Raw genomic sequence first — 56,865 nt, 5'->3', positions numbered from 1 at the left:
CGCGCGGCTTTCTCATCGGCGCGACGGCGGGGCGCACGACGCTCGGCGGCGAAGGCCTGCAGCATCAGGACGGCACGAGCCACCTGACGGCATCGACCATTCCGAATTGCCGCGCGTACGACCCCGCGTTCGCGTACGAAGTGGCGGCGATCGTCGATGAAGGCATGCAGGCGATGATGCAGCGCCAGGAAGACGTGTTCTATTACCTCACCGTCGGCAACGAGAATTACGCGCAGCCGTCCGCGCCCGGCAAGACGCTCGACGCGGCCACGCGCGAGGGCATTCTGCGCGGCATCTATCGCATTCAGGACGATGCCGCCGCGCCCGCAGCGCAAGTGCAATTGCTCGGCTCCGGCGCGATCCTGAACGAAGCGATCGCCGCGCGCGCGATGCTGAAAGCCGACTGGAACATCGAAGCCGCCGTGTGGAGCGTGACGAGCTACACGGAGCTGCATCGCGATGGCGCGGCGTGCGAGCGGCTCTCGCGCTTAGCCGACGAAGCCCGCACGCCTTATGTGACGCACGCGCTGGAAGGATCGCGCGGACCGGTGATCGCCGCGACCGACTACGTGCGCGGCGTGCCCGAGCTGATCCGCGCGTACGTGCCGCGCCGCTACGTGACGCTCGGCACCGACGGTTTCGGCCGCAGCGACACGCGGCAGTCGTTGCGCGCGTTCTTCGAAGTGGATCGCGTGGCGATCGTGCTGGCGGCGCTGAAGGCGCTCGCGGACGAAGGCGCGATCCCGCGCGCGTTGCTCGCCGATGCGCGCACCAAGTACGCTCGCGATCACGCGGAACGCGACGCGCCCTGGACGCGCTAATGCCGTTGAGCGAGCAGGGCGCGCACTTCGTCGTCGCTCGTCTGGTCGAAATCGAGATAGAACTGGCCGACGCCGAAGTACCGATACGGCCGCAGCACGCAGACGAATTCGTCGACGACGCCCGCCACGCGCGCTTCCGAATCCAGCGGCGCGACCGGCACGGCCGCCACGATCGACGCGGGCGGCGCGTGGGCATTGCGCAGCGAGATGGCGGCGGCTTTCATGGTGGCGCCGGTCGCCATGCCGTCATCGACGATGATCGCGACTTTGCGGGCCACGTCGAGCGGCGGACGTGATCCGCGAAAGAGCGTCTCGCGCCGTTGCAGTTCGGCGCGCTCGTTCGCGATGACTTCATCGAGCGCGATTTTCGACACGCCCGCATAGTCGACGATGCGCTCGTCGAGATAGAACGCGTTGCCGGACGCGATGGCGCCCATCGCCAGTTCCGGCTGCCACGGGACGCCCAACTTGCGGACGACGAGGACATCGAGTTCGGCATCGAGCGCGCTCGCGACTTCGAACGCGACCGGCACGCCGCCGCGCGGCAGGCCGAGCACGATGACATCGTCGCGGTTCGCGTAAGCGGAAAGCAGCGCGGCGAGTTCGCGGCCCGCCTCGCGCCGGTCGATGAAGGTCGAGGTCATGGTTGTCCTCGGTATGAGCGATGCCCGCGCGGGCATCGCGCAATCCACGCCGATCAAATCGCCCGTCGCGTTGCCGACTAATTCGACAACGAAAGATACGGCGAGCTGAACGCTTGCGGCGGGAACAGCGGCTGCACGTTGTCCTGCCGGTTGAAGCTGTATCGCACGTACACCGCCGCCAGCCACTCGCGATACTGATACGCGTTTCCGAACGACGCCGTCGCGCCGAACGTCAACTGCGGCGCAAGCTGATATTCGCCGGTCGCGCTGAGCGAATACGACACGCCGGTCTTGCTCTGGCCCGGATAAGCCAGCGCGCTCGCGTCCGGCACGGCGATGGAGTCGGGCACGCCGGCCGGGAACAACGCCGACGCGTCCTCTCGATAATGCTGCACGCCCACCGATCCCTTTACATCGTAGGTGAAAAGCCCGGCACGTCCCATGTATTCGACCGGGAAATTGAGGATCACGTACTGCCGCGGGCTGAAGTAGCCGCCTTGCCCGTACGTGAAGTACGACAGGTTCTTGCTGTAATGCATGAGCGTCGTGTTCGCGCCGACCGTCAGCGTCTGGTCCGCGTCTTTCAGGATGCGCGTGTAGACGCCGCCGCCGCCTTTCTCGGCGGTGTTCGACGCGACATGCCGGCCGTCGAGATACTGGAACGCCGCGTTGACGTAGACGCCGCTCGTGCCGTCGTCCCAGCCGAGGTCCGCGCGGCCGCCGCTCGATGTCACGCCGCCCCATTCGAGGCCCGCGCCGGCATCGCGTGCGCCGGCGTAGGAGAGCAGGCTGTCGGTGACGGCGCGGCGCGCGACGGCGATCGAATACGACACCTTGTCGCTGATCGCGTTCTGATACTGCACGCCGCCGACGATGTTGGTTTCGCGAAAGCCGAGCGGCGTCGTGCCGATATCGCCCTTGAAGTGGCGATTCTCATAGCCGACCGAAAGGCCGACGCCCGTCGCCGTTTGCGAGCCGTAGTTGTTGGCGGGCGGCGTCGAGAGCGCGCCGTTGCCCGATCCGAAGCGCAACAAGGTTTGCGGCGTGCTGCTCGCGGTGCCGGCGTCGAGCGTGACGGGCGTCGCGCGCACGATCACGTGTCCGTTGCCCGCCTTGATGCGGCCTTCGATGGGCGCTTCGATATCGGTCAGATTCGAGAGGCCGTCTTCGCCATCGCGATTGCGGAATGTGACGCCGCCCGAGATCGTGCTGGCCTGCTCGCGGTTGATCGCCGCGAGTTCTTCGGCGACGCCCGCGGTCTGCGAATTCGCGATTCCGCCGACGGGCGCGGCGGGCGCGGGCATGCCGCCGGCGGTCATCGTGGCGGCGGACGCGGCGCGTTGGGCTTGCGCGGGGTAGTACGGCTGCGCGTATCCGGCGGGCGGCTGCGGGATGTAGGGCTGCGGCGCGTAGGGCTGCTGGGCGTACGGCTGCTGGGCGTACTGCTGCGGATACGGCTGATACGGTTGTTGATACGCCGGCTGCTGCCCGCCGTATGCCTGCGCCGCGCCCGCCTTGCGCGAGGCCGACCGCTTCGCAGCCGAAGGCGCCGCATTGCCGCCGGATTGCGCATCGCGCGCGGCGGGGGACATCGGCCACGGCGAAGTGGCGTAGGCGTCGGGATTGCCGTAGGGCGCGGGCTGCTGCGCATCGGGCTGATAACCGTTCGCCGGATAAGCGCCCGGTTCCTGCCCCGGATACGGCTGCAGCGGCGCGCCCGATTGCGCGGAGCCGTACGGGTCCGGTCCATAACCGCCGCCTGTCGTTGCCGGCGTCGCGCCTGATTGCACGGGGCCGTAAGCCTGCGTCGCCATCGCACGCGGCGCGCCGGATTGCGCCGACCCATACGAATCCGGTCCATACCCGCCACTGGCGCCCGCCCGAGGCGAAACAGCGGGCACGGAATAGGGCACGGAAGGCGCAGGCTGCGCGGGCGGCAGATAAGTCGGCACGGGAGTCGAGTAAGACGAATTGAAATTGGCTTGCGAATTCCCCGACGCCGCCGTCCCGACCGCCGTCTTGCCTTCGAACGGATTGGTTCCGGGAAGCGGCGTCGAGCCGATGCGATTCATTGCCGCCTGCCAGTCGCGCGGAACATTGCCGTTCCGTCCCGCGCCCGCGGCCACAGGCGCATTCGCCGCGACGAGCGACCGCTGCAGGAACTGCGCGGCGAGATCGAGCTTGCCTTCTGCGCGATACATCCGCCCGATCGCGGCGAGCAGGCCGGGATCGTTCGGCGATGCGGCCATCGCCTGCTGCGCGAGCGATTCCGCGAGCCGGAAGTCGCGCACGCCCGTCGCCGCCGATATCGCCGCGCTCTGCAACGCGGCATCGTCCGGACGACGCGCAAGCGCCGCGCGATAGCATGCGAGCGCGTTGCGGTCATCGCCCGCCGACGTGTACATGCGCCCCAGCGCCGCCTGAAGGTCCGCGTTGTCGGGCATCGCGGCGAGCCACGGCGCGATCACGTCGTAAGCGCCTGCGAGATCGCCGCGCGTGCGCACCGCATCCGCCTGCGCGATCACGATGCCCACGTTGAGATCGTTGAAGTCGGCGCGCTGCTGCGTGGCGAGCGGCATCGACTGAAGGCGGCGCATGACCGCGCCGAGTTCGGCGGTTTGCTGCGTCGACGAGAGAATGCCCGCGTATTGCAGCAGCAAGCCCGCGTCGTTCGGCGCACGGGCGATCGCGCCGCGCACCAGCGCGAGTCCACGCGATGCATCGCCCGCTTTCACATACGCCGACGCCACCGCGCCCGTCAGTTCCGCGTCGCCCGCCGCGACCGGCTCCGCGCGCTGAAGAATCGCGATTGCTTGCGCGCGCTGGCCCGCGTTGGCCGCGCGCGTCGCGAGTTCGGCCTGCTGCTGCACCCACAGGCGATGCTGCAACGCCGTCATCGCGGGCGTGCGCTGCGCCGCCGGCACGCGCTCCAGTTGCGCGAGCCCCGCCGACCAGTCCTGCGTTTCGGCGGCGAGCAGCGCGCTCGCGTAGAGCGCATCGGTCATGTCGGGATGCGTCGCGACGAGGCCGTCCATCATGCTGCGCGCATTGCCGACCGCGCCCTGCCGAACGTAAATGCGCGCGAGATCGAGACGCAGCCACGGATCGTCGGGAACGTTGAGCAGCGCGTCCTCGAAGAGACTGCGCGCCGCGCCGAGATCGCCGCGCGCTTCGGCCGCGCGCGCCTGAGCGGCCTGCGCCTCGCCGCGCAATTTGTCGATGCCGCCGGCTTTCGCCTGCTGCTCCGCGTTCAGTCTGTTCGCGAAGGCGAGCGCCTCGTCGCCGCGTCCTTGCGCGGCCAGCGCGCCGACGAGCCCGCGAATCGCGTCGGGATTGTCGGCCTGACGGCGCAGCGCCATGCGAAACGCCGCTTCCCCGCCGCGCGCATCGCCACTGCCGAGCAGCATGTCGCCGAGTTGCGTCTGCGCGGTGACATCCGCCGGATTCACGGCGATCGCGCGTTCGAACAGCGCCTTCGCCTTCGCGATCTCGCCGTTGCTGCGCGCGCCGATGGCATCGCTCGTATAAGTCCAGTACGTCGCGCTCGTGAGCGCGTCCTTCCAGCGCGCGGCGTTGCCCGCACGCGATGCGCGTTCGAGATACGTGCGCGCCTCAGCGAACCGTTCCTGCTTCAGCGCGACGACGCCCAGGCCGCCGAGCGCGTCCCCATCGTTCGGATTCGCCGCGAGCACCGCCGAAAAGCGCGCCTGCGCCGCGACGAGATCGCCGCGATCCAGCGCCGCGAAGCCATCGGCGACGGCGCGGCCGCGCGCATCGACGGTTGCGTCCGCTTGCGCGCGCTCGCGAGCGGTCTTGTCCTGCTGGACCATCGCGTCGAAGCGGGCCTTGACGGCGGCGTCGTCGGGCGCGGTCTGCAAGTACGCCTGAAAAAGCGGCGCATCCGATGCCCGCGCGCCCAGCCACAACAGCGCCTGCCGCCAGCTTTTCTTCGCCTGCGCGCCGACGCCGCTGTCGCCCGCGAGCTTCGCGAGACGCGCGATGCCGTCGCGCCGCGTCGTGTCGCGATACGTCAGATGCTGCGCGTAGGCGAGCGCGTAGCGCGGATCGTCGGCGTTCTGGCGCGCGAGCTGGTCGAGGCCGCGGCGCGCTTCGTCCCAGCCCTGCGGCGTCGCGGCGAGCGCCTGGTAATACTCGAGCTGCAATTCGGGCGTCGCGGGCTTGCCGTCGATCGCGCGCTTATATTCCTGCACCGCCGACGCGCTTTGTCCGCTTTGCGCGAGACGGCGCGCGTCGTTGACGGTCTGATCGCGCGGACTCGCTTCGCCGAGCCGCCGCCCGAGTTCGTCGATATTCGGATAGTTCGGCGCGACCTGCCGCAACTGCGCGAGGTATTGCTGCGCGCCGCTGCCGTCCTTGCGATCCGCGAGCACCATGCCCATGCCGAAGAGCGCGTCGGGCTGCTTCGGGTCGATGCGCAGCACTTTCTGCCACGCCTGCTCCGCGAGATCGCCGCGCTTGTGCGCCTGCCAGTACTTGCCCTGGTCGATGAGCACGTTGAGCGGATCGGCGGCCGTCTGCGCGAGGACGAGCGCGGGCGCGGCACAGAGCATCGCCGCGATGATGCGTTGTCGCGTGCGCATCAGCATGCGCTTCTCCAGTTCGGCACGAGGCGGCCGGTTTCGTCGAAGCGGTATCGCCCGTCGATGAAGCCGCCGCCGAACAGTCCGAGCACGCGGTCGTAGTAGACCGGCTCGCGGCCCGCGCCGGGCGGCGCGCCGAGCGCGTCGAGATGCGCGCGGGCGAGGCCGAGCGCGCGCTCGTCGTTCAGCGCCTTGAAGTACGGCGCCAGCGCGCCCCAGTACGACAGCGGGCCTTCGCCGCTTGCCGCGCCGGTCGTCGCGCCGGTCGTCGCGGCGACTTTCTCCGGCGCGAAGCCCGTCTGCGCGACGCTCTTCTGCATGCCGGAAAGCGTGTCGAGCCATGGGCGCGCGAGCGGATCGGCGCTCGATGCCATGCCGGCCCACAAATAGACGCGGATCGCGTCGTAGCTGCCGGTGTCGCCGGATTTCGGATCGACGACGAACTGGCCGTCGCGGTAAGCGGCCCAGTCGGGCGCATAGCCGCGCGGGGACGTGACCTTGACGAGCCGCGCGGCGTTCTGCGCGAGCTTCGTCCACGGGCCGTCGGGCATCTCGTGCGCGAGCGCGCGCAGCAGCGGCAACGGCAGATAGCTCGGATTCAGCCGCGTGACGCCGTTCGCGCGAAATCCTTGCGGACCGGGCAGCAGCATCGGCCCCAAGCCCGGCAGATCGACGATTTCCTGCTTCGCGATCTGCGCCGCCAGCGCGCGCCCGAGCCGCGCGTAGGCCGCGTCGTTCCAGAGCCGCCCGGCTTGCAGCAGGTCGTAGGCGATCCACAAATCGGCGTCGGATGCCGGGTTCGCGTCCATCACGCCGAACGAGCCGTCCGGCTTGCGGCCCCATTGCCACGCGGGCAGCCGCGCGTCGGTCGCATCGAACTGATTGGCGGCGAGGTTCGCGCGCGTCCAGCCGAGCATGCGATCGAAACTCGCGCGGTCGTTCGCGACGAGCGCGAAGAACATGCCGTAGGACTGGCCTTCGGACGTGGTCTGCTGCGCGTCGGTGGAACGGTCGATGACGCGGCCATCGGCCTGAACCGCGCGCTCGATGAACTGGCGATACGCCGGCCAGTCGCACGACGGCGCGGCGTGTGCCGCGAGCGCGGGAAGCCCGAGGACCGCGACGGCCACGAGTCTGTCGATAAGCTCACGCATGTCAATCCTTCAGACGCCGCGCCGCGAGCGAGCGCAGCGCACGGTAGAACAGGGCGGCGATGATCAGCGCGGCGATCACCGCGGAAAACACGAGCAACAGCGGATGCGCGGAGAGCGCCCAGCGCATGTAATGCATCGGCGAAAGATGGCCGACGTAGTACGCCTCGCCGTTCGACGTCACCGTGACCGTGCGGCCATGGATCACGGCCATCGCGCCCTGGATGGACGGCAGCAGGTCGTTGTCGAGCAGCGCGGCGGACAAGTCCGCGTCCGATTGCCCCGCCGCGCTGATGAGCGCCACCGCGCTGCGCCCGCTCTTGAGCGGCGATTCGAAGCCGGTCAGGAGCGCATCGCCGTTCGCGCTCACGAGCGACAAATCCGCGCGCGCGGGCGAGCGCTCAGGCCCCTGCTCGCCGTGCCACCAGTCGACGACCTTGAACGCGACGTCGCTCAACTGGAAGGTGCGCGCGTCGCCGTCGCCGGAAAACGGCATGTGTTTGGCGAAGCGCTGCAAAAGCGGCTGGCGGCCCGGCGCGCCGAGAATCAAGAGATCCTTGTCGGCGAAGCGGTCGACATCGTTCGCGCTCGTCACCGTCACGCCCGTCACCGGATATCCCGTCGACGCGCCCATGCGGCCCATCTCCAGCAGATACAGGCTGTAGTCGGCGGAATTCGGATCGTTCGGCAGCACGACCGCCGTCTGCGACAAGTCCGCCATCCGCGTGAACGGAAAGCCGCCGTTGGCGAACGCGGCCAGATCGGGCAGCGCCATGTAATGCGGGAAACCGGAGAGGTCGATGGTCGAATTCGGATCGATCGCGCCGACGACGTTATCGAGCACGCGGCCCTGACATTCGCCGGTCTTCGGGATGTCGTAATAAAAGTGCAGGCGCAACTGCGCGCGCGGCGTGATCAGAAGCGGCGGCAGATAGATTTCGTGGCGCGCGGCGGCGGTGCCGTCCGGCAGCACGCGGCTGAAGTAATGCGCGAGATCGAACGTGGACGCGGACGCCGCCGGAATGCGCAGCGATTGCACGAAGCCGCTGTTCACGCTGATGTTGAGCGACGAGCGATCCGGCGCGGGCCGCACCGTGTAGCGATACGCGAGGTCGATCGGCACGCCTTTCGTCTGCCACATGAAGAGATCGGGCGGCACGCGCAGGTTCACGCGCACCGCGTCGGCGTCGTAGCCGTTCGCGGTCAGATCGCGCGCCTCGGCCAGTTCGCCGAAGCGCACGGGGCGGTCGGTGCGCAGCCAGTTCGGGGCGTCGTAGGGGCGGCGCGGCTGAAGTTCGCTGAACTGCGTGATGGTCGCGCTCGCGCCCGACAGCGTGTTCTGCCCGACGCCGAGCGCCTTCGCGGCGATCTTCAGCTCGTTGTCGTCGCGGCCCAGCACGAGGAGCAGGCGGCCGCGCGCGGCGGCATCGCGTTCGACGACCGCGATGGTCGGTCCGGACACCGGCGGAATATCGACGCCCGCGAGCTTCGCATCGGAAAGCGCGAACACGACCGCGTTGCCCGCGAGCGGCACGGCGTCCGTCTGCGCCGGAAAGAGCGCGCCGCGATAGCCCGCGAGCGAGCCGAAATACGACGCCACCATGCCCGCCGCCTCCAGTTCGCCCGGACTCGGCTTGCCCGCGAACACGAACGGCAGTTCGAGGCGGCGCACGTCGCGGCGATCGAAAAACGGCTGCGGCAGCGCGGCGAGATCCGGCTTGCTCGCAATCGACGCATACGTGAGATCGAGCGAGCTTGCGTTGCTGACCGTTGCCCAGAGCGTCGAGTTCGACGGGTCTTCGCACTGCTGCGTGTAATGGCCGATCAACTGCACGTTCAGGTGATTGAACTCGGTGATGAAGCGCGGATCGATGGCCACGTCGCGCGCGACGAGCGTGCCCGCCTGCTCGCGCGGCACCGGCAGCGTCGCGGCGACTTCGCCGTTGACGAGCACCTTCAGTTGCGAAATGGACGGCAAGAGCGACGGTGAATAGCTGTAGATCAGATGCAGCACCGCGCCGGTCACGACTTCGTCGCCGCGCACCGAAAACGCGATGCCGTTCTGGCCGTCCGTGCCGCGCAGTTGCAGCGGATCGAGCGCGCCGTAGTCGGCGAACGTCAGCGTCTGGCGGCGTCCGCCGGGCACGAGCGTGCCGGGATCGGCGGTGGTCGGCACGCGCGAGGTGAGCGGCGTCGCGGGCTTGCCGGAGAACGCGGGAACCGGCACGGCGAGCGCGGGCTGCGTGATCGCGTTCGGGTTATAGACGACGGCGGGGCTCGCGGGCGCATCGGCCTGTGAGACGAGCGGCGCGGCCAGCGCCATCGACAACATCAACGCGCCGAAATGCCGCGCGCGCTTTCCCTCGCCGCCAGAACGCGGCTTCGATGATCCTTTGCCCATCATTGATCTTTGGTTGTCAGCTTCTTCGCATCGACGGGGCTTTTGCTCATCCCGCTCCGAAGGTCGCTGTACAGATGCTCGAAAAGCCCGGCGATGCCGCGCGTGCCGACCAGCAGCACATGCGACAGGCCGCGCAGCGGCGTATCCGCGAGACGGCCTTCGGACCAGCCGGTCCAGGCATCCGCGCGCGCGAACGTCGTCTTGACGAAGTCGTATTCCTGATCGCGCGTGAGTTGCAGAAAGCGCAAGCCGACGCGCCCCGGCTCGCTGAAACCGACAGTCGCGGGAAACGCGTATTCCTCGTCGCCGCGAAACAGCGACACGGTGACGCGCTCGTGCATCGGCACCTGAATGCCGTTCGGCAGCTTCACGCCGACGCCGCCTTCCGAATAGTCGATGGTCTCGCACGCGAGCGTGCGCCCCGTCGGGAACTTGAGCATGACGGGCATCGTCATGCTCACGCGATGCGTCGTGCGGACCTGCCGCCGCTCGCTCGCCGCCGCCACCGACGCGCCCAGGATCAGCATGTTGTAGACGGTCCAGCACAGGTTGAGCGCGGTCGTCTGCACTTCGCTGCGCACGTGCCAGTTCATGCCGATATGCACCACGCCCGCGATGAACCCGAGCAGATTCAGCAGCAGCAGGAAGAGATACGGCCGCGAAATCGACCAGTCGAAGTAGTCCTTCGCAATCTGTCCGCCCTTGGCCGTCACGTTGAACTTGCCGAGCTTCGGGTTGATGACGGCGAGCAGCGTCGGCGCGGTGATGTACGACGCCAGCACCGACTCATACACTTCGGCCCAGAACGAGTGGCGGAACGACCGCTGCATCCGCGAATTGGTGATGCTCGCGTGCATCATGTGCGGCAGCGCGAAAATGGCGATGGTGCTCGCCGCCGCTTCGATCACGTGCGCGCCGAAGAACAGATACGAGAGCGGCGCGGTGAGAAACACGAGGCGCGGCACGCCATAGAAGAAGTGCAGCATGCCGTTCAGGTAACACAGCCTTTGCCCGAGCTTCAGCCCCTTGCCCGTCAGCGGATTGTCGATGCGAAAGATCTGCGTCATGCCGCGCGCCCATCGAATGCGCTGTCCGATGTGACCGGAGAGGCTTTCCGTCGCGAGACCTGCGGCTTGCGGGATCGCGAGATACGCGGTCGTATAGCCGAGCCGATGCAGCTTGAGCGCCGTATGCGCGTCCTCCGTGACGGTTTCCACCGCGATGCCGCCGATCTCTTCGACCATCGAACGCCGCAGCACCGCGCACGAGCCGCAGAAGAAGGTCGCGTTCCAGAGATCGTTGCCGTCCTGCACGAGGCCGTAGAACAGCTCGCCTTCGTTCGGCACCTTGCGGAACGTGCCGAGATTGCGTTCGAACGGATCGGGCGAAAAGAAATGATGCGGCGTTTGCAGCATCGAAAGCAGCTTGTCGCGCAGAAACCAGCCGAGGCAGATTTGCAGGAAGGAGCGCGTCGGGATGTGATCGCAATCGAAAATGGCGAGGTATTCGCCCTTCGTGATCTTCAGCGCCTCGTTGATGTTGCCCGCCTTCGCGTGACGATTGTGCGTGCGGATCGTCCAGTTGACGCCGACTTCCTCGCAGAACGCCTTGAAATCGGGACGACGGCCGTCGTCGAGCACGTGGATGGCGAGCTTGTCCTTCGGATAATCGAGCGCGAGCGCCGCGTAGATCGTCGGCTTCACGACGGAAAGCGGCTCGTTGTACGTCGGAATGAAGACATCGACCGTCGGCCACTCGCTGCGGTCGGCGGGCAAGGGCAGCGGCTTGCGCTTGAGCGGCCACGCGGTCTGGAAGTAGCCGAGCATCAGCACGAGCGTCGCATAGACTTCGGCGGCAACGAGCAGCAGGCCCCACGCGGCGTCGAGCGGACGCTCCCAGTAAGTCGTTTCCGTGAGCCGCCAGTACATGTATCGGCCCGACGCCGTCACCGAGAGCATGATCATCACGAGCGTCGCGTACTGGCCTTGCAGCCGGCGAAAGCCGAGCGCGCAGACGAAGCAGATGCTCGCGAACGCGAGCTGCTGGCCGAACGCGAGCGGCACGGTAACGACGAAGTACAGCGCGAACGCGGCGAACAGCGTCATGAGCGCCACGACGAAACGGCTGCTCCAGATACGCGCATCGACGATGCGTTCCAGCCGCGACGTCGCGACGCTCACCTCCGTTTCCTGCGATGGAATCTTCGCCGAACTCATGCGACGTTCCTCGAAGCGGCGATCGAATCGATGGCGGCGAGCAGCCAGTCGCCGCACGCGCGCAGATCGGCGGCGGCTTGCGAGAGCGGATCGTAGTGAATGAGCGTCGTGTCGCACGCGAGCGCTTCCGCGATGCCTTCGTCCTGATGGATCACGCCCGGAAAGAGCTTCGCGCCGAGCATGTCGCGCAGCACTTTCAGCACGTCCTTGCTTAACTGCCGCGACTGATCGACCTGATTCACGACATAGCCCTGACCGGCGAAGTCCTTGCGCGGCGCGGCGTAGGCATCGACCATGCGCTCCATGCCGGGAATCGCGGCGTAGGACGCGGCGTCCGCGAGCACGACGTTGAGCGCGAAGTTCGCCGCCGTCAGCGCCGTGCGCGTGTAGACGGAGGAGCCGGGCGGCGTATCGACGATGACGATGTCGTTCGCGTCGAGCGCGAGCGAATGCAGCGATTGCGCGAGCCACGCGGGATCGCGATCCACGAGCGTCTCGAAGCGCCGCCGGTCGTCCTCGACGAGCGCGCCGTAGGGCAGCACGGTGACGCCATCGACGCCGTCGAACATCACGGTTTGCCACGGATCGTGGCTCAACGTGGCGCGCGAAATGCCGTCGATGCTGTCGAGTGGAATGCCGAAGTGCAGGCGCAGCGCGTTCTGCGGATCGAGATCGAGCACGATCACGCGACGATTGCGCGCGGCGAGCACCGAGGCGAGATTGGCGGCGAGCGTCGTCTTCCCGACGCCGCCTTTCGCGGAAACGACCGTGATGACTTTCATGAGCGTGGGCCGCCGTTGCGCAGGCGGTGAAAGAGCGCGGGAAGGGAATCGTCCGATGCGCGCGGCGCGGCGGGCGCCGGCTGGAAGAGCTTGCCGAGGATCGACGGCGGCGCCGGATCGACGCGCGGCGCTTCGGCTTTCGCTTCGGCTTTCGCTTGCTGCGGCTCGGGCACCGGCGCGCGCGGCGCGGCATCCGCCGGCGACGAGAATCGCGCGGCGCTCAGCGAATCGAGCGCGGCGGACGCATTCGCGGGCGCATTGACCGGCGGAATCGTCCGGCGATGCGACCGCGCAAAGAGCGGCGGCTTGCCGCGATGAATCGGCGTGGGCGTCGTTTGTTGCGTGGCGTGCGGCGCGGGCGCGGGCGCATCGGCGCGCGCATCGCGGCGCTTCGCGATTTCCGGAATGGCCGGCTGCGCGAAGTCGAGCGTCGCGAGCAGCGGCCAGCGCGTGCGGGCGCTCCGGGCCTCGTTCTCCCGGCCGATTTCCTGATATTCCCCTGCATTGCCGCCGAAATGATCGAACAGCTTTTCAATGTCGCGCGAAGTATTCATGAATGCCGCATCCTCGTGATGCCCTGCTTGAACCGTGGCCGGTGTTGCGTGCTTTTTTCGCCGTCCGATCCTGAACGGTCGATGCCGCTTCTTTCGATGCGGCCCATACCCAGAAAAACGATGTTCAGGCCGCGCCGCGCGCGAGCCGGAATTCGATGGCGGCGTCATCGTCGAATTCGCCGTTCATTTGCCCGTGTTGCCGCACGGCGAGTCCGTTCGCGCCCAGCGCGGCGAGCCAATGCTGATAGGCGCCTTCGAGAAACGCGGGCGTCCACGCGAGCGCGCTTTCGCCGAACGCCCGAAGCGGCGCGCAGTAGTGAACGATGCTCAGGTGGTCGCGCTCGTCGGACAGTTCGACGAAGCCCCAGTCGGCTTCCTGCCAGCGCGCGTTGAGCGCGTCGGCGAGTTCGGCCGTCGATGCGCACGGCGGCAACGGCGACGCATCGGCGAAACGGCTGCCGACGCGGTGCATCAGTTGCCGCAGTTCCGCGCCGCCGATCTGCGCCTCGAACTCATCCGCGAGCGCGGACAGCAGGCCGCGCCATTGCCTGGAGATGTGCCGGTCGAGCAGGTAATCGAAAGGTGCAGCCATTATTGTTGTTTCGGAAGCACGCGCCGTAGCGCGCGAGTTAATCGGTTATTTTTACCTTTATTTGCTGTTCCACAGCGCCAATGCGAACGCCCGTTTCACATTCATTCAGACGCCACGATTCGTTTGAAGGCAGTTCGGCCGATTTGTTTCGCCAGAAGAAATCATCTAAAGGAGAATCGATCGCAAATACTGGGAAAACTATTGCCTGGCGGCGGTCATTCGGAATTTCGGGCGTCGTTAGGCTGGACGAACGGTGGACAACGGGCGCGCCATATGCGGCGTGGGTCCGCGCTAGCGGACGGCGAAGTGTACCATCGCGTTAATTCAGTGCGGCGAGCAATATTGCGGGTTTTATACCGCTTGACTTGCACGCTTCACAACGAGTAGGCGCGATTATTCATCAGTCAATTAAAACGTTTATTGATTGGATAATTAGCTGCCGCGGGCCATCTTGAAGGCGGTATGAATTGCCGACCGGACGCTGAATTGAATATCGGCCGGATGACATGTGGCGAGATATCGCGGCGTTCGCCGCGCGAAAAAAAAGCGCCCCGAGTGGGGCGCTGCATATGTACGGGGATTCGAACGCTCAGGGATTCGCGCGTACCGCGTCCCTGACGGCGTCCATGACGATGCCGTAATTGAGCGGGATGTCCAGCGAATCGACATGGTCGGCTTCATCGGCCGATTCAGCCGGCGCGGCGCCGACCGGAATCGGCTCGTAGGCGGTTTCGCCTGCCGGATTGTCGCGTCCTTCGATGGCACCCTGCAATTGCGGATTCTTCACGATTAACTCCTTCCGGTAATGGAGCGGCGAGGACCTGCAAGATAAACCAGTGTCATGACAAATTGACGACTTTCATTGGAACCCTTTGCGAAACGAGTTGCGTCCGGCGCGCCGGGAATCGCCGTTATGACGCGTTTCGAAAGAGCGCGGGGCCTCTAGTTTAATGTGGTCGCGCTCGCATCATGGTGTGGTTTGGATTATGGCCCCCCGCACTCGCTATTGGCGGACGCGCTTAAAACCGGCTCGGAAATTGCAATAGTGCGGATCGGCCGTCGATATTCGACGTTGAAGGCAACGCCGAAATGTTTCTCATCGCCGGCGCCGGATGAAAATGGAATCGGTTTGATCGACGCGGCACGGCTGCATTTTTTCTTCGATCGCGTATGAATGACCGACGCGACGAACGCCGCGCTTCACGCCGCGAACGAAAGGAGAACGAGCATGAGCAAGATCGCGATCGTCGGCGCGACCGGCAATGTGGGCAGCCGATTGGCGGAAGAAGCGTTGCGCCGTCGACACACCGTGACGGCGCTCGCCCGCGACACATCCGCGCTCGCCCCGCGCGACGGCATGACCGCGCGCAACGTCGATGCGCTCGACACCGCCGCGCTCGCCGACGCGATCGCCGGCCACGACGCCCTGTTCAGCGCGACGCGCTTTCAATCGGTGCCGGCCGGCGCGATCGTCGGCGCGGTGAAGCGGGCGGGCGTGCCGCGCCTCATGGTCGTCGGCGGCGCGGGGAGTTTGTATGCCGCGCCGGGGCAGCGCGTGCTCGATTCGCCCGATTTTCCGGAGGTGTATCGCGCGGAAGCGACGGCGGGCGCGGCCTTTCTCGATGCGTTGCGGCGCGAATGGGACGTGAGCTGGACCTACGTGTCGCCGTCGGCGGAATTCGTGAGCGGCCCGCGCACTCGCAGATTCCGGCTCGGCGTGGACGAACTGCTCGTCGACGGCAGCGGCCGAAGCTGGATTTCCTTCGACGACTTCGCCATCGCCTTTCTCGACGCGTTCGAGCGCGGCGAGCCGGTCCGTCAGCGCTTCACGGTCGGCTACTGACCGCGAAGCGAAGGCGGCGGGTTAGCCGTGGACGTCGGCTTCGACTTCCTCGTTCTTCGGCATGGCGGCGGCGAGAATCATCGCCGCTGCGTTTTGCGGCTTCGGATCGCGCTGCGACGGGCGATACACCTGATCGCCGCGATGGATCGGCATCCCCGACAACGAACAGACGCCCTCGGCGTGCGCCGTGGTCGCGCGCCAGCCCTGATAGCCGTAATGGCAGTTGCCGGGATCGGACCAGTAGACGAGCGCGGTGGCGCTGCTCGGCCGCTCGATCACGCGCACGATGGCTTGCGGAAACGGCAGTCGGTCATTGGACGGCTGCGGGTGCGCGCGATGCCAGTCGCGCGTCAGGCGTTCGACGAATGCGCTTTCGGCGCGTGCGGTTTTCTGCGATGGGGCGATGCGGCCGGTGTCGGCGGGAATCGTTTCGAGCTGGTGAACCGTTTGTGACCACGGGTCGGCTCGTTTCGAAAGTGCTGTCATGGCATGGTTCCAGGCTTTGACTCGACCTAGACCGTACGCCATTAAGCATATTCCGATAAATACGACATCGGTGAAAACACTGTCCCGTTGGCACGAATAATCGCGGCAATCAGGCAGCGATTAGCGCGGAGCCTTGATGGACAAGGGTTTGCGGCCTGTCGGATGCAATGTCGATCAAGCCGCGCCGGACCGTTTTTTTGTCCGAGTAAGCGATGTGAAAAGTAACCGAAGGCATGCCGAATGAAAATGACATGCATTTAGGTCGCTCCAAAACTCGCTTACGCCACCGCCCGCGCCGCCGCGCGCCCGCGCAACCACTCCAGCGCGAGCAGCAGGCTCGTCGAAAACACGATCAGGATGGTCGCCAGCGCGGCGATCGTCGGACTGATGTTTTCGCGAATGCCGGTGAACATTTGCCGGGGCAGCGTCGTTTGATCCGCGCCCGCAAGAAACAGCGTGACGACCACTTCGTCGAACGATGTCGCGAACGCGAAGAGCGCGCCCGAAATCACGCCCGGCGCGATCACCGGAAGCGTCACGCGGAAGAACGTCGTGAGCGGATTCGCGCCCAGCGACTGGCTCGCGCGCACGAGGTTCGTGTTGAAGTTCTGCAGCGTCGCGCCGACGGTCGTCACCACGAACGGCACGCCGAGCGCCGCGTGCGCGAGAATCAGCCCGAAATACGTGTTCGCGATGCCGAGCGGCGCGAAAAACAGATACATGCCGACGCCGACGACGATCACCGGCACGATCATCGGCGAGATGAGCACGGCCATCAGCAGGCTTTTGCCCGCGAAGTTGGCCTTCGTCAGGCCGACGGCCGCGAGCGTGCCCAAGATCGTCGCGACGATGGTGGCCGAGGGCGCCACGATGAAATTGTTCTTCGCCGCCATGCGCCACTCGTCGGACATGACGAGGTTGTGATACCAGCGCATGGAGAAGCCGGGAATCGGATAGACGAGGAACGTGCTCGACGAAAACGACAGCGGCACGATGGCCAGCACCGGGAGAATCAGATAGAGCAGCGTCAGCACGCAGATGATGCGCAGCGCGAAGTACCAGATGCGCTCGACGACGGACGTATGCGGCGCGAACAGCGGCTTGGCGAGTTTCATCGTGCTTACCCCAGACTCACGTTCGAGCGCGTGAAGCGCCCATAGACCACATACAGCACGAGCGTCGCGGCGAGCAGCAGCGCGCCGAGCGCGCACGCCATGCCCCAGTTGATCGTCACGTTCGTGAAATAGGCGATGTAGTAGCTCACCATCTGATCGTTCGGCCCGCCGAGCAGCGCGGGCGTGATGTAGTAGCCGATTGCCAGAATGAACACGAGCAGCACGCCCGCGCCGATGCCCGGATACGTCTGCGGCACATACACGCGCCAGAACGCGGCGAACGGATGGCTGCCGAGCGAAACCGCCGCGCGCTGATATGTGGGCGGCACGGATTTCATCACGCTGTACAGCGGCAGGATCATGAAGGGCAGCAGGATGTGGGTCATCGAAATGTAGACGCCCACGCGGTTGAAGAGCAGCGAAAGCGGCGAGCCGATCACCCCGCTGCCCATGAGCGCCTTGTTCACGAGCCCTTCGCTTTGCAGCAGCACGATCCACGCGGCGACGCGCACGAGCACCGACGTCCAGAACGGAATCAGCACGAGCACCATGACGAGATTCGCGCGGCGTGCGGGCAGCGTCGAGATCCAGTACGCGAGCGGATAGCCGAGCAGCAGCGCGAAGAACGTCACCGCGAAGCCGATGACGAACGTGCGCCCGAAGACGTTGAGGTAAATGGACTGGTCCGGGTCCGCGTGAACGACACTGCCGAAGCCGTCCTGCTTGTGATCGAGCGACGCCAGTAGATAGAACGGCGACAGCCGGCCCGCGTTCTTGGCGATGGCTTGCCAGTAGGCCGGATCGTTCCATCGCTCGTCGATTTCGATGATCTTCGCGCGCACTTGCGGCGGCGGGAGCGCCTTGCCGTCGTCGCCGGTGAGCGGCATCGCGCGGGCGGTTTTCGCCACGAGCGACCGATAGCCGGGAATCTCCGTGTTGAGGCGGCGGGCGAGGGCGCCCATGGAATCGCCGTCCTGGATGGCGGTCAGGTCTTGCGCGAGCGCGGCATACGCGGCGTCCGGCGGCGCGGCCTTGCGGTCCCAGCCGGCGAGCGCCGCGCCGGTATGCGGCAGCGCGTTGGCGACTTCCGGATTCTGGATGGCGCGCGTGAGCAGCGCGCCGATCGGCACGACGAAAATCAGGAACAGAAAGATAGCGAGCGGCGCGATGAGCGCGAGCGCCATCGCGCGCTTCTTCGCGTCGGCGATTTTCAGCTCGTGTTTCAGGCGCGCGGTGGATTCGCGTGAATCGTCTGCGGCGATCGTGATGGTGTTCACGCTGGTGTCTCCATGCTTGTCGGTAGCGAGGCCGCGCTTCGTGAAAAGCGCGGCCTTCGGACCGCCGTCAATCGCTTACTTCGTTGCCCACGCCGTGAAGCGCTGTTCCAGTTCGTCGCCGTGATCGGTCCAGAACGCCATGTCCTGCAACACCGCGTTCTTCGCGTTGGACGGCGAGTTCGGCATGTCGGCCTGGGTCTTCGCGTCGAGCGCGGTGATCGCAGCCTTGTTGACCGGACCATACGCGATGTTCTGCGCATACACCTGCTGCGGCTTCTGCGACACCGAATACGCGATGTATTGCGTCGCCACGTCCTTGTTCGGCGAGCCCTTCGGAATCGCCCAGTAATCGAGGTCGTAGATGCTGCCGTTCCACACGACCTTCAGGTTCTTGCCTTCCTTGCGCGCCGCGTCGATACGGCCGTTATACGCCGTGGACATCACGACATCGCCCGCGACGAGAAACTGCGGCGGCTGCGCGCCCGCTTCCCACCACTGGATATTCGGCTTCAGTTCATCCAGCTTCTTGAACGCGCGATCCGCGCCCGCCTTCGTGCGGAGCACCTTGTAGACGTCCTTGGGCGCGACGCCGTCGGCCATCAGCGCGAATTCGAGGTTGTAGCGCGCGCCCTTGCGCATGCCGCGCTTGCCGGGGAATTTCTTCGTGTCCCAGAAGTCCGCCCAGCTAGCCGGCGCGCTCTTGAGCTTGTCGGCGTTATAGGCCAGCGCCGTCGACCAGACGAAGAAGCCGACGCCGCACGTTTGCGGCGACTCGGGCACGAGTTCCGATTTCTTCGCGATCTTTGACCAGTCGAGCTTCTCGTAGAGACCTTCGTCGCAGCCGCGCCCGAGATCGCCCGATTCGACTTCCACCACGTCCCAGTTGACGTGCTTCGCTTCGACCATCGCCTTGACCTTGGCCTGCTCGCCGTTGTATTCCACGGCCGTGACCTTGTTGTTGGTCGACTTTTCGAACGGCTGATTGAACGCGACCTTCTGCGCGTCGCCATTCGCCCCGCCGAAATTGACGACCGTGATTTCCGCCGCCAACGCGACCGATGCGCCCGACGCGCACACGAGCGCGGCCGCCGCCGCCATGGAACACAACGCGAACTTCCTCATGATGGTTTCCTCTGTCTGCTTGGTTTTATCGATGGACTGCGGGATGAACGGCCTGCTCGCGCACATGCCGGTGACGCGCGTCACGCGAACACGCGCAAATGCTCGGGCGCGAATTCGAGGGCGATGGGCGCGCCGGGCGTGAAGCCTTCGAGCGCCTGCGTGCCGAGCGGCACCTTGACGAAACATTCGTCCTGTTCGCGCACGCCGCAACGCATGCGCACGTGATCGCCGAAATAGATGAGGCTCTTCGCTTCGCCCGCGAGCGCGTTGGTGTGGCCATTGGCACCGTCGATGCCGTCGCGGGCCGCGAGCTTCATGCGCTCCGGGCGGATGCACGCGACGGCGGACGCGCCCGCAGTCGCCCGCGCGACGTTCAGGCCGGAGAGCCGCGTGCCGTCCGCGAGCCGGATCTCGCAGTAATCGCCGTGAGCATGCTCGATGGTGCCGCGCAGCCGGTTGCTATCGCCGATGAAGTTCGCGACGAACTCGTTGCAAGGCGCTTCGTAGAGGTGATCGACGGTATCGAGCTGCTGCACGATGCCTTTGTCGAACACGGCGACGCGGTCGCTCATGGTGAGCGCCTCGCCCTGATCGTGCGTGACGTAGACGAACGTGACGCCGAGCTTCTCGTGCAGCGACTTCAGTTCGTATTGCATGTGCTCGCGCAGTTGCTTGTCGAGCGCGCCGAGCGGCTCGTCCATCAGCACGAGCTTGGGTTCGAACACGAGCGCGCGAGCCAGCGCAATGCGTTGCTGTTGCCCGCCCGAAAGCTGCGCCGGATAACGCTTCGCGAAGCTCTCCATGCGCACCATCTTCAATGCGTTGTTCACGCGATGCGCGCGCTCCTCGGCGGACATCTTGCGCACCGTGAGCGGATATTCCACGTTCTGCTGCACGGACAAATGCGGAAAGAGCGCGTAGTTCTGAAACACCATGCCGATGTCGCGCTTGTGCGGCGGCACCTTGTTGAGCAGCTTGCCGTCGAGCCAGATCTCGCCGCCGGTCGGGAATTCGAAGCCCGCGAGCATCATGAGGCACGTGGTCTTGCCCGAGCCCGACGGCCCGAGCAGCGTGAGGAATTCGCCCTGATAGATGTCGAGGTCCAGAGACTTGACGACGAGCGTTTCGCCGTCATAGGTCTTGCGGACGCCGCGAAAGCTGACGATCACCTGATCGGATTTCATCTTCCGTGTCTCCTTCGGAAAGCCGAATGCGTGTGCCCTGATGCGCGGCGGCCTCAACGAACCATTGAAACGGCGCGCGGCCCCGGAAATTTTTTCCACTGCCTCTGCTAACTATAGCTCGCGACGGTTCTACAATGGGGAGCCATTTCAATATTCATCTGGGAGCCACTTCGGGCCATTGCGCGCGCGGCTCCGGCTTCGGGGGAAAGGCTTTGGACACCATCATCCTTGCGGACTGGCTGAGCACGCGGCTCGACCGGACGCTCGCCGAACCGGTCTACCGGCAATTGCTCGATCTGATGCAGCAGGCCATTTTGACCGGGCAGCTTGCCTCCGGAACCAAGCTGCCGAGTTCGCGCACGCTCGCCGGCGATCTCGGCATCGCGCGCAACACGGTGCTCCATGTTTACGACCAGCTGACGGCCGAAGGCTATGTGACGTCGACGACCGGCAGCGGCACCTATGTCGCGGATACCGCCCCGAGCGACGGCGCCGCGTCGCGCAAAAAGCAGGAGCCGGTCGATGAACCGCCGCGCAAGCCGTGCATCATTTCGAAGCGCGGCGAACGGCTGATCGCGCAGGCGGGCGTCTCGCCGAAGCAGTGGGGCGCGTTCATGCCGGGCGTGCCGGATGTCGCCGAGTTTCCGTCGCGTACGTGGAGCCGTCTGCAGTCGCGGCTCTGGAAGCGCGCGAGTCCCGAACTGCTGACGTATGCGCCGGGCGGCGGCTACCGGCCGCTGCGGCGTGCGCTGTCGGACTATCTGCGCGTCGCGCGCTCGGTGAAATGCACGCCGGACCAGATCATCATCACGACGGGCATTCATCAGTCGATCGATCTGACCGTGCGACTTCTGACCGATACCGGCGACCGCGCGTGGGTCGAAGAGCCGTGTTACTGGGGCGTGCGCAGCGTGCTGCAATCGTCGGGGCTGACGCTCGTGCCGGTGCCCGTCGATGACGAGGGCCTCAATCCCACCGCGCGCGACATGGCCGCGCCGCCGCGCATCGCGCTCGTGACGCCGTCGCATCAATATCCGCTCGGCATGGTGATGAGTCTCGCGAGGCGTCGTGCGCTGCTCGAATTCGCGCGGCAGCACGGCGTGTGGATTATCGAAGACGATTACGACAGTGAGTTTCGCTACGGTAGCCGGCCGCTGTCATCGCTGCAGGGACTCGACGATTCGGGGCAGACCATCTACGTCGGCAGCCTCGGCAAGATGTTGTTTCCCGGCTTGCGCATGGGTTATATGGTCGTGCCGGACAATCTCGTCGATACGTTTCGCACCGGCATTGCCGAGCTTTATCGCGAAGGGCAATTGATGCAGCAAGCGGTGCTGACGGAATTCATTCTCGATGGCCATCTCACTTCGCATGTGAGGCGCATGCGCGGGCTTTATGGCGAACGCCGCGAGTTACTCATCAACGCGATCAACGCGCGTTTCGGCGACACGCTCGCCGTGCGCGGCGACGAAGCGGGGCTGCATTTCGTGCTGGAATTGCCGCGTAGCGCGAACGATGTCGCCATCGCCGACGATGCGCTCGCGAATGGCGTCGTCACGCGGCCGCTCGTGAATTACTACATGAATCGCGACGCCGCGCTCAGAGGCTTGATGCTCGGCTATGCATGCGTGCCGAATCATGAAATCGCGCCCGCCTTCGGAAAGCTGGCGGGCGTGATAGAACGCGCGTTGACGGCTGTGGAAGTGACTTCTTAAAGACCTTCGCGATGCTCGTTGCCGGCGTATTCGTGGGCATCGTTTTGCGCATGCTCCACGAAGGGCCGCCACACGGGCGTGTACGAAGAGAAATCATCGAGCAGAGAGAATTGCTCGAGTGCGGTGTCGATTTCGAACATGCTTTTAGCTCACTTCAATTGATTAGAATGCCGAACGAATCAGCGCGATGTCAGATTCGTTTGCACCGCCGAGCCGTTTGCATAATCGACGATCGCGCGATTGCGTGCTTCGGATTGCGCGGCGACGGCATCGCCCCACATGCTGCGCGCGGGATACGTATTGCGGTTGAGCGCCGGCAAAGAGCCATTCGAATAGGCCGCTGCAAGCTCGGCGCGTACCTGCGCGCGCGTCTTGGGCGCTTCGCTTGCGCTCGCAGTCGTTTGAGTGGGCGTGAGATACGTTCCCGCACGGCCGATTCCCTGACCGCCTTCCGCGAACGCGGCGCTTGAAATAACGGCGGACACTGCGGCGAGCGAGAGGCTCGTAACCAGATAGCGTTTCATGTGCGACTCCTTTCGATCCTTCGGGATACGGCGCATCCGGTACTGATCGGGATGCGCCGTGGCAGGACGAAATGTAGTCGCGTCGTCGCGGCGGATAAATGTCCGATCCGCGAATAGATTTATCGATATCGACGAATAATCCTCAAACCACCACGTCTGCCGTGCCCGCGACTTCGGGCGTGCCGTGACGCACGACCATCGGCGATGCGGTGCTCGTCGGCAGGCAGCGCTCTTCCGCTTCCTTCTGGCCTTGCAGCAGCGGGCAGCGCTCGAACAATTCCGCGACCCAGTCGACGAACACGCGCACTTTCGGCGACAAATGGCGATTGTGCGGATACACCGCGGAAATAGGCATCGGCAGCGGACTCCATTGCGGCAGCAATTCCACGAGTTCGCCCGAACGCAAATACGGCAGCGCCATGAAGCGCGGCACTTGCACGATGCCCACGCCCTTGAGTCCGCAGCTCAAATACGCTTCGGCATCGTTCACGGCGATCATGCCGCGCATCTTCACTTCGATGGTCTCGTCGTCCACGACGAAATCCATGTCCATGATGCGTCCCGTGCGGCTCGAAAAATAATTCACTGCCGTATGGTTTTGCAGATCGTCGAGCGTCCCGGGCGTGCCGTTGCGTTCGAGATAGTGCGGGCTCGCCACCGTCACGCCCTGAAATACGCCGATGCGCCGCGCGACGAGACTCGAATCCTGCAGCGTGCCCACGCGAATCACGCAATCGACGCCTTCCTGAATGAGATCGACGGGCTTGTCGCCGAAGCCCATCATCAGTTCGATATCGGGGTAGCGCGTGTGGAAATCGCATAGCTGCGGCATCACGATCAGCCGCCCGATCGCGCCCGGCATATCCACGCGCAATTTTCCATGTGGCCCTTTGCCGTTGTTCGAAAACGTACTCTCGGCTTCCTCGATATCCGCGAGGATGCGCACGCAGCGCTCGTAATACGCTGCACCGTCTGGAGTGAGATTGAGCCTGCGCGTGGTGCGCTGAAGCAGCCGCACGTTGAGAAAGGCTTCGAGGTTTTGAATGATCGTCGTCACCGATGCACGCGGCAAATTCAGCGTATCCGCTGCGCGCGAGAAGCTGTTGGTGTCGACGACGCGGGTAAAGACCTGCATTGCTTGGAGCCGATCCATGTTCGTCCCTTCGATGCTGAAGTGAGGCAGAGAGTTTTAAGCGGCTGGCTAAGAGATTCGCCGCATGGCTTAAGCGATTGATTGTTCGGGGTCACCGAATTGTGTTGCCGGATTATAGGCATTTATTAAAAAAGGCGTGGACTCCAGAATTCGCACCATCGCAACTTACGCGTGACGGCCCGACATTCAGGGCCGTGCACGGAAATAACCATGGCATCACTGCTGGATTTGGAGCAAGGCCCGAGACTGTGCATCGAAGAGGTGCGCATTGCGGGGCATGTGCAGCCCATCATGCTGCGCAGCTATCGCCCCGCGTCGGACGGCACGGTCTTGCCCATCGTCCTTTATTTTCACGGCGGCGGCTTTACACACGGCACACTCGACGACGCCGACATCGCCGCCGCCACCATCGCACGCGATACGCCTGCGTGGGTCGTGTCGGTCGGCTATTCGCTTGCACCCCACTTTCCGTTTCCCGCGGCGCCCGAAGACGGTTATCGCGCGGCGCAATGGGCCGTGGCGCATGCACGCGGACAACGCGCCGACCCGCAGCGCATAGGCATCGCGGGCCATGACGCGGGCGGCAATCTCGCGACTTGCGTGGCGGCCATCGCACGCGATCGCGGCGATATTCGCATGTCCGCGCAAGCGCTGCTCGCGCCGCTGCTCGATCCGAGCATGACGCGCGTCGCCGATGAACGCAAGGTCCTGTGCCCCGATCTGGAACTGAGCGAATGCGCGCGCTGCTATCGGGCGTATTTGCCGAATCCGTCGCAACGTCTGCATCCGTATGCGGCGCCGCTGGAGTCGCGTCGTCTGCATGGCCTGCCTCCTGCATTGATCGCGAGCGCGGAGCATGACCTGCTGCATATCGAGGCCGAAAAATACGCAGCCGAACTCATTTCGGCGGGCGTGCCGACCGAAGTCACGCGGCATTGCAAGGCATCGCATCACGCGCTCGCCGCGCATCCCGATGCCCTGGCCGATGTCGTCGCCTTTTTCAGAAAGCGGCTGGCGCGCACCAAATAAGCGCCAGGCCCACGCACCATAAAAAAACAATCTCAACGCAACCGGAGCTTCCATCATGTTCTTCAATCGCAAACGCATCTACGCCGCGCTAGGCGCTGCGTTGGTCATCGCCGGCGCGGGCGGCTATACCGCCTGGCGCGGCCACGGCGACGCGGCCATCAACGAGGCCAAAGCCGCCGCGCACAGCCCGACCGCCACCGAAGTGGATGTCGCGACCGTTATTTCGAAGACCATCACCGACTGGCAAAGCTACTCCGGCAGGCTCGAAGCAGTCGATCACGTGGACATTCGCCCGCTCGTGCCGGGCACTATCGTCGCGGTGCATTTCAAGGACGGCGCGCTCGTGAAGAAGGGCGATGCGCTCTTCACCATCGATCCGCGTCCGTATGAAGCCGAAGTCGATCGCGCACAGGCGCAGCTCGCAGCGGCGCAGGCGCGCAACGGCTACACATCGACGGATGCCGCGCGCGCCGAACGTCTGCTCGCGGATAACGCCATCGCCAAGCGCGATTACGACGAGAAGCAGAACGCCGCGCGCGAGGCCGTCGCCAACCTGAAGGCCGCGCAGGCCGCGCTCGAAGCCGCGAAGATCAATCTCGCGTACACGCATATCACGGCGCCTGTGTCGGGGCGCGTGTCGCGTGCGGAACTCACTGTCGGCAACATCGTGTCGACGGGTGCGAACGCGCCTTTGCTGACCACGCTCGTTTCGGTATCGCCGATCTATGCATCGTTCGATGTCGACGAACAAACTTACTTGCGCTATCTCGGCCGCGATGCGGGCAACACGGTGCCGGTGTCGCTCGGCCTTGCGAATGAAGACGGTTATTCGCGCGAAGGCGTCGTCGATTCCGTCGATAACCGACTCGACACGACGTCCGGAACCATTCGCGTGCGCGCACGCTTCAACAATCCCGATGGCTCGCTCGTGCCGGGTCTCTATGCGCGCATCAAGGTCGGCGGCGGCACGCCGCATCCGGCGGTGCTCATCGACGATGCCGCTATCGGCACCGATCAGGACAAGAAGTACGTGATGGTCGTCGACAAGGACAACCGCGTGCAGTACCGCGAAGTCACGCTCGGGCAAACGCATGACGGCTTGCGCGTGATTGCGAAGGGACTTGCATCGGGCGAGCGCATCGTCGTGAACGGCTTGCAGCGCGTGCGCCCGAACGATGTCGTGAAGGTCAATGGCGTCGCGATGAACAACAGCGGTGACGCGCCCGTCGTGAAGACGGCGTCGGCGCAGTAATGCGCGCGATCCGCAACGGAAAGAACTCGTCATGAACATATCCAAATTCTTCATCGACCGCCCGATCTTCGCGGGCGTGCTATCGGTGGTCGTGCTGCTGGCGGGCATCATCGCGATGTTCAAGTTGCCTATTTCCGAGTATCCGGAAGTGGTGCCGCCATCGGTCGTCGTGCACGCGCAATATCCCGGCGCGAATCCGAAGGTGATTGCGGAGACCGTGGCTTCGCCGCTCGAAGAGCAGATCAACGGCGTGGAAGACATGCTGTACATGCAGTCGCAGGCGAATAGCGACGGCAACCTCACCACGACCGTGACGTTCAAGCTCGGCACGGACCCGGACAAGAACACGCAGCTCGTGCAGAACCGCGTGAATCAGGCATTGCCGCGCTTGCCGCAGGACGTGCAGCGTCTCGGCGTCACGACGATCAAGTCATCGCCGACGCTCACCATGGTCGTGCACTTGAACTCGCCCAACGGCCGCTATGACATGACGTATCTGCGCAACTACGCGCTCATCAACGTCAAGGATCGGCTGGAACGTATTGCGGGCGTGGGTGAAGTGCAGTTGTGGGGATCGGGCGACTATTCGATGCGCGTATGGCTCGACCCGCAGAAGGTCGCGCAGCGCGGCATGACGGCGACCGATGTGGTCAACGCCATTCGCGAGCAGAACGTGCAGGTCGCGGCGGGTGTGATCGGCGGATCGCCCACGCTGCCCAACGTGCCGTTGCAACTGAACGTGAATGCGCGCGGACGCTTGCAGAACGAGTCGGAGTTCCGCGATATCGTGCTGAAGACTTCGCCCGATGGCGCCGTCACGCATCTCAGCGATGTCGCGCGTGTCGAACTCGCGGCATCCGAATATGGGTTGCGTTCGTTGCTCGACAACAAGTCGGCGGTTGCGATTGCGATCAACCAGCAGCCGGGCGCGAACTCACTGCAGATCTCCGATGAAGTGCGCAAGACGATGAAGGAACTGCAGGCCGACATGCCCGCGGGCCTCGAATATCAGATCGTCTATGACCCGACGCAATTCGTGCGTTCGAGTATCGAGGCAGTGATTCATACGCTCGTTGAAGCGATTGCGCTCGTCGTGCTCGTGGTGATCGTGTTCCTGCAGACGTGGCGCGCTTCGATCATTCCGCTGCTTGCAGTGCCGGTGTCGATCGTCGGGACGTTCTCGCTCCTGCTCGCGTTCGGCTTCTCGATCAACGCGCTCTCGCTATTCGGCATGGTGCTCGCCATCGGTATCGTGGTCGACGACGCGATCGTCGTCGTCGAGAACGTGGAGCGCAACATCGAGGCGGGTTTATCGGCGAGAGATGCCACGTATCAGGCCATGCGCGAAGTGAGCGGACCCATTATCGCGATTGCGCTCACGCTCGTTGCCGTGTTCGTGCCGCTCGCGTTCATGTCCGGTCTCACGGGCCAGTTCTACAAGCAGTTCGCAATGACCATCGCCATCTCGACGGTGATCTCCGCGTTCAACTCACTGACGCTTTCGCCGGCACTCGCGGCGCTGCTTCTCAAGGGTCACGACGAACCGAAGGACTGGCTCACGCGTGGCATGGACCGCGTGTTCGGCGGCTTTTTCCGCGGCTTCAACAAGGTCTTTCATCGCGGATCGGATGCGTACGGCAAGGGCGTGAAGAGCGTCATCAACCGCAAGGCGGTCATGATGGTCATCTATGCGGTGCTGCTCGGCGGCGCGGTGCTGATGGGCAAGATCGTGCCGGGCGGCTTCGTGCCCGCGCAGGACAAGGAGTATCTGATCAGCTTCGCGCAGTTGCCGAATGGCGCATCGCTCGATCGCACGGAAGGCGTGATTCGCCAGATGAGCGATATCGCGCTGAAGCAGCCGGGCGTGGAAAGCGCTGTGGAGTTTCCAGGCTTGTCGGTGAACGGCTTCACGAATTCGTCGAGCGCGGGCATTGTGTTCGTCACGCTCAAGCCTTTCAAGGATCGCGTGAAAGACAAGGCGCTCTCGGCCAATGCCATCGCCGGTGCGTTGAACCAGAAGTATGCGGGCATCAAGGGCTCGTTCATCGCGGTGTTCCCGCCGCCGCCGGTGCTGGGCCTCGGGACGCTCGGGGGCTTCAAGATGCAGTTGGAAGATCGCGGTGCGCTAGGCTACGCCGCACTCGCCGATGCCACGCAAGCCTTCATCAAGCGCGCATCGCAAACGCCTGAACTGGGACCGACGTTCTCGAGCTATCAGATCAACGTGCCGCAGTTGAACGTGGATCTGGATCGCGTGAAAGCGAAACAACTGGGCGTCTCCGTGACCGATGTGTTCGACACGATGCAGGTCTATCTCGGCTCGCTGTATGTGAACGACTTCAATCGTTTCGGACGCGTGTATCAGGTGCGTGTGCAGGCGGACGCGCCGTTCCGCGCGAATCCCGAGGACATTGGCCTGTTGAAGACCCGCAACGCAAATGGCGACATGGTGCCGCTTTCCTCGCTCGTGAAAGTGACGCCGACGTATGGCCCGGAAATGGTGGTGCGCTACAACGGCTATACGGCGGCCGATATCAACGGCGGTCCTGCGCCGGGTTATTCGTCGGGTCAGGCACAGGCGGCAGCGGAACGCATCGCGGCTGAAGTGCTGCCGCGCGGGATCAAGTTCGAATGGACCGACCTCACGTATCAGCAGATTCTCGCGGGCAACGCTGCACTGTGGGTGTTCCCGATCAGCGTGCTGCTCGTGTTCCTCGTGCTCGCTGCGTTGTATGAAAGCCTGACGTTGCCGCTCGCGGTCATCCTCATCGTGCCGATGAGCATTTTGTCGGCGCTGCTCGGCGTATGGCTCACGGATGGCGACAACAACATCTTCACGCAGATCGGCTTGATGGTGCTCGTGGGCTTGTCCGCGAAGAACGCGATTCTGATCGTGGAGTTCGCACGCGAGCTGGAAATGCAGGGCCGTTCCATCGTGCAGGCTGCGATTGAAGCAAGCCGTCTGCGTCTGCGTCCGATTCTGATGACGTCCATCGCATTCATCATGGGCGTGGTGCCGCTCGTGTTGTCGTCGGGAGCGGGCTCGGAAATGCGTCATGCGATGGGCGTCGCGGTGTTCTTCGGCATGTTGGGCGTGACGCTGTTCGGTTTGATGCTGACGCCGGTCTTCTACGTGATCCTGCGCAAGCTGAGCCGCGCGGAGCATGTGACGGACAAGCACGGCACGCATCCGCAGATGCGCGGTATCGGTGCTTCGTACGAAGCGCAATGAGGTCGATGATGAACAAGCTGCTAATGAAACGATGGTTGGGCTTGCCCGCCTTGATGGCGTCGCTGCTGGTGGTCGCGGGTTGCTCGCTTGCGCCGACGTATGAGAAGCCCGATGTGAACGCACCCGCTGCGTATAAGGAAACGCCTTCGCTGTCTGCATCGGAAGCGGGCACGTGGAAGACCGCGCAGCCTTCGGAAGAGATGCTGCGCGGCGAATGGTGGACGATCTTCGATGACGCCGCGCTCAACGATCTCGAACGCCAGGCGCAAGAGGCCAATCAAAACCTGAAGGCTGCGGCGGCGCGTGTGAAGGAAGCGCGTGCGATCAACCAGACGGCGCGCGCGGGTCTCTTCCCGACACTCGATGCGGGCTTCGGTCCGACGCGCGAGAAGGTGTCGCCGGCCTCGCAATTCCAGCCGCCCGACGCGAACATTCCCGCGCAGACGTTGTGGCGTGCGCAGGCCAGCGTGTCGTATGAAGTGGATTTATTCGGGCGCGTATCGAATAGCGTGCAAGCCGCCAACGCGGACACGCAGCAAAGCGAGGCGTTGTTCCGCTCCGTGCAGCTCGCATTGCAGGCGGACGTCGCGCAAAACTACTTCAATTTGCGCGAACTCGATGCGGAAGCCGATGTGTTCGCGCGCACCGTGTCGTTGCGCGAGGAAGCGCTGAAGCTCGTGCAGCGGCGCTTCGCGGAAGGCGACATTAGCGAGCTCGACGTTGCGCGCGCGAAGTCCGAACTCGCGACGGCGCGGTCGGACGCGATGACGGTTCAACGCTTGCGCGCCGCATCGGAACATAGTCTCGCGGTGCTGCTCGGCAAGACGCCCGCGCAATTCACCATGGCTTCGAATCCGCTGAAGCCGGTGACGGTGCGCGTGCCGCCGGGCTTGCCTTCGTCGTTGCTGGAGCGTCGTCCGGATATCGCGGCAGCGGAGCGATCGATGGCGGCGGCCAATGCGCGCATCGGCGTGGCCAAGGCGGCGTTCTTTCCGTCGTTGACGTTGACGGGCTCGGGCGGCTTCGAATCGGCGACGCTCGGCGATCTCTTCAACTGGTCGAGCCGTACGTTCCTGCTCGGACCGTTCGCGGGCACCATGCTCAATCTGCCGATCTTCGATGGCGGGCGTCGCAAGGGCAACCTCGCGAATGCGCGCGCGGTGTACGAAGAGGACGTGGCGAATTATCGTCAGCAAGTGCTCGTTGCGTTCCGCGAAGTGGAAGACAACCTGTCGGACTTGCGCATTCTCGAAACGCAAACATCGACGCAAGCGGATGCGGTGAATGCATCGGTGCGCGCTGCGCAGCTTTCACGCACGCAATACACGGAAGGCGCGGTGAATTACCTCGATGTCATCGACGCGGAACGCACGGTGCTGCAATCGCAGCGCGCGGCGGTCCAGCTTGCGGGGACGCAGGCGGTATCGACGGTGAATCTGATACGCGCGCTCGGCGGCGGATGGGGCGATTCGATGCCGACGCCCGTGCCCGAACCGAGTCTCGCGAAGAACTGATGCACTTCATGGCCCCGCTCGATGCGGGGCCTTTTGCTTTCAGTTTCGATTGTTCGCGTCAAGGAACATATGTCTTCATGTGCGGGCCATTTATCCCGATCCCTTGAATCCATAGAATTTCAATCATGGGAACTGGAGCCGCCAATGAGAGCCTTGATCGCTAGACAGTTCTATCAACCAGCCGTGGTCTTGCCGCTGCTGCTGTTGATGCGCCTGATGGTCACCCTGGACTTCAATCTCGCGCAAGTCATGTTCGTGATGCTGTTCAAAGGGTCGCAGCACGCTTATCAATTCGTCGCACGCCAGGCGGTATTGCGTCAGCGCGGGCAGGCTATCGAACGTATCGCCTGCCATCACTGCTGCCAAGGCGGTCAATAAATCTCCGGCACGTACATTTCCTGCGGCACCGGCTGGCGCAAGTAATCGGGATTGAACACACGCTCAGGCAGTTCAATGGATGAATGCTCGATCTCGTGATAAGGCACCTGACTCAACAGGTGATGAATGCAGTTCAGACGTGCACGCTTCTTGTCGACGGCCTGCACCACCCACCACGGCGCTTCGGGAATATGCGAGCGTTGCAGCATGACTTCCTTCGCCGCCGTATAGGCCTCCCATCTGCGACGGCTTTCCAGATCCATCGGGCTTAGCTTCCACTGCTTGAGCGGGTCTTCGATGCGCGCCTCAAAGCGCACTTCCTGTTCGTCGTCGGTAATCGAAAACCAGTACTTGATGATCTGAATGCCGCTGCGCACGAGCATCTTCTCGAACTCGGGCACCGAGCGAAAGAACTCTTCGTATTCGTCGTCAGTGCAGAAATGCATGACGCGCTCGACGCCCGCGCGGTTATACCAGCTTCGATCGAAGAGTACGATCTCACCGCCCGCCGGCAAATGCGATACATAGCGCTGGAAATACCATTGCGTGCGTTCGCGATTATTCGGCGCGGGCAGGGCAGCCACGCGACACACGCGCGGATTGAGCCGCTGCGTGATGCGCTTGATCGCGCCGCCTTTGCCGGCAGCATCGCGCCCTTCGAATATCACGACGAGCCTGTGCCCCGTATGCACCACCCAGTCCTGCAATTTGACGAGTTCGCCTTGAAGACGGAACAGCTCGCGAAAATAGGTCTTGCGAAGCTCGCGATCTTCATCGGAAAACGCAGCTTCGCCGTCCAGCAGACGGTCGTCGATCTCCATCTCGAACTCTTCGTCGTAGCTGTCGATCACGTCGGCGTGAAAGCGGCGCTGCTTGTCGGTCATGTTCATGTCCGGCTCCGGAATGCGGTTGGTATCGCGCGATTTTGGTTTAGCGTTTGTTTGAGCGGCGCGAATGGCCGATTATGACGGTTTCGCATGGCAGCCGTATGACGCCGCATTCAAGCGTCCATTGTAGAAAGGCTCGCGCTTTATGACACGCGTTTCGCCGCCGTTAGAATATTCCCGCGCATACATTCAATAAGGGAGCCGATCAGCGATGACCGACACATTCGATGCGGCGCAAACCGCGCGCCTTCTTCCATATGACCGTCTCGTCGATACGCTCGCCGCGACCATGCTCGATTACGCAGCGGGCCGCATTGCCAGTCCCGAGCGCCTGGTCGTGCCGCTTCCGCACGGCGGCGTGATGTTGTCGATGCCCGCGACCGCCGCCGATATCGCGATCCATAAGCTCGTGAACGTTTGCCCCGGCAACGGCGCACTCGGCTTGCCGACGATACACGGTCAAGTGAGTGCGTTCGATGCATCGACCGGCGCGCTGCAATTCATGCTCGATGGTCCCACGGTAACGGGCAGGCGCACCGCGGCGGTATCGATGCTCGCCATCCGCACGCTCGCTGCGAAGCCGCCGCGCGCAGTGCTTCTGATCGGCACGGGCAAGCAGGCCGCGCATCACGTCGAAGCACTCGCGGCGCTTTATCCCGATGCCCGCATCTACGTGCTCGGCTCGCGTGCCGGCCGCGCGGGTGTGTTCTTCGAGGAAAACGCGCGCTTATCGGCGAACATGGAACCGCTGGAAAATGCGGCTATTCCGGAATCGATCGATGTCGTGATCGCCGCCACCACGAGCAAGTCGCCGGTCTATGCAATGCCCGCGCAAGCGGATCGGCTCGTGATCGGCGTGGGCGCATTCACGGCGGATGCCGCCGAAATCGCGCCATCGACTATTCATGCAAGCGAGCTTTATGTCGACGATACCGCAGGCGCGCGCCATGAAGCGGGTGATTTCATTCTCGCGGGCGTCGAGTGGAACGACGTGATTCCGCTTGCGACCGCGCTTGCGTCTAAAGAGCCGTCCGGATGTCCGGTGGTCTTCAAATCGGTCGGTTGCGCGGCGTGGGATCTCGCGGCATGTCGCGCCGCGAAGTTCGTTTTGTCGGAACAAAGCTCGATTGATTAACGAGAGTTGGAACGGTCCTTGCTGAGGTTTCAATCAGATGACGATGCGCGCGAGAGCGCAGAGCACTTCAGCGATGATCAGACCAATGACCAGTCGAAACGACACAGAATGGACGACGCGTCCTGCGCGCCGCATGGCGTTCGATGGCCACCGCGATGGCGAAACGCATGGCGCCGACGGTGGACACCGAACTCCGGCAGGGCGCGCAACGCCTCCTGCCGCTTACTTTATCTCGGTGCTGGAGCTTGCAACGGGTGAGAAGCTCGGCAATGACGAGCGTGTGCGCGCGGTCGCCATGCTCGAGTCGCAGTTCGGCAAGGGGCGGCCGCGCACGCTGAACGAAGCCGTGCGCATTTGCGCCGCCGCGATCGATTCCTCGACGCTGCAACGCATGGCACGCGGCGCGAAGGCATAGCTTCTCAAACAGTCGATTAGCGCGCTTTTTTCATAGGTGTGTAAAACGCGCGTGTTACTTGACCGTTTGAATGACCTCGAAGCCTTCGAATTCCGGATGTCCCAGATAAAGCTGGCGCGTCTCGCCGCCCGCATTGCGATGAGCGTTTCGAAACGCGTCCGAACGCGTCCAGTCTTCGAAAGCCGCCCGATTCGCCCAGATCGTATGGCTCGAATAGAGTACGTGGTCGTCCTTCGCCGGGCCTTTGAGCAGATGAAATTCGACGAAGCCGGGGACGTCCTTCAGATAAGTATCGCGGCTCGTCCATAGACGTTCGAAGTCAGCCTCGGCGCCCGGTACGATCTTGAAGCGATTCATGGCGATAAACATGTCGATGTCGTTCCTTTTCTAAAGTGATTGGCTAAAGCGCTCAGGCGCGTCCGAGTTCGACCAGCGTCCTGAATCCGCCGAAGAACATCCGCTTCCCGTCGAACGGCGGCTCGCCTTTCTCCATCATGGCCTTCAGGCGAGGGTCATTCATGACTTTCTCGTTCACTGCGTCGCGTTGCTCGCGCGAGTCGTAGAGTATCCACGAGAATGCAACGGTCTCGCCTTCCTTCAGTTGAACGCTCTGCGGAAACGAAGTGAGTTCGCCCGGCTTGACGTCATCGGCGATGCATTCCACGAATTGCAGCGCGCCATGTTCCAGCCAGATTTTGCCGGCTTCTTCAGCCATGGTCCGGTAGGCGTCGATCTTTTCGACCGGCACGGGTACGACGAAACCGTCAACGTAATGCGCCATGAGAGTCTCCTTGAGGGATGCGGCAGCATCAGGTGCTGTCGATGCATTTGAGCCTGTCGTGTGAATCGAAGTTTCGTTCCGACCATGCGCCGCGCGATGCATCGTACTCGAGCCCTATCGCGGACAAAGGGACGAGATCGATCTTCGCGAGCGATGCGAGCGGCTCCTCGCGAACATGCGCAAGCGCCGCTTTCACGACGATGGCATGCGTGACCACGATGCAGCATTCATGCGATGCGTCGGCCGCCATGCGCTGAAGCGCTTTGCCGACGCGTTCGGCCAGCATCGCGATGCTTTCGCCGCCATGCGGACGCGCGTGCATATCCGCGAGCCATGACGCCACGCCTTCGGGGTCCTGTTGTGCGATCGCACGAATTTCATGGCCGCGCCAACGGCCATAGTCGATGTCGTCGAACGCGGAATCGATGTCGAACTCACTCGTCAGCCAGCCAGCCGTTTCGCGTGCTACTGCGGCGGGGCTGGAAATGACAGCGACATTTTGCGCCGCGAAACGATCAGCAAGTGCAGCGCGTTCATCGCGCGCGGCGGGTTCGATGCCGGTCGGAAAGCGCGCGGCTTTCATTGCATGCGTGGCGGCGTGACAGAGCAGAATGACGTTCAATTGAATCGGCGGCTATGAATATCGTTGCTTTACTTTGCCGGCAATCGTCATAGAATGGCAAGCTTGCAATGCGAGGAAGCCGGTGAAAACCCGGCACGGTCGCGCCACTGTAAGCGAGTCTGTTGTTAAAGCAACTCGCGAGTCAGACCCCGCTGCATGCTCTTCGTCTATCGGGACGCGCTTATTCCCTTGGAGAACTTTCAATGAACGCTACTAACGCGACGGTGTATTCCGCCGCTTCCTCTTCGCCTTCAATCGATGCACCTGTCCCCATTCCGGTGCGCGAAGTGCTGCCCTGGGCCGTGTTTATCGGCCTCATTCTGCTGATCGCCATTTACTTCGTCGGCGCAGAGCAAGGCGCGACCTCCATTATTTCGGGCATGTACGTCCACGAATTCGTTCACGACGGCCGGCATCTGCTCGGCTTTCCGTGCCACTGAGGACGCGCCATGATTCGCAGTTTGTTGATACGCGGCATGATCGCGGGACTCGTCGCGGGCTTGCTCGGCTTCGCGTTTGCAAAGACTGTCGGTGAACCGTCGGTCGAGCGCGCCATTGCATTCGAGGAACGGCACGAGCATGCGCATTCGCATCAGGACGGCGCTGCGCAGTCGCATGAGCATGAAGGCGACGAAGAAATCGTTAGCCGCGATACTCAAGCGGGCCTCGGTCTGCTAACGGGCGTCGCTGTATTCGGCACCGCGTTAGGCGGCATTTTCTCGCTCGTCTTCGCGTTCGCTTATGGACGGCTCGGCGCATTGCATGCGCGCGGCGCATCGGCGTTGCTTGCCATGTTGGGATTCGTGAGCGTGGCGATCGTGCCGTTTCTCAAGTACCCGCCGAATCCGCCCGCTGTCGGCAATCCTGAAACCATTGGACCGCGCACCGCGTTGTTCTTCGGCATGGTGGCGATGTCGATTGCGGCGGCCGTCTTCGCCGTGTGGCTGCAAAGGCGCTTGCATGCGCGTCAAGGCAACTGGCGCGCGACGGTCATCGCGGGCGCAGCTTATATCGCGCTGATGCTGCTTGCGCAGTTCGTGCTGCCGCGCGTCGATGAAGTGCCTGCGGATTTTTCCGCATCGCTTCTATGGAATTTCCGCGTGGCGGCGATCGGCATACAAGCGATTATCTGGACGACACTAGGTCTCTTGTTCGGCGCGCTTGCCGCGCGGGAACTCGAACGTCCGGCATTGCGGACGATGGCGGCGATTTGAGCGCAAGTCATGGCGCGATCGTCGATCGTCTTGCGAGTAGTTGATCGAGCAGCGTCAGCTTCGCGACATCGTTCATCGATCTAAAGGCCTTTATCTCTTCACGGCTTCTGAAGCATCCCGCGCACAGTCCGTGCGCGGGATCGAGCTTGCATACGCCCGTACACGGCGAGCCGATCGGCTCCTGAGTCTTTGCGCGTTCGATGGTGAAAGCCAGGTCTGTCGTCGTCATAGTGTCGTGCCGCGAAAGAGCGCAGCGGCTGCGGCGGGATTCGAAGGCCAGTACGCGTGCATATAAGTGGCCGTCACGCGGCCGTGTCGATAAAACGCTTCGCCTGCTGCGCCCGTCGTTGCATGTGTCGCGTTGAGATGCGGCTGCATGGGCGTATCGAGCGTGGAGTAATGAAACGTGTGGCCGGTAAGCGCGCCATGTGCGGTGTCGAGGCGCTGCATCGCGAGTCGGGCAAGACGCCGCTGCATGGATGCATGGCCTGGCAGCACGCCGAGCATCGCGTGTCTTGCGCCTTCGAGATCGGTCAACGTGTCGAGCAGATAAAGCATGCCGCCACATTCCGCCAGGACCGCGCGATCACGCGCAACATGATCGCGAATGGATGCTCGCGTGCGCGCATTCGATGCAAGCGTCGCCGCGTGTAACTCCGGATAACCGCCGGGAAGATAGAGCGCATCGGCATCGGCAGGCACGGGCTCGTCGGCGAGCGGAGAGAACGGCGCGATGGTCGCGCCCATCGCTTTCAGTAAGTCGATATTCGCGGGATAAATGAAAGAGAACGCGGCATCGCGCGCGATGGCGATCCGCAGACCATCGAGCAAACGCGGCGGCGCTTCGGGCATCGCGTCGTCGAAGTCCACATGCGGCGGCAATTCAGCAAGCGCGGTTGCGGCGATGGCATCGGCGGCGCGATCGAGGTGTGCATCGAGGCTCGCGATCTCTTGCGCTTGCGTGAGTCCGAGATGACGCTCGGGCAATGCGATATCGTCCGTATTCGACACATGCCCGCAATAGCGCAGCCCTTCGGGGATGGCTTCCGAGAGCATTTGCGCATGACGTGCCGATGCAACGCGATTCGCGAGCACGCCGTAAAACGGCACATCCGGCCGATAGCGCGCAAGCCCGAACGCGACCGCGCCGAAGGTCTGCGCCATGCCATGCGCGCCGATCACTGCAAGCACGGGCACGTTGAACGCGGCCGCGAGATCGGCGCTGCTCGGCGTGCCATCGAATAAACCCATTACGCCTTCGATCAGAATCAGATCCGCTTCGCGCGCCGCCTGTGCGAGCAAGGCGCGGCATTCGTCGAGTCCGACCATCGATAAATGCAGCGAATAAACCGGTGATCCGCACGCACGTTCGAGAATCATCGGGTCGAGGAAATCCGGACCCGTCTTGAAGACGCGCACGCGCCGGCCGAGCCGCGCATGATGGCGCGCAATCGCAGCGGTCACCGTGGTCTTGCCTTGATGCGATGCGCTCGCGCTAACGAAGAGTGCAGGGCAGCGCAGCATCAGAATTCGACGCCACGTTGCGCTTTCACGCCTTGCTCGCGATACGGATGCTTCACGAGCCGCATCTCCGTGACGAGATCCGCGATGTCGACGAGCGCATCCGGCGCATGACGGCCCGTCACGACCACATGCAGCATCGCGGGCCGCGCCTTCAGCACATCCAGCACTTCATCCAGCGGCAGATACTCGTACTTGAGCACGGTGTTGAGTTCATCGAGCACGACCATCTGATATTCGCCGCTCTCGATCATGCGCCGTGCCTCGTTCCATCCCTTGCGCGCGGTCGCCATGTCGGCTTCGCGGTTCTGCGTGTTCCATGTGTAGCCGTCGCCCATGGTGACGAAATCGCAGTTCGCCACGGCGCTCAGGAAGTCGCGCTCGGATGTGTGTAATGCGCCCTTGATGAATTGCACGACACCGAGCTTCATGCCGTGGCCGAGCACGCGCACTGCCATGCCGAATGCGGCCGTCGTCTTGCCCTTGCCGTTGCCCGTGTTGACGATCAATAAACCTTTCTCGTGATCGGCGGCGGCCTGCTTCTTTTCGTGCCCTTCCTTGCGACGCTGCGTCATGCGCAGATGCGATTCGGTATCGGTTTTCATGAGGTTTTCGTGCTCGACAGAGCTTGATTCATTGCAATGGCGACAGTCACGCCGCCCACGATGGTCTTGCCCACGACAAGGTGCCCGCCGCCGCTCGCAAGCAGCGCGCAAGGCTCGCATACGCCATCGACATTCATGTGCTTGTCCGCATGACGCGAATAACTGCTGCGAACGCGCGCGATTTCTTCCGCTTTGAAAAAGCGCAAGGGCAATTCATGGCGCGCGCAAAACGCCAGCAAACCGGCTTCATTCTCTTTAGCGTCGATGCTGGCCGCTAAAGAAATATCCTCGAAGGAAAGGCTCGATTCGTTCAGCGCGGCACGCACGGCGGCTTCAATAGCGTCGGCGCTTGCGCCTCGCCTGCAACCGATGCCGACTGCAAGACCGCGCTCATTTGCGCAAATAGACTTCATCGAAAAGAATGGGCGGCTCGAGCGGCGCATGCGTCCCTCGCGGATGCGCGGCGTCTGGCAAAGCGCATCGTCATGCATGAGCGATGCGCTTCGTCCCCTGCGCTGGCCGGTATCCGGGCTTGCGACCTCATCGTGCGGCCTTCCCGCCGCGAGCGGCAGTGGCGTGTGCGCACGATGCGCGGCATTGCACGCATGCAATCCCGCCGGTCGCGTACCGTTGCGGGGACAGCACAGGCTGGCACGCTTCGTTCGATCAAAGAACTCGCGGCTTCCTGTTTCCCGTTTAACTGCGCGTTGCGTTCGAACGCGCGAGCACCAGTCGCGGGCCAAAGATACCATATGCGCCTGCTGATAGCGCGTGTTTCCTTGACGCTCCCTCGCGCTCAGCCTAGACTTTCACGCAGTTTTGGTGCTCGTGCGCGAGCTTCTTTCGCGCACAGTTAAACGGGAAGCAGGAAGCGCCTGGCTTTTTTCTAATGAAAGCGCGCGCCAACCTGCGCTGCCCCCGCAACGGTAAGCGACTGGCGGTATCGCAATATCGATTCCGCGCATTGCGCCAAAGGCCACTGTCATGAGCATGGCAGGAAGGCCGCGCAATGAAGCCGCAAGCCCGGATACCGGCCAGACTTTCGCGAGGACCGACGCCGCGGGGATGCGGCTCGACCCATGATCCACGAAGCCGTGCGCTTTCCCGTTTCACACCGCATTCGACGCCGCCATCGGCGCGATGCACGGCGCACGCACACACGAGCCACGGAGCAACGATGCAAACCCGCAAGATTCCCGTCACCGTCGTGACCGGCTTTCTCGGCAGCGGCAAGACCACCTTGATGCGCCACATCATGTCCCATGCGCAGGGCTTGCGCCTGGCCGTGATCGTCAATGAGTTCGGCGAGTTGGGCATCGACGGGGAAATTCTAAAGGGCTGCGGTATCGGCTGCGATGACGGAGCGGCTTCGGCAGACCGCAATCTCTATGAGCTTGCGAATGGCTGCTTGTGCTGCACCGTGCAGGAAGAGTTTTATCCGGTGATGGAGCAATTGCTCGAGCGGCGCGAGCGCATCGATCACGTGCTGATCGAAACGTCGGGTCTTGCATTGCCCAAGCCGCTCGTGCAAGCGTTCAACTGGCCGTCCATCAAGAATGCCTTCACGGTCGATGCGGTCATTACCGTCGTCGATGGTCCCGCCGCCGCGAGCGGACAGTTCGCGGCCAATCCCGCTGCTGTCGATGCGCAACGCAAGGCCGATCCGAACCTCGATCATGAATCGCCGCTGCATGAATTGTTCGAGGATCAGTTGTCGTCTGCCGATCTCGTGATCGTCAACAAGACCGATCTCATGGACGCCGATGCGCTCAGCAAAGTGGAAGCGCTCGTGCGGCCGGAGATTCCGCCTGAAGTGAAAATCGTGCCCGCGCAGATGGGCAAGCTCGATCTGCATGCGTTGCTCGGCTTGCAGGCGGCATCGGAAGAGACGATTCACTTGCGGCACGATCATCACGGCTCCGTGGACGATGAAGGCCACGCGGATCATCATCACGATGACTTCGATTCGGTCGTCGTCGAGGCGCATGTCGAATCGCGCGATCAGGCCATCGCGGCGTTGCACACGCTCGTCGAGCAACACACGATCTATCGCGTGAAGGGCTTCGCGGCACTGCCCGGCGCTGCAATGCGTCTTGTCGTGCAAGGCGTGGGACGCCGTTTCGATAGCTACTTCGACCGGCGCTGGTCCGACGGCGAAGCCGCAAGCCGCTTCGTGCTGATCGGCGAAGACCTCGATCAGCCGACGCTTCAGCGCGCCTTCGACGCCGCGCTCGCCAACGCGCTCGCGCAGGCTTAGCACGATGCATTTGCTACGCACGACTCCGGGAGGATTCGTCGACGATGCCGCAGGCGTCATGCGTATCGAGCAGACGCGCGCGCCCATTGTCGTGCTCAGTTCCGCCGACACCACGCTTGCGTTGCTTGCAAGCGTCTTTCCGCGCCTCGAAGCCGGCTTTCCCGAAGTGCGGCTGGCGAATCAATCGTTCCTGCGCCAGCCGGCGTCAGTGGACTTCTACGTCGATGATGTGTTGCGTCACGCGAAGGTCGTCATCGTCGATCATCTCGGCGGTGAATCGTATTGGCCTTATGGCATCGAGCGGCTCGTGTCGTTGGCGAAGAGCGAGAAGCAAGTGCTCGCGATGTTCTCCGGCGATCTCACCGAAGACCCCAACCTGATTGCGAAGAGCACCGCCGATGCCGCGTTTTGCCGCGAGCTGTCGCACTATCTGCGCGAGGGCGGCGCGCGCAATGCCGAGGAATTCTTGCGGGCGATCGCTCATCGCTCGTTTGGCTTCGGGCGCGAACCGCAGCCGCCGAGTACGTTGCCCGCGGTCGCCATCTATCATCCCGAGCGCGATATCGCCTTGATCGACGACTGGCGCGCGCGATGGACCGAAGGCGCGCCGGTCGTCGCCATTCTTTTTTATCGCGCGCATTTGCAGTCGGGAAACACGGCGGTATTCGATTCACTCGTCGAAGCGCTTGAGAAAGAAGGTCTCAATCCACTGCCCATTGCCATTGCGTCGCTGAAGGAAAGCGTCAGCCGTGAAGTCGTGGAGCGCTTATGCGCGGAGCATCACGCCTCTCTCGTATTGAATACGACTGCGTTTGCAGCGGGCGTTATAGGCGAAAGCGAAGCATTCGAAGTCGCAGGCGATGCGCCCGTGCTGCAAGTCATTCTGAGCGGCGGCAATCGTGAAGATTGGGAGAAGGACAATCACGGCCTGAATTCGCGCGATGTTGCGATGCATATTGCATTGCCCGAAGTCGATGGCCGCATCATCACGCGGGCAGTGAGTTTCAAAGGACTCGCGTATCACTGTCCGCATACGCAAGTGGATGTCGTGCGCTATCAGGCCGATGCCGAGCGCGTTCGCTTCGTCGCGGAACTGAGCCGGCGCTGGTGCGCGCTGCGGCATACGCCGAATGCGAAGAAGCGCATTGCGCTCGTGCTCGCGAACTATCCGGCGAGCGAAGGGCGTATCGGCAATGGCGTGGGGCTGGATACGCCGGCATCGGCTGTCGGCATTCTGTCGATGCTGGCGCGTGAGGGCTATCGCGTGGGCGACATCCCCGAACATGGCGATGCGCTCATCGCCGCGTTGACGCAAGGCGTGACGAACGATCCCGTCGTGCGCGATCTGCGTCCCGCGCTGCAGAGCCTTTCGCTCGAAGAATATCTCGATGCGTACAACGCGTTGCCCGCCGATGCGCGCGCCGCGCTCGAAAGCACGTGGGGCGCGCCCGAGCATGACCCGACGATCCGGCGCGGCCGCTTCATGATCGCGGGCTTTCGCTGCGATGAAATCTTCGTCGGCATTCAGCCTTCGCGCTCGCGCGAGCGCAATGACTATGCGAGCTATCACGATGCCGAACTCGTGCCGCCGCATTCCTATCTCGCGTTTTATTTCTGGCTGCGCTTGCGTTTCAACGCGGATGCGCTCGTGCATGTCGGCAAGCACGGCAATCTCGAATGGCTTCCCGGCAAGAGCGTCGCATTGTCGGCATCATGCTGGCCCGATCTGATTCTCGGGCCGATGCCGCATCTCTATCCGTTCATCGTCAACGATCCGGGCGAGGGCAGTCAGGCGAAGCGTCGCGCACAGGCGGTCATCATCGATCATCTGATGCCGCCGCTCACGCGCGCCGAAAACTACGGACCGCTGCAGGATCTCGAACGCCAAGTCGACGAGTACTACGAAGCAATAATGGTCGATACGCGCCGCGCCAAACTCTTGCGCAAGTCGATACTCGAGAACATCGTCGAACACAGGTTGCACGACGAACTCGGGCTGGATGCACCGCGTGATATCGCGGGCGAAGACGCGTTGCTCACGCGCGCCGATGCCTATCTTTGCGAACTGAAGGAAGCGCAGATACGTGACGGCTTGCATGTGTTCGGCGTATCGCCTGAAGGAACGCAGCGCCGCGATACGCTACTCGCACTCGGGCGCTTTCCGATTGGCGATGGTCAAGGCGCGAACGCGAGCCTCATCACCGCGCTCGCACGCGACCTGCAATTGGGCGATGCCTTCAATCCGCTCGATGCCGATTGGTCCGCAATATGGACTGGCCCGCGCCCTGAAGCATTGCAAGCCGTGAGCGATGCGTCGTGGCGTCATCATGGCGACACGCGCGAGCGGCTCGAATGTCTTGCCCTGCAACTCTTGCAGGACGATGCACACGCACTCACATCCACACCCGGATCGCACACCGCGCTCGTGCTGGAACGCTTGAAATGCGATGTGCTCGCGCGTCTCGATGCATGCGGACCGCAAGAACTCATGCAACTCAAGCGTGGTCTGGAGGGACGCTTCGTGCCGCCGGGACCGAGCGGATCGCCATCGCGCGGCAGGCCCGATGTCTTGCCCACGGGCCGCAACTTCTATTCGGTCGATACGCGCGCCTTGCCGACACAAGCGGCATGGTCGCTCGGCCTCAAGTCCGCGAACATGCTCGTCGAACGGCATGTGCAGGATCACGGCGATTATCCGCGCGCAATCGGTCTTTCAGTGTGGGGCACGGCGACGATGCGAACCGGCGGCGACGATATCGCGCAGGCGTTCGCGCTCATCGGCGTGCGGCCCAAGTGGGCGGCGGGCAGTCATCGCGTGACGGACTTCGAGATTCTGCCGATCACTATTTTCAACCGTCCGCGCATCGACGTGACCTTGCGCGTATCGGGCTTCTTTCGCGATGCATTCGCGAACCTCATGCATCTGTTCGATGCAGCAGTGCAAGCCGTCGCCGAACTCGATGACGAACCCGAGGACGTGAACCCTATCCGCGCGCGCATTCTTCGTGAACGCGATGAACTCATCGGCCGTGGCGTCGATGCGAAAGAAGCGCGACGGCGTGCGGGATGGCGCGTGTTCAGCACAAAGCCCGGCGCATATGGCGCGGGCTTGCAGGAACTGATCGACGCGCGTCAGTGGGAAACGGACGCGGACCTCGCCGCTGCGTATCAAAGCACGGGCGGTTACGCTTATTCGCAAAGCGGCGATGGTGTCGAAGCACGCGCGAGCTTCGGCACGCGGCTTTCGTCGCTCGACGTGGTCCTGCAAAACCAGGACAACCGCGAGCACGACATACTCGATTCGAACGACTATCACCAGTTTCAGGGTGGCATGATTGCAGCAGCGCGTTACTTGTCCGGCCTGCAGCCGCAAGCGTATAACGCGGACCACAGCAATCCCGCCGCGCCGCGCGTGCGCACGCTCAACGAAGAAATCGCGCGCGTGGTGCGTGCGCGCGTCGTGAATCCGAAATGGATCGATGGTGTAAAGCGCCACGGTTATAAGGGCGCATCGGAACTGGCCGCGACGGTCGACTATCTCTTCGGCTACGACGCCACTGCGCGCGTCGTGTCGGATCATCAATATGCGCTCGTCACCGATGCTTATGTGAACGATGCCGGCACGCGCGACTTCATTGCGCAGCACAATCCGCATGCGTTGCACTCGATCTGCGAGCGATTGCTCGAAGCGATGGAACGCGGCTTGTGGCAAGAGCCGGGCGTGTATCGCGATGCGGTGACGCGGCATCTGCTCGATGTCGAGCAGCAACTCGAAGGCCGACAGATTTGAACGAAACCTCTTTATTTCCAGCGTTTCCTTTCACCGCGCTCGTCGGACAGGCGCCGTTGCAGCAGGCGTTGTTGCTCGCGGCTGTCGATCCGTCGCTTGGCGGCGTGCTCGTCAGCGGGCCGCGCGGCACGGCCAAATCGACGGCGGCGCGCGCGCTTGCCGAGCTTCTGCCCGAAGGACGGCTCGTGACCTTGCCGCTGGGCGCGAGCGAAGAACAGTTGATCGGCACGCTCGACATCCAAAGCGCGCTGCGCGACGGCGGCGTGAAATTTTCGCCGGGCTTGCTGGCCAAGGCACATCGTGGCGTGCTGTATGTCGACGAAGTGAATCTGCTGCCGAATCCGCTCGTCGATCAGTTGCTCGACGTTGCGGCAAGCGGCGTGAACATTATCGAGCGCGACGGCATTTCGCATCGGCATGATGCGCGCTTCGTGCTGATCGGCACGATGAATCCGGAGGAAGGCGAGTTGCGTCCGCAATTGCTGGATCGCTTTGGACTCGCGGTCGAACTGGACAACTGCTTCGATGCGAGCGTGCGGCAGCGGATCGTCAAGTCGCGTCTTGCATTCGATACGGACCCCGAAGCATTTCGCGCGCTGCATGAAGACAATCAGGCGGCGCTCGGCGAACGCATCGATGCGGCCCGTGCCGCGTTGAACGACTTCGATTTCGACGATGCCGTTCATGCGCGCGTCAGCGAGCTTTGCATCGCGGCGCAAGTGGATGGTCTGCGCGCGGACCTCGTGATGTTGCGCGCGGCGCGTGCGCTCGCGGCGCTCGAAGGCGCGGACTACGTGGAAACCAAGCACGTGGAATGCGTGGCCGAAGCCGTTTTGCGTCATCGGCGTCGGGAGAGTGAAGCGCCGCCGCGCGAGACGCCGCCTCGTCAGTCGAATGGCGCAAGCGCCCAGGACGGCGAGTGGGGCTATGTGCCGCCCGAGCCGGCGGGCACGGCGAAGGTCAAGCAAGTCAGGCCGCTCGCCGCAAAAAAAGCCTGAGCCATCGAAGGCTCGACGCCGATGCGCAAGCGCATCGTCTTCGATGGCAGGACGCGCGTTCGCGAGGCCGTTTCGCTGCACGCGAGGGCGCGGAGAGCGCACGCATCGACTGGATGGCGACGTTGCGAACCAGGCGCGCCGCGCCGTTGAATGCGCAGCATGTGCGCTTTCGCCGTACCGATGCCGATGCGAGCGCGCTGCATTGCTTCCTGCTCGATTGCTCCGGTTCGATGCTGGGCGGCGAGCGCCTTGCTCGCGCCAAAGGCATGTTGATCGCGCTATTCGACCGCGCTTATCGCGAGCGCGCTGAAGTGGCGCTCGTGTGCTTTGGCGGCGGCCGCGCCGAAGTGCGACGTCAACCGGGCGCGGCACACTGGTTCAATGAACGATGGATCGCGCCGATCGGTGGAGGAGGCGGCACGCCGCTCACGCTCGGCATATCGAACGCGGCAACGGTGCTTGCACGCGCGGCGCGTCGCCGGCCTCATCAACGCCGCTGGCTATGGGTGCTGACCGATGGCCGCGTGAACGATCGCCCCGTCGCGCCCGCGTCTGCGGATCGCATCATCGTGGTGGACTTCGAGGATGCGCCCTTGCGCGTGGGTGGTGCAAAAGTGTTGGCCGCGTCGTGGCAAGCGCACTATGTGCCTGCGGATGCGCTGCTTCAGTACCAGCGCGGCGTATAGACCCATTCGCCGATCGTGCGCGTTCGCGATGAACCGACGATCACCATCGTTCGCATATCGACGAGTCCGCCATGCAGTTCGCCGAGCGTGACCGTGCGCATGCTTTCCGCGGGACGTCCCACGTCGCGGCCGAGCACCACGGGCGTCGCTGCATCGCGATGTTCGCGCACGATGTCCAACGCACGATCGAACTGCCACGGCCGCGCCTTCGATAGCGGGTTATAGAACGCCATCACGAGATCCGCTTCGCAAGCGTGACGGATGCGCTTTTCGATCACGTCCCACGGCTTCAAGTTATCCGATAGCGAGAGCACGCAAAAGTCATGGCCCAACGGTGCGCCCGCGCGTGCAGCCGTTGCAAGCGATGCGGAGACGCCCGGCAAGATCGCGAGTTTGACCGCGTTCCATTCGGGATGCATTACGTGGCCTTCGTCCAGTGCTTCGAGCACGGCAGCGGCCATTGCGAAGACGCCGGGATCGCCCGACGAGACCACCACGACGTTGCGTCCCTCGCTCGCGAGTTCGAATGCGTGGCGCGCGCGCTGCAGTTCCTCGCGGTTGTCCGTCATGTGCACACGCTGGTCCGCGCGATACGGCCCCGCCATGCGCAAATACGTTTCGTAGCCGAGTACGTCGTGTGCAGCGGCGAGCGCGGCCTTCGATGCGGGCGTCATCAAGTCAACGTTGCCGGGTCCGAGGCCAATGACCGTCAACGTGCCGCGCGCGCGGCCGATGGTTTGCGCATCGACGGGTTCGTTTGCGATGGTGATGACGATGTCTTGCGAAGGCACGTCGTCGCTGAAACGCAGCGGTACGTGCAGCGCTTGCGCGGCATCGGCGAGGGCATCGCAAGTCATGGCGTGCGTCGGCGCGACGAGTGCAGCAAGCGCAAGCGGAGACAGTCGATGCGCGTGCAACGCATCGCGCACGCGTTCGGTGATGGACCCGCTCACATCGCGAACCCACGCAACCGCGCAACGCGGATGAATGACGAGACTAGCGTCATCGTCATCGATATGCGGTGTGATGCGTACCGCGAGACGCGCGGCATCGTCACGAGGAAGATCGGCGTGATCGAGCCAGGGCGCATGGCCCTCGATGCGCGTCGCTTCGCCCGCGAGCAGATCGGACACGAAGCGCTTGCCGCGTTCGATATCCGCGAGCGCATAACCTTCGGGCGGCGCAAGCAGACACGTGCCGAAGCGCAATTCGCCGCTCGTGGTGATAGCGGGCGCAACGCCGAGCGACGCGGCAATCTCGCGCGCCAGCACGTTCACGCCGCTCGTGCCGCCGACGAGCGGCACCACCGCGCTGCCATCCTGCGCGACGGCTAGCACGGGCGGTTCGGCTGCTTTATCGGCAAGGCATGGCGCAATCGCGCGTATCACGATGCCCGCCGAACACAACGCGACGATCGGCGTACCGGCCGCATAAAGCGCGCGCACGTGTGCGCCGAAATCGTCATACGCGATGTCGGCATCGACGCGGCTTGCAAGACCATGCACGCGCGATTCGGCGAAACACGCCTGAATGCGCCGCGCGGTTTGCATCGCGCTGTCGCCGAGCACGACGATTGCAAGTTTGGAAAACGTCTTCACGCCTGCCATTTTTCACCCGGCACGACGAGCAACGAGAAATAAGGCGACGCCATCGGATCGACTTCATCGAGCGGCACGATGCGTTGATTCGCCATCGTCGCGCGTTCGACATAAAGCGCGCGCTTGTCCAGCCCGAGTTCGCGCAGCACGCGGCGCACCTTCTCGAAGTTGCGGCCGAGCTTCATCACGACGGCGGCATCCGATGATTCGAGTTTGTGTTTGAGTTCATCTTCGGACAGCACGCCCGACAGCACGCTAAGGCTCTGATTGCGATACACGAGCGGCGCGCCCAGCACAGACACGCCGCCCAGCATCGAGCACACGCCGGGCACGACATGCGCATCGAAGCGTCCGGCGAGACGATCGTGCAGATACATGTATGAGCCGTAAAAGAAGGGATCGCCTTCGCAGATCACCGCGACATCGCGTCCGGCTTCGAGATGATCGGCAATGGCGAGCGCGGCTTCGTCGTAGAACGCGCTGATGATCGTCTCGTAGCACAGCGGCGGTTCGAGCGCTTCGGTCGTGACCGGATACACGAGCGGCAGGCGCGTTTGCGTATCGTCGAGATGCGCTTCGATGATGCCGAACGCATTGCCCTTCTTTCCCTTCGCGACGAAATACGCCACCACGGTTGCGGACTTCAAGAGTCGAAGCGCCTTCACGGTGATGAGTTCGGGGTCTCCCGGGCCGACGCCCAGGCCATAGAGCCTTCCGCTCATCATTCGGTCTCCGAAGCAAGTGCGTTCACGGCGGCGGCGGCCATCGCGCTGCCGCCGCGTCGTCCGAGCAGCGCGACGAACGACACGCCGCGACTATCGGCGGCAAGCAGCGCTTTCGATTCCGCCGCGCCGATGAAGCCCACCGGAAAGCCGAGAATGAGCGCGGGCTTCGGTGCGCCGGCATCGAGCATGTCGAGCAGATGAAAGAGTGCAGTCGGGGCATTGCCGATAGCGACGATCGCGCCTTCGAGTTGCGGCCGCCACAATTCGAGCGCGGCGGCCGAACGCGTGTTGTTCATCGCGCGGGCGCGCTCGGGCACGGACGGGTCGCCCAGCGTGCAGATCACGCGGTTATCGGCGGGCAGGCGCGCGCGTGTGATGCCTTCGGCGACCATGCGCGCATCGCAGAGAATCGGTGCGCCGGCGGCGAGCGCGGCGCGTCCCGCATCGCCTGCGCCTTCAGAAAAGCGCAGATCGCCGACGATATCGACCATGCCGCACGCATGAATCAGACGCACGGCGAGCTTCTCGATGTCGCGGGGAATGGCGCTCAAGTCGGCTTCGGCGCGAATCGTCGCAAACGACTGACGATAGATCTCCGCGCCGTCGCGGATGTAATCAAGCATCGGCATGGCTCCGGGCGAGCCACGCGGCCGCCTCTTCGATGGAAAGATTCTGTGCGACGCGGCGTGCATGCATGTGCACGTCATAGCGTCCGGGTTCGACGGCGAACAGCGTCACGGCGACGGGATGTGCCGCCGCGCACGAACGATCGCAGCCGCTCACATGCGCTTCGATATGCGCGGGCAGCAGCGGCGCGATGCGGTATGCATCGGCTTTGGTATCGGCGTGACTCTTCGCGCAACCCGCCGAGCCCGTGCATGCAATCACGCGCGCAAGTGGATCACGCGAATCCGTGATGAGACCGAGCGCGTGCAATTTATCGATCACGTATTGCGTTGAGTGCAACGCAACGCCCGGCAGCAACACGCTTTGCCACGGCGTCATGACGAGCCGGCCTTGCGCGTGCGATGTCGCGAGATCAGCGAGCGCATCGAGCGTCGATGCATCGAGACGGCCGAGCGGCGGTTGCGCGCCGACATACCACGCGTCGTGCTCGGGGTTCGCGTGTGCGCCGAGACGCAGCGATGCATCGGATGGCGCGCGGCGCCATGCATCGCATGCGGTGTCGAATGTCAGCGCATCGAGAAAGCGCGCAACGCCGATGCGCTTGAGCACATCACGCATGCGATGCTCTTCGCGCGACGCATGCGCAAGAAACGCATGCAGCACCGCCATGACGAACGCCACGACATCATCGCGTGGGATGCTGCCGAGCGCGGGCGCATCGTTTGCGCGATGCGGCATCGAGCCCGCAAAACCGAACGCAAAACGCGCGCCGTCTTCGAGCGCGGAAAGCCACACGTCATGCGGATGATCGAGCATGGCAAGCGGTTCGCCGCCATCGAGCTGCAACGCGAACTTCGGCGATAACGCTTGCAGCGCGGCATCGGCTTGCATCGTGGCGATGATGTCAGCAGCGAGCGCGCGCGTGGCGTCATTCGCGAGCGGACTTACCATGACGTTGCGGATGTCGTCGCCGCCTTCGGCTTGCGGACCGAGGCCGGCTTCCAGCGCGATGCCGATGAGTTCCGCGTGGGCATCGTCGCGTATGCCGCGCAATTGCAGGTTCGCGCGATTCGTGATGTCGATGACGCCCGAGCCGCAGCGCACGGCGGCGCGCGCGACGGCATGCGCAGCATGCGCGTTCAGTTCGCCGCCCGCGAGACGCAGACGCGCCAGACCGCCATCGCGTGCCTGCACGATGCGCATGAGGCCCGGACAAGCCGAGGGCCGCGGTGTGGAGAAGAATGCGTTCAAAAGCGTGGCCGGTGCGGTATCGCGTATGAAGAGACCGGTACACCCCGCCCGGTCGGCGTCGCGCGAAATAAGCGTTGATGATTGCGTCGGCAGGTCTCTTGGCTGGCAGGTCGCCATCCGCGCCGGCCTTCCCGGTATAAACCAGTGGCAGTGGAGCGCGGACTCGCTGCGTACAATTGCGGGGGCAGCCACAGTTTCTCTGTGTTCCCTGTTAGGCCTTCAGGGTTTCACCCCATCAGGCACCGACGGACGTTATTATGCCCGCTTTTATCGACCATCAAACGGCTTCGCGCATGCTGTTTTCTCGCGATGCGCGCAGCGAACCGCAACGAGGAGACGGCGCATGTCGACCTGGCTGACCGTGGTAGGCATCGGCGAGGACGGCTGGCATGGCTTGAGCCGCGCGGCGCGTCGCGCGCTCGTCGAAGCCGGTTCGATCCACGGCGGCGAGCGTCATCTCGCGCTCTTGCCCGCACGCATCGCGGCGCGGCGCGTGCCGTGGCCCAAACCCTTTTCCATCGATGCCGTCCTCGCCGAACGCAAGAACGGCGCGCGCGTATGCGTGCTCGCGAGCGGCGATCCGATGCACTACGGCGTCGGCGCGACGCTCGCACGCGAGCTTTCTCACGACGAAATGCGCGTGATTCCCGCGCCTTCTTCGCTGTCGCTCGCGGCGTCGCGGCTGCATTGGGCGTTGCAGGATGCGCAGTGCGTATCGCTCGTCGGGCGGCCTGTCGCCGAGTTGCTCGCGCATACGTTTCGCGGCGCGCGCCTCTTCGTATTGAGCGCCGATGGCGCGACGCCTGCCGCGATGGCATCGATGCTCACCGCGCATGGTTTCGGCGCAAGCCGCATGACCGTGTTCGAGCATCTGGGCGGCATGAACGAGCGACGCATCGACGAACGCGCCGACGACTGGCGCGAGCCCGAAGTGGCCGCGCTCAATCTCGTTGCTATCGAATGCAGGACGCACGCGGGGCACGCGGGACCGCCGCTGACGCCCGGTTTGCCCGATGACGCGTATCGTCACGATGGCCAGCTCACGAAGCGCGACGTGCGCGCGATCACGCTTGCGCATCTCGCGCCGCAGCCGGGCGAGTTGCTATGGGATGTGGGCGCGGGCTGCGGCTCCATCGGCATCGAATGGATGCGCGCGCATCCCGCTTGCCGCGCGATTGCAATCGAAGCGAACGAAGGGCGGCAGCGTCTCATCGAACATAACCGCGATGCGCTCGGCGTGCCCGCGCTCAAGCTCGTGAAAGGCGAAGCGCCCGCCGCGCTCGCGGGCCTCGCCGCGCCCGATGCGGTGTTCGTCGGCGGAGGCGCGACGGTGCCCGGCGTGCTCGATACGTGCTGGGCGCGGCTGCGTCAGGGCGGGCGGCTCATCGTCAACGCGGTGACCTTGCAGAGCGAAGCGGCGCTCCTCGACTGGCGCGCGCGCTATGGCGGCGAGCTGACGCGCATCGGCATCGCGCAGTCGGAGCCGCTCGGCAGTTTCGATACGTGGCGGCAAGCGTTGCCGATCACATTGCTGCATGTTAGTAAGTCGTGAGCGATCCTAACTAAATGGATCGAGTGAACCGCATGCGCGACGAAACGCCCGAAACTCCCGCGCCGCTCATAAGCGGCTATACCACCGGAAGCTGCGCGACCGTGACGAGTCTCGCGGCCGCGCGCCTTTTGTTGACGGGCGATGCGAGCGAGCGTGCCGAGATCGTGTTGCCCAAGGGCCAGCACATCACGATGAAACTCGAATTCTGCCGCGCGACGAACGACACGCGCGACGCTGCCGAAGCGGGCGTCATCAAGGACGCGGGCGACGATCCCGATGTCACGCATGGCGCGCTGGTCTTCGCGCGCGTGCAGTTGTCGGCGGATACGGGTGTGCGCTTTCATGCGGGACCGGGCGTCGGCACCGTGACGCGCGCGGGGCTTGCGCTCGCAATCGGCGAACCGGCCATCAATCCCGTACCGCGCAAGATGATGACCGAGCACCTCGAACGGCTCGCGGCGCTTTCGAACTATGCAGGCGGTTTCGATGTGACGATCGGCGTCGAGAACGGCGAAGCGCTCGCGTTGAAAACGATGAACCCGCGGCTCGGTATCGTCGGCGGCTTGTCGATATTGGGAACGACCGGCATCGTCAGGCCGTTCTCGTGTTCGGCGTATATCGCGTCGATTCATCAGGGCATCGATGTCGCGCGGGCCAACGGCGTGCGGCATATCGCGGCGTGCACCGGCAATCAGAGCGAAGACGCGATGCGCGCGCTTTACGGCATGCCGGATATCGCGCTGATCGAAATGGGCGATTTCGCGGGCGCGGTGCTCAAGCATTTGCGACGCGCGCCCGTCGACAAGCTGAGTCTGTGCGGCGGCTTCGGCAAGCTGAGCAAGCTCGCGGCGGGGCATATGGACTTGCATAGCCGTAGTTCGAGCATCGACTTGCCGCTGCTTGCCGTGTGGGCCGCGGATGCCGGTGCGAGCGACGCGCTGCAATCTGACATCCGCGCGGCGAACACGAGCCAGGAAGCGTTGAAGCTCGCGCGCGGCGAGGGCATTCAACTGGGCGATGTGGTCTGCGCGCGGGCGCGTGATGTCGCGCGCGATGTCGTGCCGCAAGGCGTCGTCGTGGAGACATTCGCCATCGACAGGCAAGGGGTGATCGTGGGAAGCGCAACATGAAGCGCGCGTTGTTACTCGGCGGCACCGGCGATGCGCTGATCATCGCGCGGGGCTTGACGAAGCCGCACGTCTACAGCATCGCGGGCCTCGCGCGGGTGCCGGCCGATCTCGCATGCGATGTACGCGTCGGCGGATTCGGCGGCGTGGCGGGCCTCATCGACTATATGGGCGCGAACGAAATCGCGCTGGTCGTCGATGCGACACATCCGTATGCCGCGCAAATGAGCCGGCATGCGCGCGAAGCATGCACGTTCGCGGGCGTGCCGCTGTGGGCGGTGAGGCGCCCCGCATGGCAGCCGCAGCCCGGCGACGACTGGCGCGAGGCGGCGGACTGGAACGGGATCGTGGAACGGATCGCGCCGTTTCATCGGCCGCTTTTTACGCTCGGGCGCGAACCGCTTGCTCATCTCAGCGACATTCCCGCGTCGCAGCACTGGACCATTCGTTGTCTCGATCCGCATGAAGGCAATGCGCGCGCCGATATCGTCGATGCACGCGGACCTTTCGATATCGCCGGCGAACGCGCGCTTTTCGATGCCGCGCGCATCGATGTGGTCATCAGCAAGAACAGCGGCGGCAAGGCGACGGAAGCCAAGCTGACGGTCGCGCGGGAACGCAGGCTGCCTGTCGTGATGCTCACGCGGCCCGCGCTGCCCGCAGCCGAACGCGAATTCGACGACCCCGCGAGCGCGCGCGATGCGCTGCTCGCCTACGACTTCAACCTGCAATGACCGTCTATTTCATCGGCGCCGGACCGGGCGATCCCGAACTCATCACCGTCAAAGGGCAAAGGCTCATTCGTTCGTGCCCGGTGATTCTCTATGCTGGCTCGCTCGTGCCGGAAGGCGTGCTGGCGGGCCATCGCGCGACGCGTGTCGTCAACACGGCCGAGCTCGATCTCGATGCCATCGTCGCGCTGCTGCAAGAAGCGCACGCGAACGGCGAGGACGTCGCGCGCGTGCATTCGGGCGATCCTTCGCTTTACGGGGCGATCGGCGAGCAGATTCGTCGTATCGAAAAGATAGGGATTCCTTATGTAATCGTGCCGGGCGTGACGGCGGCGGCGGCATCGGCGGCGGCGCTCAGATGCGAGCTGACGTTGCCCGGCATTTCGCAGACGGTCATTCTCACGCGCTATGCCGCCAAGACGTCGATGCCGCCGGGCGAATCGCTTGCCGATCTTGCGCGGCATCGCGCGACGCTCGCCATTCATCTCGGCGTGCGTCATATCGAACGCATCGTCGCCGATCTCGTGCCGCATTACGGTGAAGATTGCCCGGTCGCGATCGTGTTTCGCGCGAGCTGGCCGGACGAAGCGCGCGTGGAAGGCACGCTCGCGGATATCGCGCAGAAAGTGCGTGCGGCGGGCGTGGAGCGCACGGCGATGATCATCGTCGGACGCGTGCTGCACGCGCACGGTTTCGCCGATTCCACGCTCTACGCGAAGGACTGATCCGCATGCGCGACCTCGATGCCGTGTTCGAAGCCCTCGCGAAATCGGCGTTTCGCCGGCGCTTTGCGCTGGGCGTGCGCGAAGGGCGCTATATGCGTGAACGTGGTATCGAAACGGTGCTGTTGCAGGCGCATGACTTGATCGCGAAGCGTCTTGCGCCGCAAGCCCCGCTGAACGACGGCAAGCAGACGCCGTTTCGCGGTCATCCTGTTTTCATCGCGCAACACGCGACCGCGACGTGCTGCAGGACGTGTCTTGCGAAGTGGCATGGCATCGCGGCGGGCAAGGCGCTCGACGAAGCGGATCGGCAGCATGTCGTCGATGCCATCGCGCGATGGCTGCGCGCGCAGCCGTTGCCGTCATCGTCGTCGGAACCGGCCGCGAACGACAACCCGCAGCGCGAATTGCCGTTCTAGGTCACGTCATCCGCGTTCGATGCTGCTTTTCGCCCGGCGCTTGTTGTTCGCCCTGCGCGCCAGCATGTTGAGGCCCTCGACCAGCGCGGAGAACGCCATCGCAGCATAGATGTAGCCCTTCGGCACGTGCGATCCGAAGCCTTCGGCGATCAGCGTCATGCCGATCACGAGCAGGAAGCCGAGCGCGAGCATCACGATGGTCGGATTGCGCTCGATGAAGCGCGACAGCGGCCCCGCCGCGAACAGCATCACCGTGACTGCCGCGATGACCGCGACGAACATGATCGGAATGTGCTCCGTCATGCCGACCGCCGTCACGATGCTGTCGATGGAAAACACGAGATCGAGCACCAGAATCTGGCCGATGGCCGACAACGGCGTGAGGCCGCCGCTCGTCGCGGGTCCGGCGTGGTCGTCGTCGTGGGAAACGTGATGGTGAATCTCGGTCGTCGCCTTCCAGACGAGAAACACGCCGCCCGCGATCAGAATCAGGTCGCGCCACGAAAAACCGTGGCCGAACGCCTCGAAGATCGGCGTGGTGAGCCGCACGATCAGCGCGACGGTGCCGAGCAAACCGAGCCGCATCACGAGCGCGAGCCCGATGCCGATGCGCTGCGTGCGCGCCCGGTGCGCGGCCGGCAGCTTGTTCGTGAGAATCGAGATGAAGATCAGGTTGTCGATGCCGAGCACGACTTCCATTACGACGAGGGTCGCCAAGGCGGCCCAGGCGGCGGGATCGGTGACGAGGGCGGCGATGTAGTCCATGCGGGCGTGCCAGTCGTTTGGAAGAGGGCGTGATCTTAGCCTGATCGATCCCGAAAATGAAAGCAAGTTGAAAACTTTTCGAGATGTCGGGCAGTCATATCTGCGTCGGGGAAGCTGTAAAGCCACAAATATCGGATTTGAAACGGAAAACTGCGTCTGTTCCGATGATGCACCGCCGCATTTAAGGGTAAACTCCTACGCTTCGTTGCCGCCTACGCGCGGCCGCCGCCCAACCTCCTGCGCGCCGCAGAAAACCACCATACGCCGCATGTCCGGAAAATCGCAACGCCTCGTCGAGCTGGACTTCTTTCGGGGACTCGTCCTGCTGATCATCGTCGTCGATCATATCGGCGGGAGCATGTTGTCGCGCTTCACGCTGCACGCGTTCGCGCTCAACGACGCCGCCGAAGTCTTCGTGTTCCTCGGCGGTTTCGCGACCGCGACGGCGTACGCGTCGCTCGCCGAACGCCGCTCCGAAAGCGCCGCGCGCATGCGCTTCGTCAAGCGCGCATTCGAGATCTATCGCGCGTTTCTGGTCACGGCCGTGCTGATGCTCGTCGCGACCTTCCTGCTGCGCCCGTTCTACGGTCACGCGCCGAATCTCGTGCTTCACGATCTCGACAGCGTGACCTCGGCGCCGCTGGCTTCGCTCGCACAAATCCTGACGTTCGAGCGCCAGCCGTATCTTGCAGCCGTCCTGCCGATGTACGCGCTTTTCGCGCTATCCGTGCCGCTCGCGTTGCCGCTCGCGCGCAGCAAGCCGTGGCTGCTGCTGGGCTTGAGCCTCGCGCTGTGGGCGTGCGCGCCGCAGATCGGCGAATACATGCCGTCCGCCGACGGCACGCTCTGGG

The 56,865-nt window shown here is 63.9% G+C and carries 52 protein-coding genes and 3 riboswitches (2 of these 55 cut by a window edge); of the genes, 22 read left to right on the top strand and 30 right to left on the bottom strand.

Going from position 1 to position 56,865, the window contains the following annotated elements:
* Window positions 1-821: the end of an alpha-ketoglutarate dehydrogenase gene (mdeB, locus tag NCR39_RS19090; RefSeq protein ID WP_250453614.1), read on the top strand. The gene continues 1,894 nt to the left of window position 1, outside the view; the window shows 821 of its 2,715 coding nt (coding positions 1,895-2,715); its start codon lies beyond the left edge, outside the window; the stop codon is at window positions 819-821.
* Here the strand turns inward: mdeB and NCR39_RS19085 are convergent.
* The 9 genes from NCR39_RS19085 to NCR39_RS19045 all read right to left on the bottom strand — a co-directional run bounded on the left by NCR39_RS19085 (window position 818) and on the right by NCR39_RS19045 (window position 14,549).
* Complete coding sequence (locus NCR39_RS19085; protein WP_250453613.1) at window positions 818-1,465, bottom strand: phosphoribosyltransferase; 648 nt, start codon at window positions 1,463-1,465, stop codon at window positions 818-820. The two genes, mdeB and NCR39_RS19085, sit on opposite strands and share 4 nt — an antisense overlap.
* A 77-nt stretch (window positions 1,466-1,542) precedes the next feature.
* A complete protein-coding gene (locus NCR39_RS19080; protein ID WP_502800236.1) occupies window positions 1,543-6,072 on the bottom strand; it encodes a cellulose synthase subunit BcsC-related outer membrane protein in 4,530 nt (1,509 codons plus the stop codon).
* Entirely contained in the window at window positions 6,066-7,220 is a 1,155-nt protein-coding gene (bcsZ, locus tag NCR39_RS19075; protein WP_250453612.1) for a cellulose synthase complex periplasmic endoglucanase BcsZ, read from the bottom strand. Before bcsZ ends, NCR39_RS19080 begins: the two co-directional genes overlap by 7 nt.
* A gap of 1 nt (window position 7,221) precedes the next feature.
* The gene (gene bcsB, locus NCR39_RS19070; RefSeq protein WP_250453684.1) at window positions 7,222-9,618 is read right to left on the bottom strand and encodes a cellulose biosynthesis cyclic di-GMP-binding regulatory protein BcsB; all 2,397 of its coding nucleotides are present in this window, start codon (window positions 9,616-9,618) and stop codon (window positions 7,222-7,224) included.
* Complete coding sequence (bcsA, locus tag NCR39_RS19065; RefSeq protein WP_250453611.1) at window positions 9,618-11,834, bottom strand: UDP-forming cellulose synthase catalytic subunit; 2,217 nt, start codon at window positions 11,832-11,834, stop codon at window positions 9,618-9,620. The genes bcsB and bcsA overlap by 1 nt, the downstream gene beginning before the upstream one ends.
* On the bottom strand, window positions 11,831-12,616 hold the full coding sequence (gene bcsQ / locus NCR39_RS19060; protein WP_250453610.1) for a cellulose biosynthesis protein BcsQ: 786 nt from the start codon (window positions 12,614-12,616) through the stop codon (window positions 11,831-11,833). Before bcsQ ends, bcsA begins: the two co-directional genes overlap by 4 nt.
* Window positions 12,613-13,170: a cellulose biosynthesis protein BcsP gene (gene bcsP / locus NCR39_RS19055; RefSeq protein WP_250453609.1), complete on the bottom strand. Its 558-nt coding sequence runs from the start codon at window positions 13,168-13,170 to the stop codon at window positions 12,613-12,615. Before bcsP ends, bcsQ begins: the two co-directional genes overlap by 4 nt.
* A 124-nt stretch (window positions 13,171-13,294) precedes the next feature.
* A complete protein-coding gene (bcsD, locus tag NCR39_RS19050; protein WP_250453608.1) occupies window positions 13,295-13,762 on the bottom strand; it encodes a cellulose biosynthesis protein BcsD in 468 nt (155 codons plus the stop codon).
* Between the two features lie 589 nt (window positions 13,763-14,351).
* Window positions 14,352-14,549: a hypothetical protein gene (locus NCR39_RS19045; RefSeq protein WP_250453607.1), complete on the bottom strand. Its 198-nt coding sequence runs from the start codon at window positions 14,547-14,549 to the stop codon at window positions 14,352-14,354.
* Between the two features lie 441 nt (window positions 14,550-14,990).
* Between NCR39_RS19045 and NCR39_RS19040 the strand changes: the two genes are divergently transcribed.
* Window positions 14,991-15,605 (top strand): NAD(P)-dependent oxidoreductase, encoded by a 615-nt coding sequence (locus tag NCR39_RS19040; protein WP_250453606.1) that lies wholly within the window; start codon window positions 14,991-14,993, stop codon window positions 15,603-15,605.
* 21 nt (window positions 15,606-15,626) lie between these two features.
* Here NCR39_RS19040 and NCR39_RS19035 read toward each other — a convergent pair whose 3' ends face one another.
* From NCR39_RS19035 to NCR39_RS19015, 5 genes are all read right to left on the bottom strand, one after another.
* Complete coding sequence (locus tag NCR39_RS19035) at window positions 15,627-16,091, bottom strand: DUF3331 domain-containing protein (protein ID WP_250453605.1); 465 nt, start codon at window positions 16,089-16,091, stop codon at window positions 15,627-15,629.
* Window positions 16,092-16,369: 278 nt separating this feature from the next.
* Window positions 16,370-17,206, bottom strand: coding sequence for an ABC transporter permease (locus NCR39_RS19030; RefSeq protein ID WP_250453604.1), 837 nt, complete (start codon window positions 17,204-17,206; stop codon window positions 16,370-16,372).
* Window positions 17,207-17,211: 5 nt separating this feature from the next.
* Window positions 17,212-18,483, bottom strand: a complete 1,272-nt coding sequence (locus NCR39_RS19025; protein WP_250453603.1) for an ABC transporter permease — start codon at window positions 18,481-18,483, stop codon at window positions 17,212-17,214.
* Window positions 18,484-18,558: 75 nt separating this feature from the next.
* Window positions 18,559-19,581: an ABC transporter substrate-binding protein gene (locus tag NCR39_RS19020; protein WP_502800244.1), complete on the bottom strand. Its 1,023-nt coding sequence runs from the start codon at window positions 19,579-19,581 to the stop codon at window positions 18,559-18,561.
* Between the two features lie 104 nt (window positions 19,582-19,685).
* A complete protein-coding gene (locus tag NCR39_RS19015) occupies window positions 19,686-20,789 on the bottom strand; it encodes an ABC transporter ATP-binding protein (RefSeq protein ID WP_250453601.1) in 1,104 nt (367 codons plus the stop codon).
* A gap of 212 nt (window positions 20,790-21,001) precedes the next feature.
* Between NCR39_RS19015 and pdxR the strand changes: the two genes are divergently transcribed.
* Window positions 21,002-22,504, top strand: coding sequence for a MocR-like pyridoxine biosynthesis transcription factor PdxR (gene pdxR / locus NCR39_RS19010; protein ID WP_250453600.1), 1,503 nt, complete (start codon window positions 21,002-21,004; stop codon window positions 22,502-22,504).
* On the opposite strand, the gene NCR39_RS19005 is transcribed toward pdxR, so the two are convergent.
* The 3 genes from NCR39_RS19005 to NCR39_RS18995 form a co-directional block, all read right to left on the bottom strand.
* Window positions 22,501-22,644 carry a hypothetical protein gene (locus NCR39_RS19005; protein ID WP_250453599.1) on the bottom strand — a complete coding sequence of 48 codons (144 nt, stop codon included), beginning with the start codon at window positions 22,642-22,644 and terminating at the stop codon, window positions 22,501-22,503. The two genes, pdxR and NCR39_RS19005, sit on opposite strands and share 4 nt — an antisense overlap.
* Window positions 22,645-22,683: 39 nt before the next feature.
* Entirely contained in the window at window positions 22,684-23,028 is a 345-nt protein-coding gene (locus NCR39_RS19000) for a DUF4148 domain-containing protein (RefSeq protein ID WP_250453598.1), read from the bottom strand.
* A 142-nt stretch (window positions 23,029-23,170) separates the two neighbouring features.
* A complete protein-coding gene (locus tag NCR39_RS18995) occupies window positions 23,171-24,181 on the bottom strand; it encodes a LysR family transcriptional regulator (protein WP_250453597.1) in 1,011 nt (336 codons plus the stop codon).
* Between the two features lie 210 nt (window positions 24,182-24,391).
* Between NCR39_RS18995 and NCR39_RS18990 the strand changes: the two genes are divergently transcribed.
* The 5 genes from NCR39_RS18990 to NCR39_RS18970 all read left to right on the top strand — a co-directional run bounded on the left by NCR39_RS18990 (window position 24,392) and on the right by NCR39_RS18970 (window position 31,586).
* Entirely contained in the window at window positions 24,392-25,210 is an 819-nt protein-coding gene (locus NCR39_RS18990; protein WP_250453596.1) for an alpha/beta hydrolase, read from the top strand.
* 55 nt (window positions 25,211-25,265) lie between these two features.
* Window positions 25,266-26,462 carry an efflux RND transporter periplasmic adaptor subunit gene (locus tag NCR39_RS18985; RefSeq protein ID WP_250453595.1) on the top strand — a complete coding sequence of 399 codons (1,197 nt, stop codon included), beginning with the start codon at window positions 25,266-25,268 and terminating at the stop codon, window positions 26,460-26,462.
* 31 nt (window positions 26,463-26,493) lie between these two features.
* Window positions 26,494-29,694, top strand: coding sequence for an efflux RND transporter permease subunit (locus tag NCR39_RS18980; protein WP_250453594.1), 3,201 nt, complete (start codon window positions 26,494-26,496; stop codon window positions 29,692-29,694).
* A gap of 23 nt (window positions 29,695-29,717) precedes the next feature.
* The gene (locus NCR39_RS18975) at window positions 29,718-31,208 is read left to right on the top strand and encodes an efflux transporter outer membrane subunit (RefSeq protein WP_284507251.1); all 1,491 of its coding nucleotides are present in this window, start codon (window positions 29,718-29,720) and stop codon (window positions 31,206-31,208) included.
* A 144-nt stretch (window positions 31,209-31,352) separates the two neighbouring features.
* Entirely contained in the window at window positions 31,353-31,586 is a 234-nt protein-coding gene (locus NCR39_RS18970) for a hypothetical protein (protein WP_250453592.1), read from the top strand.
* On the opposite strand, the gene ppk2 is transcribed toward NCR39_RS18970, so the two are convergent.
* Window positions 31,580-32,476, bottom strand: coding sequence for a polyphosphate kinase 2 (gene ppk2 / locus NCR39_RS18965; RefSeq protein ID WP_250453591.1), 897 nt, complete (start codon window positions 32,474-32,476; stop codon window positions 31,580-31,582). The two genes, NCR39_RS18970 and ppk2, sit on opposite strands and share 7 nt — an antisense overlap.
* A 208-nt stretch (window positions 32,477-32,684) precedes the next feature.
* Here ppk2 and lhpI point away from each other — a divergent pair, with 208 nt between their 5' ends.
* A complete protein-coding gene (lhpI, locus tag NCR39_RS18960; RefSeq protein WP_250453590.1) occupies window positions 32,685-33,608 on the top strand; it encodes a bifunctional Delta(1)-pyrroline-2-carboxylate/Delta(1)-piperideine-2-carboxylate reductase in 924 nt (307 codons plus the stop codon).
* A gap of 133 nt (window positions 33,609-33,741) precedes the next feature.
* On the top strand, window positions 33,742-34,023 hold the full coding sequence (locus NCR39_RS18955) for a hypothetical protein (RefSeq protein WP_250453589.1): 282 nt from the start codon (window positions 33,742-33,744) through the stop codon (window positions 34,021-34,023).
* A 54-nt stretch (window positions 34,024-34,077) separates the two neighbouring features.
* Here the strand turns inward: NCR39_RS18955 and hmuQ are convergent, their stop codons facing one another.
* From hmuQ to NCR39_RS18940, 3 genes are read right to left on the bottom strand one after another with little or no spacing between them, the layout of a single operon-like run.
* Window positions 34,078-34,392, bottom strand: a complete 315-nt coding sequence (hmuQ, locus tag NCR39_RS18950) for a heme-degrading protein HmuQ (RefSeq protein ID WP_250453588.1) — start codon at window positions 34,390-34,392, stop codon at window positions 34,078-34,080.
* A gap of 40 nt (window positions 34,393-34,432) precedes the next feature.
* Entirely contained in the window at window positions 34,433-34,804 is a 372-nt protein-coding gene (locus NCR39_RS18945) for a DUF1428 domain-containing protein (protein ID WP_250453587.1), read from the bottom strand.
* Between the two features lie 28 nt (window positions 34,805-34,832).
* Window positions 34,833-35,426: a histidine phosphatase family protein gene (locus NCR39_RS18940; protein WP_250453586.1), complete on the bottom strand. Its 594-nt coding sequence runs from the start codon at window positions 35,424-35,426 to the stop codon at window positions 34,833-34,835.
* 203 nt (window positions 35,427-35,629) lie between these two features.
* On the opposite strand from NCR39_RS18940, the gene NCR39_RS18935 reads away from it, so the two are divergent.
* Window positions 35,630-35,866 (top strand): CbtB domain-containing protein, encoded by a 237-nt coding sequence (locus NCR39_RS18935; RefSeq protein WP_250453585.1) that lies wholly within the window; start codon window positions 35,630-35,632, stop codon window positions 35,864-35,866.
* 9 nt (window positions 35,867-35,875) lie between these two features.
* Entirely contained in the window at window positions 35,876-36,640 is a 765-nt protein-coding gene (locus NCR39_RS18930; protein WP_250453584.1) for a CbtA family protein, read from the top strand.
* Between the two features lie 7 nt (window positions 36,641-36,647).
* Here the strand turns inward: NCR39_RS18930 and NCR39_RS18925 are convergent, their stop codons facing one another.
* The 4 genes from NCR39_RS18925 to NCR39_RS18910 are packed head-to-tail and all read right to left on the bottom strand — an operon-like array spanning window position 36,648 to window position 39,257.
* The gene (locus NCR39_RS18925; RefSeq protein WP_250453583.1) at window positions 36,648-36,869 is read right to left on the bottom strand and encodes a DUF1289 domain-containing protein; all 222 of its coding nucleotides are present in this window, start codon (window positions 36,867-36,869) and stop codon (window positions 36,648-36,650) included.
* Entirely contained in the window at window positions 36,866-38,164 is a 1,299-nt protein-coding gene (locus tag NCR39_RS18920) for a cobyrinic acid a,c-diamide synthase CobB (protein ID WP_250453582.1), read from the bottom strand. The genes NCR39_RS18925 and NCR39_RS18920 overlap by 4 nt, the downstream gene beginning before the upstream one ends.
* The gene (gene cobO, locus NCR39_RS18915; protein ID WP_250453581.1) at window positions 38,164-38,766 is read right to left on the bottom strand and encodes a cob(I)yrinic acid a,c-diamide adenosyltransferase; all 603 of its coding nucleotides are present in this window, start codon (window positions 38,764-38,766) and stop codon (window positions 38,164-38,166) included. The genes NCR39_RS18920 and cobO overlap by 1 nt, the downstream gene beginning before the upstream one ends.
* Entirely contained in the window at window positions 38,763-39,257 is a 495-nt protein-coding gene (locus tag NCR39_RS18910) for a cobalamin biosynthesis protein (protein ID WP_350029685.1), read from the bottom strand. The genes cobO and NCR39_RS18910 overlap by 4 nt, the downstream gene beginning before the upstream one ends.
* A gap of 9 nt (window positions 39,258-39,266) precedes the next feature.
* A riboswitch (cobalamin riboswitch) is annotated at window positions 39,267-39,514 on the bottom strand.
* A 55-nt stretch (window positions 39,515-39,569) separates the two neighbouring features.
* Window positions 39,570-39,819, top strand: a riboswitch (cobalamin riboswitch).
* A gap of 124 nt (window positions 39,820-39,943) precedes the next feature.
* Between NCR39_RS18910 and cobW the strand changes: the two genes are divergently transcribed.
* The 4 genes from cobW to NCR39_RS18890 all read left to right on the top strand — a co-directional run bounded on the left by cobW (window position 39,944) and on the right by NCR39_RS18890 (window position 46,497).
* Window positions 39,944-41,023, top strand: coding sequence for a cobalamin biosynthesis protein CobW (gene cobW, locus NCR39_RS18905; RefSeq protein WP_250453580.1), 1,080 nt, complete (start codon window positions 39,944-39,946; stop codon window positions 41,021-41,023).
* A gap of 4 nt (window positions 41,024-41,027) precedes the next feature.
* Complete coding sequence (gene cobN / locus NCR39_RS18900) at window positions 41,028-44,813, top strand: cobaltochelatase subunit CobN (protein WP_250453579.1); 3,786 nt, start codon at window positions 41,028-41,030, stop codon at window positions 44,811-44,813.
* Complete coding sequence (locus tag NCR39_RS18895) at window positions 44,810-45,811, top strand: magnesium chelatase ATPase subunit I (RefSeq protein WP_250453578.1); 1,002 nt, start codon at window positions 44,810-44,812, stop codon at window positions 45,809-45,811. Before cobN ends, NCR39_RS18895 begins: the two co-directional genes overlap by 4 nt.
* Before the next feature lie 113 nt (window positions 45,812-45,924).
* Window positions 45,925-46,497 carry a vWA domain-containing protein gene (locus tag NCR39_RS18890; protein ID WP_250453577.1) on the top strand — a complete coding sequence of 191 codons (573 nt, stop codon included), beginning with the start codon at window positions 45,925-45,927 and terminating at the stop codon, window positions 46,495-46,497.
* On the opposite strand, the gene cobJ is transcribed toward NCR39_RS18890, so the two are convergent.
* Genes cobJ through cobG form a run of 4 tightly spaced genes read right to left on the bottom strand, consistent with a single transcriptional unit; the run spans window position 46,476 to window position 50,650 of the window.
* Complete coding sequence (cobJ, locus tag NCR39_RS18885; RefSeq protein ID WP_250453576.1) at window positions 46,476-48,104, bottom strand: precorrin-3B C(17)-methyltransferase; 1,629 nt, start codon at window positions 48,102-48,104, stop codon at window positions 46,476-46,478. The genes NCR39_RS18890 and cobJ overlap by 22 nt on opposite strands.
* Window positions 48,092-48,820 carry a precorrin-2 C(20)-methyltransferase gene (locus NCR39_RS18880; protein WP_250453575.1) on the bottom strand — a complete coding sequence of 243 codons (729 nt, stop codon included), beginning with the start codon at window positions 48,818-48,820 and terminating at the stop codon, window positions 48,092-48,094. Before NCR39_RS18880 ends, cobJ begins: the two co-directional genes overlap by 13 nt.
* Entirely contained in the window at window positions 48,817-49,443 is a 627-nt protein-coding gene (locus NCR39_RS18875; protein WP_250453574.1) for a precorrin-8X methylmutase, read from the bottom strand. The genes NCR39_RS18880 and NCR39_RS18875 overlap by 4 nt, the downstream gene beginning before the upstream one ends.
* Window positions 49,436-50,650 (bottom strand): precorrin-3B synthase, encoded by a 1,215-nt coding sequence (gene cobG, locus NCR39_RS18870; RefSeq protein WP_250453573.1) that lies wholly within the window; start codon window positions 50,648-50,650, stop codon window positions 49,436-49,438. The genes NCR39_RS18875 and cobG overlap by 8 nt, the downstream gene beginning before the upstream one ends.
* A gap of 119 nt (window positions 50,651-50,769) precedes the next feature.
* Window positions 50,770-50,960: riboswitch (cobalamin riboswitch) on the bottom strand.
* Window positions 50,961-51,041: 81 nt separating this feature from the next.
* Between cobG and cbiE the strand changes: the two genes are divergently transcribed.
* The 5 genes from cbiE to NCR39_RS18845 are packed head-to-tail and all read left to right on the top strand — an operon-like array spanning window position 51,042 to window position 55,249.
* On the top strand, window positions 51,042-52,250 hold the full coding sequence (gene cbiE / locus NCR39_RS18865; protein ID WP_250453572.1) for a precorrin-6y C5,15-methyltransferase (decarboxylating) subunit CbiE: 1,209 nt from the start codon (window positions 51,042-51,044) through the stop codon (window positions 52,248-52,250).
* 32 nt (window positions 52,251-52,282) lie between these two features.
* Complete coding sequence (locus NCR39_RS18860) at window positions 52,283-53,380, top strand: cobalt-precorrin-5B (C(1))-methyltransferase (protein ID WP_250453682.1); 1,098 nt, start codon at window positions 52,283-52,285, stop codon at window positions 53,378-53,380.
* Window positions 53,377-54,111: a cobalt-precorrin-6A reductase gene (locus NCR39_RS18855; protein ID WP_250453571.1), complete on the top strand. Its 735-nt coding sequence runs from the start codon at window positions 53,377-53,379 to the stop codon at window positions 54,109-54,111. The genes NCR39_RS18860 and NCR39_RS18855 overlap by 4 nt, the downstream gene beginning before the upstream one ends.
* Window positions 54,108-54,833 (top strand): precorrin-4 C(11)-methyltransferase, encoded by a 726-nt coding sequence (gene cobM, locus NCR39_RS18850; RefSeq protein WP_250453570.1) that lies wholly within the window; start codon window positions 54,108-54,110, stop codon window positions 54,831-54,833. Before NCR39_RS18855 ends, cobM begins: the two co-directional genes overlap by 4 nt.
* A gap of 5 nt (window positions 54,834-54,838) precedes the next feature.
* Complete coding sequence (locus NCR39_RS18845; RefSeq protein ID WP_250453569.1) at window positions 54,839-55,249, top strand: DUF4186 domain-containing protein; 411 nt, start codon at window positions 54,839-54,841, stop codon at window positions 55,247-55,249.
* Window positions 55,250-55,255: 6 nt separating this feature from the next.
* Here NCR39_RS18845 and NCR39_RS18840 read toward each other — a convergent pair whose 3' ends face one another.
* Window positions 55,256-56,014: a TerC family protein gene (locus tag NCR39_RS18840; RefSeq protein ID WP_250453568.1), complete on the bottom strand. Its 759-nt coding sequence runs from the start codon at window positions 56,012-56,014 to the stop codon at window positions 55,256-55,258.
* 268 nt (window positions 56,015-56,282) lie between these two features.
* On the opposite strand from NCR39_RS18840, the gene NCR39_RS18835 reads away from it, so the two are divergent.
* Window positions 56,283-56,865 carry the 5' portion of an OpgC domain-containing protein gene (locus tag NCR39_RS18835; protein ID WP_250453567.1) on the top strand. The gene runs 560 nt beyond the window's last position, so 583 of the gene's 1,143 nt are visible here — the first part of the coding sequence; the start codon lies at window positions 56,283-56,285; its stop codon lies beyond the right edge, outside the window.

The sequence above is a fragment of the Caballeronia sp. ATUFL_M2_KS44 genome, from assembly GCF_023630965.1.
Lineage (GTDB): Bacteria > Pseudomonadota > Gammaproteobacteria > Burkholderiales > Burkholderiaceae > Caballeronia > Caballeronia concitans.
The sequence above is the reverse complement of the archived record's forward strand: the minus strand, read 5'-3'. Positions and strand labels throughout refer to the sequence as shown.

Coding starts and splice junctions, on each gene's coding strand:
- NCR39_RS19085 (WP_250453613.1), bottom strand. CDS start 1,465: ATGACCTCGACCTTCATCGACCGGCGCGAGGCGGGCCGCGAACTCGCC.
- NCR39_RS19080 (WP_502800236.1), bottom strand. CDS start 6,072: ATGCTGATGCGCACGCGACAACGCATCATCGCGGCGATGCTCTGTGCC.
- bcsZ (WP_250453612.1), bottom strand. CDS start 7,220: ATGCGTGAGCTTATCGACAGACTCGTGGCCGTCGCGGTCCTCGGGCTT.
- bcsB (WP_250453684.1), bottom strand. CDS start 9,618: ATGGGCAAAGGATCATCGAAGCCGCGTTCTGGCGGCGAGGGAAAGCGC.
- bcsA (WP_250453611.1), bottom strand. CDS start 11,834: ATGAGTTCGGCGAAGATTCCATCGCAGGAAACGGAGGTGAGCGTCGCG.
- bcsQ (WP_250453610.1), bottom strand. CDS start 12,616: ATGAAAGTCATCACGGTCGTTTCCGCGAAAGGCGGCGTCGGGAAGACG.
- bcsP (WP_250453609.1), bottom strand. CDS start 13,170: ATGAATACTTCGCGCGACATTGAAAAGCTGTTCGATCATTTCGGCGGC.
- bcsD (WP_250453608.1), bottom strand. CDS start 13,762: ATGGCTGCACCTTTCGATTACCTGCTCGACCGGCACATCTCCAGGCAA.
- NCR39_RS19040 (WP_250453606.1), top strand. CDS start 14,991: ATGAGCAAGATCGCGATCGTCGGCGCGACCGGCAATGTGGGCAGCCGA.
- NCR39_RS19035 (WP_250453605.1), bottom strand. CDS start 16,091: ATGACAGCACTTTCGAAACGAGCCGACCCGTGGTCACAAACGGTTCAC.
- NCR39_RS19030 (WP_250453604.1), bottom strand. CDS start 17,206: ATGAAACTCGCCAAGCCGCTGTTCGCGCCGCATACGTCCGTCGTCGAG.
- NCR39_RS19020 (WP_502800244.1), bottom strand. CDS start 19,581: ATGGCGGCGGCGGCCGCGCTCGTGTGCGCGTCGGGCGCATCGGTCGCG.
- NCR39_RS19015 (WP_250453601.1), bottom strand. CDS start 20,789: ATGAAATCCGATCAGGTGATCGTCAGCTTTCGCGGCGTCCGCAAGACC.
- NCR39_RS19005 (WP_250453599.1), bottom strand. CDS start 22,644: ATGTTCGAAATCGACACCGCACTCGAGCAATTCTCTCTGCTCGATGAT.
- NCR39_RS19000 (WP_250453598.1), bottom strand. CDS start 23,028: ATGAAACGCTATCTGGTTACGAGCCTCTCGCTCGCCGCAGTGTCCGCC.
- NCR39_RS18995 (WP_250453597.1), bottom strand. CDS start 24,181: ATGGATCGGCTCCAAGCAATGCAGGTCTTTACCCGCGTCGTCGACACC.
- NCR39_RS18990 (WP_250453596.1), top strand. CDS start 24,392: ATGGCATCACTGCTGGATTTGGAGCAAGGCCCGAGACTGTGCATCGAA.
- NCR39_RS18985 (WP_250453595.1), top strand. CDS start 25,266: ATGTTCTTCAATCGCAAACGCATCTACGCCGCGCTAGGCGCTGCGTTG.
- NCR39_RS18980 (WP_250453594.1), top strand. CDS start 26,494: ATGAACATATCCAAATTCTTCATCGACCGCCCGATCTTCGCGGGCGTG.
- NCR39_RS18975 (WP_284507251.1), top strand. CDS start 29,718: ATGAAACGATGGTTGGGCTTGCCCGCCTTGATGGCGTCGCTGCTGGTG.
- NCR39_RS18970 (WP_250453592.1), top strand. CDS start 31,353: ATGAGAGCCTTGATCGCTAGACAGTTCTATCAACCAGCCGTGGTCTTG.
- ppk2 (WP_250453591.1), bottom strand. CDS start 32,476: ATGAACATGACCGACAAGCAGCGCCGCTTTCACGCCGACGTGATCGAC.
- lhpI (WP_250453590.1), top strand. CDS start 32,685: ATGACCGACACATTCGATGCGGCGCAAACCGCGCGCCTTCTTCCATAT.
- NCR39_RS18955 (WP_250453589.1), top strand. CDS start 33,742: ATGGCGTTCGATGGCCACCGCGATGGCGAAACGCATGGCGCCGACGGT.
- hmuQ (WP_250453588.1), bottom strand. CDS start 34,392: ATGTTTATCGCCATGAATCGCTTCAAGATCGTACCGGGCGCCGAGGCT.
- NCR39_RS18945 (WP_250453587.1), bottom strand. CDS start 34,804: ATGGCGCATTACGTTGACGGTTTCGTCGTACCCGTGCCGGTCGAAAAG.
- NCR39_RS18935 (WP_250453585.1), top strand. CDS start 35,630: ATGAACGCTACTAACGCGACGGTGTATTCCGCCGCTTCCTCTTCGCCT.
- NCR39_RS18930 (WP_250453584.1), top strand. CDS start 35,876: ATGATTCGCAGTTTGTTGATACGCGGCATGATCGCGGGACTCGTCGCG.
- NCR39_RS18925 (WP_250453583.1), bottom strand. CDS start 36,869: ATGACGACGACAGACCTGGCTTTCACCATCGAACGCGCAAAGACTCAG.
- NCR39_RS18920 (WP_250453582.1), bottom strand. CDS start 38,164: ATGCTGCGCTGCCCTGCACTCTTCGTTAGCGCGAGCGCATCGCATCAA.
- cobO (WP_250453581.1), bottom strand. CDS start 38,766: ATGAAAACCGATACCGAATCGCATCTGCGCATGACGCAGCGTCGCAAG.
- NCR39_RS18910 (WP_350029685.1), bottom strand. CDS start 39,257: ATGCATGACGATGCGCTTTGCCAGACGCCGCGCATCCGCGAGGGACGC.
- cobW (WP_250453580.1), top strand. CDS start 39,944: ATGCAAACCCGCAAGATTCCCGTCACCGTCGTGACCGGCTTTCTCGGC.
- cobN (WP_250453579.1), top strand. CDS start 41,028: ATGCATTTGCTACGCACGACTCCGGGAGGATTCGTCGACGATGCCGCA.
- NCR39_RS18890 (WP_250453577.1), top strand. CDS start 45,925: ATGGCGACGTTGCGAACCAGGCGCGCCGCGCCGTTGAATGCGCAGCAT.
- cobJ (WP_250453576.1), bottom strand. CDS start 48,104: ATGGCAGGCGTGAAGACGTTTTCCAAACTTGCAATCGTCGTGCTCGGC.
- NCR39_RS18880 (WP_250453575.1), bottom strand. CDS start 48,820: ATGATGAGCGGAAGGCTCTATGGCCTGGGCGTCGGCCCGGGAGACCCC.
- NCR39_RS18875 (WP_250453574.1), bottom strand. CDS start 49,443: ATGCTTGATTACATCCGCGACGGCGCGGAGATCTATCGTCAGTCGTTT.
- cobG (WP_250453573.1), bottom strand. CDS start 50,650: ATGCGCATCGTGCAGGCACGCGATGGCGGTCTGGCGCGTCTGCGTCTC.
- cbiE (WP_250453572.1), top strand. CDS start 51,042: ATGTCGACCTGGCTGACCGTGGTAGGCATCGGCGAGGACGGCTGGCAT.
- NCR39_RS18860 (WP_250453682.1), top strand. CDS start 52,283: ATGCGCGACGAAACGCCCGAAACTCCCGCGCCGCTCATAAGCGGCTAT.
- NCR39_RS18855 (WP_250453571.1), top strand. CDS start 53,377: ATGAAGCGCGCGTTGTTACTCGGCGGCACCGGCGATGCGCTGATCATC.
- cobM (WP_250453570.1), top strand. CDS start 54,108: ATGACCGTCTATTTCATCGGCGCCGGACCGGGCGATCCCGAACTCATC.
- NCR39_RS18845 (WP_250453569.1), top strand. CDS start 54,839: ATGCGCGACCTCGATGCCGTGTTCGAAGCCCTCGCGAAATCGGCGTTT.
- NCR39_RS18840 (WP_250453568.1), bottom strand. CDS start 56,014: ATGGACTACATCGCCGCCCTCGTCACCGATCCCGCCGCCTGGGCCGCC.